The 57,671-nt window shown below is 47.0% G+C and carries 61 protein-coding genes, 1 pseudogene and 1 riboswitch (2 of these 63 cut by a window edge); of the genes and pseudogenes, 22 read left to right on the top strand and 40 right to left on the bottom strand.

Annotation, left to right across the window (positions count from 1 at the left end; translation table 11 throughout):
* Positions 1–854, top strand: the 3' portion of a protein-coding gene (locus J2736_RS27385; protein ID WP_310501752.1) for a copper amine oxidase N-terminal domain-containing protein. 661 nt of this gene lie to the left of the window's left edge; 854 of the gene's 1,515 nt are visible here — the last part of the coding sequence; its start codon lies off the left edge, out of view; the stop codon is at positions 852–854.
* A 118-nt stretch (positions 855–972) separates the two neighbouring features.
* Complete coding sequence (locus J2736_RS27380; RefSeq protein WP_310501751.1) at positions 973–1,335, top strand: acetyl-CoA acetyltransferase; 363 nt, start codon at positions 973–975, stop codon at positions 1,333–1,335.
* A gap of 91 nt (positions 1,336–1,426) precedes the next feature.
* Here J2736_RS27380 and J2736_RS27375 read toward each other — a convergent pair whose 3' ends face one another.
* Positions 1,427–2,791 (bottom strand): 8-oxoguanine deaminase, encoded by a 1,365-nt coding sequence (locus J2736_RS27375; protein WP_310501750.1) that lies wholly within the window; start codon positions 2,789–2,791, stop codon positions 1,427–1,429.
* 63 nt (positions 2,792–2,854) lie between these two features.
* Positions 2,855–2,951: riboswitch (purine riboswitch) on the bottom strand.
* Positions 2,952–3,173: 222 nt separating this feature from the next.
* Here J2736_RS27375 and J2736_RS27370 point away from each other — a divergent pair.
* On the top strand, positions 3,174–3,374 hold the full coding sequence (locus J2736_RS27370) for a cold-shock protein (protein WP_028555458.1): 201 nt from the start codon (positions 3,174–3,176) through the stop codon (positions 3,372–3,374).
* A gap of 65 nt (positions 3,375–3,439) precedes the next feature.
* Positions 3,440–3,640 (top strand): cold-shock protein, encoded by a 201-nt coding sequence (locus J2736_RS27365; protein WP_082562262.1) that lies wholly within the window; start codon positions 3,440–3,442, stop codon positions 3,638–3,640.
* An 80-nt stretch (positions 3,641–3,720) separates the two neighbouring features.
* Here J2736_RS27365 and J2736_RS27360 read toward each other — a convergent pair whose 3' ends face one another.
* The 10 genes from J2736_RS27360 to J2736_RS27315 all read right to left on the bottom strand — a co-directional run bounded on the left by J2736_RS27360 (position 3,721) and on the right by J2736_RS27315 (position 12,121).
* Positions 3,721–4,119 carry a YflT domain-containing protein gene (locus J2736_RS27360; protein ID WP_310501749.1) on the bottom strand — a complete coding sequence of 133 codons (399 nt, stop codon included), beginning with the start codon at positions 4,117–4,119 and terminating at the stop codon, positions 3,721–3,723.
* A gap of 69 nt (positions 4,120–4,188) precedes the next feature.
* Entirely contained in the window at positions 4,189–4,353 is a 165-nt protein-coding gene (locus J2736_RS27355) for a DUF1328 domain-containing protein (protein ID WP_310501801.1), read from the bottom strand.
* A gap of 99 nt (positions 4,354–4,452) precedes the next feature.
* On the bottom strand, positions 4,453–5,007 hold the full coding sequence (locus J2736_RS27350) for a DUF1003 domain-containing protein (protein WP_310501748.1): 555 nt from the start codon (positions 5,005–5,007) through the stop codon (positions 4,453–4,455).
* 455 nt (positions 5,008–5,462) lie between these two features.
* Positions 5,463–6,332, bottom strand: a complete 870-nt coding sequence (locus J2736_RS27345; RefSeq protein ID WP_310501747.1) for a CheR family methyltransferase — start codon at positions 6,330–6,332, stop codon at positions 5,463–5,465.
* Entirely contained in the window at positions 6,329–9,121 is a 2,793-nt protein-coding gene (locus tag J2736_RS27340; protein WP_310501746.1) for a CHASE3 domain-containing protein, read from the bottom strand. Before J2736_RS27340 ends, J2736_RS27345 begins: the two co-directional genes overlap by 4 nt.
* A gap of 93 nt (positions 9,122–9,214) precedes the next feature.
* On the bottom strand, positions 9,215–10,039 hold the full coding sequence (locus J2736_RS27335) for a PPK2 family polyphosphate kinase (RefSeq protein ID WP_310501745.1): 825 nt from the start codon (positions 10,037–10,039) through the stop codon (positions 9,215–9,217).
* A gap of 12 nt (positions 10,040–10,051) precedes the next feature.
* Positions 10,052–10,825, bottom strand: coding sequence for a sigma-70 family RNA polymerase sigma factor (locus J2736_RS27330; protein WP_397341719.1), 774 nt, complete (start codon positions 10,823–10,825; stop codon positions 10,052–10,054).
* On the bottom strand, positions 10,822–11,280 hold the full coding sequence (gene rsbW / locus J2736_RS27325; RefSeq protein ID WP_310501744.1) for an anti-sigma B factor RsbW: 459 nt from the start codon (positions 11,278–11,280) through the stop codon (positions 10,822–10,824). Before rsbW (J2736_RS27325) ends, J2736_RS27330 begins: the two co-directional genes overlap by 4 nt.
* On the bottom strand, positions 11,277–11,648 hold the full coding sequence (locus J2736_RS27320) for an STAS domain-containing protein (RefSeq protein WP_310501743.1): 372 nt from the start codon (positions 11,646–11,648) through the stop codon (positions 11,277–11,279). The genes rsbW (J2736_RS27325) and J2736_RS27320 overlap by 4 nt, the downstream gene beginning before the upstream one ends.
* Positions 11,649–11,662: 14 nt before the next feature.
* Positions 11,663–12,121 carry a DUF948 domain-containing protein gene (locus J2736_RS27315; protein ID WP_310501742.1) on the bottom strand — a complete coding sequence of 153 codons (459 nt, stop codon included), beginning with the start codon at positions 12,119–12,121 and terminating at the stop codon, positions 11,663–11,665.
* A 172-nt stretch (positions 12,122–12,293) separates the two neighbouring features.
* Here J2736_RS27315 and J2736_RS27310 point away from each other — a divergent pair, with 172 nt between their 5' ends.
* Positions 12,294–12,752 carry a Dps family protein gene (locus tag J2736_RS27310; protein WP_310501741.1) on the top strand — a complete coding sequence of 153 codons (459 nt, stop codon included), beginning with the start codon at positions 12,294–12,296 and terminating at the stop codon, positions 12,750–12,752.
* 33 nt (positions 12,753–12,785) lie between these two features.
* Here the strand turns inward: J2736_RS27310 and rsbW (J2736_RS27305) are convergent, their stop codons facing one another.
* The 6 genes from rsbW (J2736_RS27305) to J2736_RS27280 form a co-directional block, all read right to left on the bottom strand.
* Positions 12,786–13,220, bottom strand: a complete 435-nt coding sequence (gene rsbW, locus J2736_RS27305) for an anti-sigma B factor RsbW (RefSeq protein ID WP_310501740.1) — start codon at positions 13,218–13,220, stop codon at positions 12,786–12,788.
* Positions 13,217–13,549, bottom strand: coding sequence for an STAS domain-containing protein (locus J2736_RS27300; protein ID WP_310501739.1), 333 nt, complete (start codon positions 13,547–13,549; stop codon positions 13,217–13,219). Before J2736_RS27300 ends, rsbW (J2736_RS27305) begins: the two co-directional genes overlap by 4 nt.
* A 149-nt stretch (positions 13,550–13,698) precedes the next feature.
* Positions 13,699–14,823, bottom strand: a complete 1,125-nt coding sequence (glgD, locus tag J2736_RS27295; protein WP_310501738.1) for a glucose-1-phosphate adenylyltransferase subunit GlgD — start codon at positions 14,821–14,823, stop codon at positions 13,699–13,701.
* 61 nt (positions 14,824–14,884) lie between these two features.
* Entirely contained in the window at positions 14,885–16,069 is a 1,185-nt protein-coding gene (locus tag J2736_RS27290; RefSeq protein WP_310501737.1) for a glucose-1-phosphate adenylyltransferase, read from the bottom strand.
* A 7-nt stretch (positions 16,070–16,076) separates the two neighbouring features.
* Entirely contained in the window at positions 16,077–17,978 is a 1,902-nt protein-coding gene (glgB, locus tag J2736_RS27285; protein ID WP_310501736.1) for a 1,4-alpha-glucan branching protein GlgB, read from the bottom strand.
* Between the two features lie 121 nt (positions 17,979–18,099).
* Positions 18,100–19,236 carry a PP2C family protein-serine/threonine phosphatase gene (locus tag J2736_RS27280; RefSeq protein ID WP_310501735.1) on the bottom strand — a complete coding sequence of 379 codons (1,137 nt, stop codon included), beginning with the start codon at positions 19,234–19,236 and terminating at the stop codon, positions 18,100–18,102.
* Between the two features lie 208 nt (positions 19,237–19,444).
* Between J2736_RS27280 and J2736_RS27275 the strand changes: the two genes are divergently transcribed.
* Complete coding sequence (locus J2736_RS27275; protein WP_310501734.1) at positions 19,445–19,828, top strand: YtxH domain-containing protein; 384 nt, start codon at positions 19,445–19,447, stop codon at positions 19,826–19,828.
* A 40-nt stretch (positions 19,829–19,868) separates the two neighbouring features.
* Positions 19,869–20,282 carry a hypothetical protein gene (locus tag J2736_RS27270; protein WP_310501733.1) on the top strand — a complete coding sequence of 138 codons (414 nt, stop codon included), beginning with the start codon at positions 19,869–19,871 and terminating at the stop codon, positions 20,280–20,282.
* A 264-nt stretch (positions 20,283–20,546) separates the two neighbouring features.
* On the opposite strand, the gene fumC is transcribed toward J2736_RS27270, so the two are convergent.
* Positions 20,547–21,935 (bottom strand): class II fumarate hydratase, encoded by a 1,389-nt coding sequence (fumC, locus tag J2736_RS27265; RefSeq protein WP_310501732.1) that lies wholly within the window; start codon positions 21,933–21,935, stop codon positions 20,547–20,549.
* Between the two features lie 208 nt (positions 21,936–22,143).
* Here fumC and J2736_RS27260 point away from each other — a divergent pair, with 208 nt between their 5' ends.
* The gene (locus J2736_RS27260; protein WP_397341712.1) at positions 22,144–22,536 is read left to right on the top strand and encodes an acyl-CoA thioesterase; all 393 of its coding nucleotides are present in this window, start codon (positions 22,144–22,146) and stop codon (positions 22,534–22,536) included.
* Here J2736_RS27260 and J2736_RS27255 read toward each other — a convergent pair.
* From J2736_RS27255 to J2736_RS27230, 6 genes are all read right to left on the bottom strand, one after another.
* The gene (locus J2736_RS27255) at positions 22,533–23,366 is read right to left on the bottom strand and encodes a DUF2935 domain-containing protein (protein WP_310501731.1); all 834 of its coding nucleotides are present in this window, start codon (positions 23,364–23,366) and stop codon (positions 22,533–22,535) included. The two genes, J2736_RS27260 and J2736_RS27255, sit on opposite strands and share 4 nt — an antisense overlap.
* Before the next feature lie 72 nt (positions 23,367–23,438).
* Positions 23,439–24,554, bottom strand: coding sequence for a GerAB/ArcD/ProY family transporter (locus J2736_RS27250; protein WP_310501730.1), 1,116 nt, complete (start codon positions 24,552–24,554; stop codon positions 23,439–23,441).
* Positions 24,555–24,575: 21 nt separating this feature from the next.
* Entirely contained in the window at positions 24,576–24,797 is a 222-nt protein-coding gene (locus tag J2736_RS27245) for a hypothetical protein (RefSeq protein ID WP_310501729.1), read from the bottom strand.
* Between the two features lie 23 nt (positions 24,798–24,820).
* Positions 24,821–25,990 carry a Ger(x)C family spore germination protein gene (locus tag J2736_RS27240; RefSeq protein ID WP_310501728.1) on the bottom strand — a complete coding sequence of 390 codons (1,170 nt, stop codon included), beginning with the start codon at positions 25,988–25,990 and terminating at the stop codon, positions 24,821–24,823.
* Positions 25,991–26,010: 20 nt separating this feature from the next.
* Positions 26,011–27,411: a spore germination protein gene (locus tag J2736_RS27235; protein ID WP_310501727.1), complete on the bottom strand. Its 1,401-nt coding sequence runs from the start codon at positions 27,409–27,411 to the stop codon at positions 26,011–26,013.
* A gap of 95 nt (positions 27,412–27,506) precedes the next feature.
* Positions 27,507–28,076 carry a pyridoxamine 5'-phosphate oxidase family protein gene (locus J2736_RS27230; RefSeq protein WP_310501726.1) on the bottom strand — a complete coding sequence of 190 codons (570 nt, stop codon included), beginning with the start codon at positions 28,074–28,076 and terminating at the stop codon, positions 27,507–27,509.
* A gap of 203 nt (positions 28,077–28,279) precedes the next feature.
* Between J2736_RS27230 and J2736_RS27225 the strand changes: the two genes are divergently transcribed.
* The 5 genes from J2736_RS27225 (at position 28,280) to J2736_RS27205 (ending at position 33,038) form a co-directional block, all read left to right on the top strand.
* On the top strand, positions 28,280–29,725 hold the full coding sequence (locus J2736_RS27225; protein ID WP_310501725.1) for a spore germination protein: 1,446 nt from the start codon (positions 28,280–28,282) through the stop codon (positions 29,723–29,725).
* Positions 29,722–30,819, top strand: a complete 1,098-nt coding sequence (locus tag J2736_RS27220) for a GerAB/ArcD/ProY family transporter (protein WP_310501724.1) — start codon at positions 29,722–29,724, stop codon at positions 30,817–30,819. Before J2736_RS27225 ends, J2736_RS27220 begins: the two co-directional genes overlap by 4 nt.
* Positions 30,816–31,916: a Ger(x)C family spore germination protein gene (locus tag J2736_RS27215; RefSeq protein ID WP_310501723.1), complete on the top strand. Its 1,101-nt coding sequence runs from the start codon at positions 30,816–30,818 to the stop codon at positions 31,914–31,916. Before J2736_RS27220 ends, J2736_RS27215 begins: the two co-directional genes overlap by 4 nt.
* Positions 31,917–32,047: 131 nt before the next feature.
* Entirely contained in the window at positions 32,048–32,212 is a 165-nt protein-coding gene (locus J2736_RS27210; protein ID WP_310501722.1) for a hypothetical protein, read from the top strand.
* 160 nt (positions 32,213–32,372) lie between these two features.
* Complete coding sequence (locus J2736_RS27205) at positions 32,373–33,038, top strand: DUF3298 and DUF4163 domain-containing protein (RefSeq protein ID WP_310501721.1); 666 nt, start codon at positions 32,373–32,375, stop codon at positions 33,036–33,038.
* Positions 33,039–33,044: 6 nt separating this feature from the next.
* Here the strand turns inward: J2736_RS27205 and J2736_RS27200 are convergent, their stop codons facing one another.
* Both J2736_RS27200 and J2736_RS27195 read right to left on the bottom strand, forming a co-directional pair.
* Complete coding sequence (locus J2736_RS27200; RefSeq protein ID WP_310501720.1) at positions 33,045–34,016, bottom strand: TRM11 family SAM-dependent methyltransferase; 972 nt, start codon at positions 34,014–34,016, stop codon at positions 33,045–33,047.
* A 31-nt stretch (positions 34,017–34,047) separates the two neighbouring features.
* Positions 34,048–34,938, bottom strand: a complete 891-nt coding sequence (locus J2736_RS27195; protein ID WP_310501719.1) for a LysR family transcriptional regulator — start codon at positions 34,936–34,938, stop codon at positions 34,048–34,050.
* Positions 34,939–35,068: 130 nt separating this feature from the next.
* Here J2736_RS27195 and J2736_RS27190 point away from each other — a divergent pair, with 130 nt between their 5' ends.
* Positions 35,069–36,139 (top strand): branched-chain amino acid aminotransferase, encoded by a 1,071-nt coding sequence (locus tag J2736_RS27190; protein WP_310501718.1) that lies wholly within the window; start codon positions 35,069–35,071, stop codon positions 36,137–36,139.
* Between the two features lie 308 nt (positions 36,140–36,447).
* Here J2736_RS27190 and J2736_RS27185 read toward each other — a convergent pair whose 3' ends face one another.
* Entirely contained in the window at positions 36,448–36,861 is a 414-nt protein-coding gene (locus tag J2736_RS27185; RefSeq protein ID WP_310501717.1) for a YkvA family protein, read from the bottom strand.
* 199 nt (positions 36,862–37,060) lie between these two features.
* Here J2736_RS27185 and J2736_RS27180 point away from each other — a divergent pair, with 199 nt between their 5' ends.
* The 3 genes from J2736_RS27180 (at position 37,061) to J2736_RS27170 (ending at position 39,512) form a co-directional block, all read left to right on the top strand.
* Positions 37,061–38,284: an MFS transporter gene (locus J2736_RS27180; RefSeq protein ID WP_310501716.1), complete on the top strand. Its 1,224-nt coding sequence runs from the start codon at positions 37,061–37,063 to the stop codon at positions 38,282–38,284.
* A gap of 384 nt (positions 38,285–38,668) precedes the next feature.
* On the top strand, positions 38,669–39,001 hold the full coding sequence (locus tag J2736_RS27175; RefSeq protein ID WP_310501715.1) for a PadR family transcriptional regulator: 333 nt from the start codon (positions 38,669–38,671) through the stop codon (positions 38,999–39,001).
* Positions 38,994–39,512, top strand: coding sequence for a DUF2812 domain-containing protein (locus J2736_RS27170; RefSeq protein ID WP_310501714.1), 519 nt, complete (start codon positions 38,994–38,996; stop codon positions 39,510–39,512). The genes J2736_RS27175 and J2736_RS27170 overlap by 8 nt, the downstream gene beginning before the upstream one ends.
* Before the next feature lie 60 nt (positions 39,513–39,572).
* Here the strand turns inward: J2736_RS27170 and J2736_RS27165 are convergent, their stop codons facing one another.
* The 6 genes from J2736_RS27165 to J2736_RS27140 all read right to left on the bottom strand — a co-directional run bounded on the left by J2736_RS27165 (position 39,573) and on the right by J2736_RS27140 (position 45,099).
* The gene (locus J2736_RS27165; protein WP_310501713.1) at positions 39,573–40,079 is read right to left on the bottom strand and encodes an ankyrin repeat domain-containing protein; all 507 of its coding nucleotides are present in this window, start codon (positions 40,077–40,079) and stop codon (positions 39,573–39,575) included.
* A 94-nt stretch (positions 40,080–40,173) separates the two neighbouring features.
* Entirely contained in the window at positions 40,174–40,503 is a 330-nt protein-coding gene (locus J2736_RS27160) for a hypothetical protein (RefSeq protein WP_310501712.1), read from the bottom strand.
* 68 nt (positions 40,504–40,571) lie between these two features.
* Positions 40,572–41,192, bottom strand: a complete 621-nt coding sequence (locus J2736_RS27155; protein ID WP_397341745.1) for a LysE family translocator — start codon at positions 41,190–41,192, stop codon at positions 40,572–40,574.
* 3 nt (positions 41,193–41,195) lie between these two features.
* Positions 41,196–42,071: an N-carbamoylputrescine amidase gene (gene aguB, locus J2736_RS27150; protein WP_310501710.1), complete on the bottom strand. Its 876-nt coding sequence runs from the start codon at positions 42,069–42,071 to the stop codon at positions 41,196–41,198.
* 5 nt (positions 42,072–42,076) lie between these two features.
* On the bottom strand, positions 42,077–43,117 hold the full coding sequence (locus J2736_RS27145; RefSeq protein WP_310501709.1) for an agmatine deiminase family protein: 1,041 nt from the start codon (positions 43,115–43,117) through the stop codon (positions 42,077–42,079).
* Between the two features lie 530 nt (positions 43,118–43,647).
* Complete coding sequence (locus J2736_RS27140) at positions 43,648–45,099, bottom strand: dihydroorotate dehydrogenase (protein WP_310501798.1); 1,452 nt, start codon at positions 45,097–45,099, stop codon at positions 43,648–43,650.
* Between the two features lie 737 nt (positions 45,100–45,836).
* Here J2736_RS27140 and hmpA point away from each other — a divergent pair.
* On the top strand, positions 45,837–47,054 hold the full coding sequence (gene hmpA / locus J2736_RS27130) for an NO-inducible flavohemoprotein (protein ID WP_310501708.1): 1,218 nt from the start codon (positions 45,837–45,839) through the stop codon (positions 47,052–47,054).
* Between the two features lie 20 nt (positions 47,055–47,074).
* Here the strand turns inward: hmpA and J2736_RS27125 are convergent, their stop codons facing one another.
* The 3 genes from J2736_RS27125 to J2736_RS27115 form a co-directional block, all read right to left on the bottom strand.
* Positions 47,075–47,584 carry a Crp/Fnr family transcriptional regulator gene (locus J2736_RS27125; protein WP_310501707.1) on the bottom strand — a complete coding sequence of 170 codons (510 nt, stop codon included), beginning with the start codon at positions 47,582–47,584 and terminating at the stop codon, positions 47,075–47,077.
* 82 nt (positions 47,585–47,666) lie between these two features.
* Positions 47,667–48,173 carry an HPP family protein gene (locus tag J2736_RS27120; protein ID WP_310501706.1) on the bottom strand — a complete coding sequence of 169 codons (507 nt, stop codon included), beginning with the start codon at positions 48,171–48,173 and terminating at the stop codon, positions 47,667–47,669.
* A 154-nt stretch (positions 48,174–48,327) separates the two neighbouring features.
* Positions 48,328–49,503: an ROK family transcriptional regulator gene (locus tag J2736_RS27115; RefSeq protein ID WP_310501705.1), complete on the bottom strand. Its 1,176-nt coding sequence runs from the start codon at positions 49,501–49,503 to the stop codon at positions 48,328–48,330.
* A gap of 173 nt (positions 49,504–49,676) precedes the next feature.
* Between J2736_RS27115 and xylA the strand changes: the two genes are divergently transcribed.
* A complete protein-coding gene (gene xylA, locus J2736_RS27110; protein WP_310501704.1) occupies positions 49,677–50,996 on the top strand; it encodes a xylose isomerase in 1,320 nt (439 codons plus the stop codon).
* Between the two features lie 631 nt (positions 50,997–51,627).
* Here the strand turns inward: xylA and J2736_RS27105 are convergent.
* The 4 genes and pseudogenes from J2736_RS27105 to J2736_RS27090 all read right to left on the bottom strand — a co-directional run.
* Positions 51,628–52,347: an S-layer homology domain-containing protein gene (locus tag J2736_RS27105; RefSeq protein WP_310501703.1), complete on the bottom strand. Its 720-nt coding sequence runs from the start codon at positions 52,345–52,347 to the stop codon at positions 51,628–51,630.
* A complete protein-coding gene (locus J2736_RS27100; protein ID WP_310501702.1) occupies positions 52,344–52,991 on the bottom strand; it encodes a hypothetical protein in 648 nt (215 codons plus the stop codon). The genes J2736_RS27105 and J2736_RS27100 overlap by 4 nt, the downstream gene beginning before the upstream one ends.
* A gap of 84 nt (positions 52,992–53,075) precedes the next feature.
* Positions 53,076–53,396, bottom strand: coding sequence for a YiaA/YiaB family inner membrane protein (locus J2736_RS27095; RefSeq protein WP_397341743.1), 321 nt, complete (start codon positions 53,394–53,396; stop codon positions 53,076–53,078).
* Positions 53,373–53,510: pseudogene (locus J2736_RS27090) on the bottom strand (YiaA/YiaB family inner membrane protein); the annotation flags it as partial. The gene J2736_RS27095 and the pseudogene J2736_RS27090, both read right to left, overlap by 24 nt.
* Positions 53,511–53,752: 242 nt before the next feature.
* Between J2736_RS27090 and J2736_RS27085 the strand changes: the two are divergent.
* From J2736_RS27085 to J2736_RS27075, 3 genes are all read left to right on the top strand, one after another.
* On the top strand, positions 53,753–54,334 hold the full coding sequence (locus J2736_RS27085) for a TetR/AcrR family transcriptional regulator (protein WP_310501701.1): 582 nt from the start codon (positions 53,753–53,755) through the stop codon (positions 54,332–54,334).
* Positions 54,335–54,757: 423 nt separating this feature from the next.
* The gene (locus J2736_RS27080; protein ID WP_310501700.1) at positions 54,758–56,047 is read left to right on the top strand and encodes a glycoside hydrolase family 18 protein; all 1,290 of its coding nucleotides are present in this window, start codon (positions 54,758–54,760) and stop codon (positions 56,045–56,047) included.
* Between the two features lie 301 nt (positions 56,048–56,348).
* Positions 56,349–57,671, top strand: the 5' portion of a protein-coding gene (locus tag J2736_RS27075; protein WP_310501699.1) for an Ig-like domain-containing protein. The gene runs 1,278 nt beyond the window's last position; the window shows 1,323 of its 2,601 coding nt (coding positions 1–1,323); it begins with the start codon at positions 56,349–56,351; the stop codon falls past the right edge of the window.

Raw genomic sequence — 57,671 nt, 5'->3', positions numbered from 1 at the left:
TAAAAGAAGTGCTTAGCCAGTTGTACGATGCTCTTTACCCTGTCATTCAAGAGCAGATTAAGGCGGGAGATACAAGTATTACATTGGGGATTTTAACAAACAAAGAGGTTACACTTGGCTTGGTATACTCCCCCATTCATGATTTCATTGCGAAGTTAGGAGATTCCCTAGATCTGAATAAGGATATGTTTAGTGCGAATGTATCCCTTCAAGCAGATTTCTATATCGACGCAGATAAACAAATTCGTAAGCAAAACATTGCGATTAACATGCCAGTTAAAGAATCAACAATCGGTGCTTCCGCGATTAAGCTTTCTTATGTAGGTGAAACTTGGAATTTAAATAAACCTGTTACGGCGAACACGATCAACACGACAGATGCTCTTGTACTTAAACCAGATGCTACAGCCATTTTCAAAGTACTTGCTAACTTAGAGAAACAATCTACGTTGTTCAAGATGCTTAAAGAGGATTTGAAAGTAACGAAGAAAGACATCAATATGGCTACTGATGGATCGGAAGCTGCAGGAGAGGCACCTCAACCATTTATTAATGCAAATGGCACGACAATGGTACCGGTTCGCTTCGTTTCCGAACAGCTCGGTGCTGAGGTTGGCTGGAACGGCGATCTGCGCCAAGTGACGATTACAGATTACCTAACTGGAAAAGTACTTCTTTTAACGTTGGATAGCAAAAACGCAACAGTAAACGGCGCATCCGCTCCTGAACTAGAAAGCGCTGCTACACTTTCCAACAACTCAACTTATGTGCCAATTCGCTTCATTGCGGAACAGCTCGGCTGTGTCGTTTCCTTCAATGATGCAACGCGTGTTGTAACCATTCACCGCGACTAAATCGAAATTAGAAGCGTATGGGCGATCACCCTTTTCGAACGGCTGAATAGTCTAGTAGTGAACCTAGGCAAAAAGCCTGCTGCGAGGACGCAGTCGTACGAGAAGGAGTGAACGTTTTATGTATACGAATCCGATGCAACCACACGGACCACAAGGTCATCAAGGTCACCAAGGGCACCAAGGACCTCATGTCGTGTACCAAGCTGATCCGAACTGGCAGAACATGATGAAACACAAAAGAGACGCGATCATGCATGCGCTGCATCCACACATAGGCCGCAAGATTCGTGTAACTACGATCGATGGGCATACCCATGAGGGTGTCCTCATTAACGCAGATGGTCATCATGTGTATATTAATATGGACCCTCAATATGGTCACCATCAAGGACATCACAGACCGATCTACACGCCAGCCCAATATAACCAAATTATAACGCTCGTGCTCTTTGAACTTTTGGTTATTCTTCTGCTAGCCTAAAACGAAAAGCTCGCTCCGCAAAGCCTTCATTGGCCAAGTGGAGCGAGCTTTTTTCCTATAAGGAAGCGACATCACGGTTAACATAGCTTGTTTATTGTTGAATGAAACGCTGGTAGGAAGCTTGGCATTCCGTGTAGAGACGCTCCTCATCAGCTCCCGTCAGGTTGCCATGTTCCACCACAATTCGACCATTCACAATCGTGTAATCCACAGGGCGCTTGAGTCCTACCGTCCCCAGCCATGACTTGGCATCCGTATGCGTGCCTACTGCGTCCAGCTGATCTACACGGACCATAAACAAATCCGCTGCTTTGCCAACTTCTAGACAACCAATATCCGATCTGCCCAAAATCTCTGCTCCGCCTCTCGTCGCTACTTTTAATAAATCGTAGCCTGTGGGCGCCTTAGCGCTGGATTGAAGCCTGTGCAGCAAATAGGACACCCGAAGCTCCTCCAGTAAATTAGAGCCATCATTGGAAGCACTGCCATCGACAGCTAGGCCAACAGGAATCCCCATCTCTAGCATCTCAGGAATTCTAGCAATCCCGGAAGAAAGCTTCATATTCGAAATGGGACAATGCGCGACCCCCGTCTTCGTCTGCGCGAGCAGCTTCATCTCGGCATCGTTAAAATGAATCCCATGTGCGTACCACACATCGGAGCCTAACCAGCCTAAGCTCTCCATATAGGCGAGCGGCCTCATGCCGAAGCGTTCGAGTGTGTAAGCTTCCTCATTCTTCGTTTCAGCAAGATGTGTATGCAGTCGTACGCCTTTCGCTCTAGCCAGTTTAGCGGATTCTAGCAGGATATCGGCAGATACACTGAATGGCGAGCAAGGCGCAAGCACCACCTGCCGCATCGAGCCTACATTGGCATCGTGATAGCGGTCGATGAGCCGCTCACTGTCCGCAAGAATCGTGCGGATGTCCTGCACAACACTCATCGGCGGCAACCCGCCATGATCCTTGCCGAGCGTCATCGACCCGCGTGATGCTACGAAGCGTATACCTAACTGATCAGCCGCCTCGAACTGCCTGTCGATGAAGTGATCGCTGCCTTGCTCAGGAAATACATAATGATGATCAAATACGGTTGTACAGCCGTTCTTCATGAGATCAGCAATACCTGTCAGTGAGCTATGATATACAGCGTCCGGCGTAAGTCCTTTCCAAATCTCATACAAGTAGCGGAGCCAGTCAAACAACTCCAGCTGCTGCACGTGCGGTAAGTTGCGCGTGAATGTTTGATACAAGTGATGATGGACATTAATGAGGCCGGGATATACGAACATGTGAGAGGCATCAATGATTCGCGTGGAGGCGTCCTGTGGCGAGAGCCCCTTCCCCAGAGCTACAATTTGATTACCCTCAATCAGCAGATCCGTCTGCTCCAGCACACGGTCTTCCGCGTCTACCGTTACGATTGCTTTTGCATTTTGAATCAAGATGGAACCCATACTCTTCAGCCTCCTACAATAGAAATGTGCATGAACACAAAAAATCCTAAACACAAACACAATATACGAATATACTGTGTTCGTAGTTAGGATTTAGGTTCCCAGTAGAGCCCCCGAACCGAATTATCGAGGTTATACGAACTATGAAATTATTTCTAAGCATTTGTTAAATTTAGGAATAGTATAGAGCACTTGCGCAGAAACCGTCAAGAGGAACCATCGTCTGAAAATAACTTTGCTGTTTTTCAGAAAAGTGGAATAAGCTTCCTTCATAATGGATATATTATCAAAGCTGCGTTAATGACTAACAAGCTCTCTGGAAACAATGAATTCCTGGAATGAGAAGCGCAGGCACAAATTATCTTTGGAGGTTTATGAACACATGGAAACAGGCACGGTAAAGTGGTTTAACGCAGAAAAAGGATTTGGTTTTATCGAAATGGAAGGCGGTAATGACGTATTCGTTCATTTTAGCGCCATTACTGGGGAAGGTTTCAAAAGCTTGGATGAAGGCCAACGAGTTCAATTTGAAGTTGTTCAAGGTAACCGCGGACCGCAAGCTGAAAATGTAGTCAAGCTGTAGTCCTTCATCACATATTGCTTCAACTGCTTGCGCGTCAAAGTCTATTATGACAAGGAGGAGTTCGATTGTACTTTTCAAAAAAATCATTGGAACCAGTACCGGAAGAACAAACCAGCATCTGGACCTGTAGCACTGAGCAGTGCTCTTGCTGGATGAGAGATAACTTTTCATTCGCCGATAGTCCCGCATGTCCGATTTGCAATTCATCCATGGTCAAGGATTTAAAGATGCTCCCCACCTTATCGAACACAAGCAGCAGGCGATGAACCCGTAATAAAGCCCCGCGTCTCCTTCATTAGGAGACCGGGGCTTTTATCATAGCTGCACAACGTACAGCGAGTCCATCTTATAAAAAGGGTGGCTGAAATCCACTGCTTGGGTACATCACCAAGTTTTCCTCTTCTTCCTCTTTCAAGGTAGGAGTGGCTAACACGAGGATTTTCCCCCATTCTAGTTCCGTTAGGAGCCTTGCTGCCTCTCCTTCTGGCACACCGAGCGCCATAATCTTCGCCCTGAGCTCCTCGCCGCGTGATCGGAATAGATTGGCAATTGACGTGAACAATCCTTCCTCCGCCATCGAAATCTGTTCTGCACCCGTATACTCCGCGACGTAATCTGTACCTTCAGCACTGTGTGTCAGAACATAAATATGATCCTTTTTAAACCCTTCATCATGCAATTGTTGTACTTTGTTCTGTGTATCCTCAAGACTCGATGTCACACTTACTCTGGTATAAGTACTCATGGTATTTCCTCCTCGTCAATGGGGTTTTATTGGGGTGATGCAGTGTTACCTCAAGTTGGCTTGCAGCTTTTAGATGCCTCGACGTCTACCGAAAATTAAGGAAACAACGAACATAATGAGGAAGACAAAAAATAAAATTTTAGCGATACCGACTGCCGTTGAGACAATCCCAAAAAATCCGAAAACACCCGCCACTAAAGCAATAATTAGAAATAACATAGCCCAACCTAACATGGCCAACACCTCTCTCTTCCTCTTCAATAGGGTTCATCTTGCTATGTTATCTATTACCCAGACTCTTTAGGAATGAAACATCTCATTTCCACTGTGGACTTATTTGCTAGCACTCTCTGAATGAAGCAGCCCCTTCTCAAGCCCTTCCAACCGCTTCTCTAAACGTTGCAGCAGCTCCTTGAGCTCCATATTCTCTTGTTCTGCATGATAATTAATGGCAAAGTCTAGAATAGCTTCCTGCTTGTCCCTGGCCGCTTGGCGGTTCTGACTCATCAGAATGACAGGCGCTTGGAAGGCTGAAATACACGAAAGAATAAGGTTCAGCAGAATAAACGGCGGCTTGTCATAGGCGATATTAGTTACATTTATGATCAACCATCCGATTAAAAACACGCTAATGATAAGAATGAACGACCAGCTTCCACCAAAGGAAGCAATGTGATCCGCGAAGCGGTCTAATCGGGATGATTTCTTCTCCTGTTGCTCAATAAGGTGAGATTTAATGCTAACTTGATAGGCATTTACCATCGCAGTAATTCGCTCTAGTTGATCATTATCTAGTTTAAAACCAGGATCGTTGTCCAGTTCCTGAAATAGCTGCTCGGACGTACACGCCTCTGAAGATGCTTTCTCCGTTACTTCTTGCTTCGTCATGTTCTCCCTACTTTCTTGTAAAAGATACACTCTCGTAAGTATGTACCCTTATCTCTTCCAGGGTGAAACATCCTCTACAAATGAGATGTTGCTAATAAAGAGAGTACTTTCCCGAAAGGCAATTCTGAGGAAAGGGAACGAGGATTAGATGTATAAACTACAGCTAATTTATCTAAATCTGACCTGTTTGCAAGTTTAGATGGAAAAGTTACATCTAATTTGTATGGAATTTGAAGAATCGAGCAATTCGAAGGGATTTAACTACAGAAAATACAGTTAACCTTTCGAATTCTAAAAATCCGATTCAAATAGATGGAGAAAATCCAGTTAGATTGCGGGAAGCAACAGTAGCTGAGGTAGCAAATACAAGACTCAAAGGTCATTAACGCAAAAAGAGGCTGTCTCAAAAAGTCTAGATCGACTGTTTGAGAGAACCTCTAACACACACTTCTCCTCTATTCATGTTTACAGTAAATGCGCTCTTGAGGCATGAAGTCATCATACTCCACCCCTTTGGGGACGGAAATGATCGATTCCTTCTTACCAAGGCATAAGTATCCATGTGAGACCAAACTGCCATGAAACAAGCTGTGCACCTGCTGCTGCAACGTATGGTCAAAGTAAATCATAACATTGCGGCATAGAATGGCATGAAATTCATTAAATGAACCATCTGTGACCAGGTTATGCTGGGCAAAAATGAGATTCTCTTTAATCAGCGGCTGAAAGTACGCATACTGATGATCCGTCTTGTAGTATTCGGAGAACGCTTTGGTGCCTCCGGCTTCCAAGTAATTCTTCGTATACATCTGCATTTGCTTCAGAGGAAATGCCCCCCGCTGTGCTGACACAATGGCATTCTCGTTCATGTCTGTCGCGTAAATCTTGGTCTTCTCAGCCAATCCCTCTTCCTGCATGAGGATAGCCATCGCATAAACCTCTTCGCCAGTCGCACAACCTGCATGCCAGATTCGAATCTCCGGATAGTCACGAAGCATAGGCACAACCTGATTACGAAAAGCAAGGAAGAAGCTGGGGTCTCTAAACATTTCGGTCACCCGAATGGACATATCCCCTAAGAGCGTATCCACGAACCCAGGTTCATGGAGCACTTTCTCTAGGAGAGCTGTAATGGACGGCAGTTTTTCCAGTTTCATCCGATTTAGGATTCGTCTACGCAAGGAGGAACGTACATAATGACGGAAATCAAAGCCATACATTTGAAACAAACCTTCTAAGAGAAGGTTAATCTCGATATTTTGCAATTCGTCATAAGGCAGCTCGTCCAACTCAGCGTACGCATCTGTGGAAGATGGACGTATCAATGCTTCTTCACCTGCTTCGTTAACCACACCCGCATGAGCGAGAATAGCTGCTCCATATTGATTGGTTTGGTAATATAATCAGACGCGCCTGCTTCCAAGCATTTTTCTTTCTCACTCTTCATGGCTTTGGCCGTAAGCGCTATGATCGGCAGATCGTGCAGCTCAAGCTGCCCGCGGATCGCTTTCATCGCGTCGTAACCGCCCATGACCGGCATCATAATATCCATGAGCACCAGGTCATAATCACGTTTTTGCGAAAGCATATCCAAGGCATCCTTCCCATTATGCGCAACTTCAACGATAACACCCTTGGTTTCGAGCACGGACACCAGTGCGAATACATTACGGGCATCATCATCGACAAGCAATACTTGTTTACCTTCAAAAAGGTGGGAATCCGTACTGACCGGCAGCGGAAACCGTGAATCCGTTTCTAGAAGCGTCATTCGTTCAGGGGTAGCTTCCAGCCTCTGCCACTCTCCACCAGCTAGTTCAATAGCAGCTGCAATTTCACCTTTAGGTGAGCTTTCTTGGGCGGCATCCTCCGCACTCTTTTCCTTCGCATTCGGAATATAGAGAGTGAAGGTGCTGCCTACGTGCATCTCACTTTTCACGACAATGGTGCCTCCAAGCAATCGCGTAAACTCACGACATATGGATAGGCCGAGCCCCGTACCACCATACTGACGATTCGTCGTGCCATCAACTTGCTGGAACGCTTCAAAGATCATTTGCTGCTTATCGATTGGAATGCCAATGCCCGTATCTTTCACTGAAAAAGCCAAGAGTGTCTCTTCCGGTTGTAGATGAAGAAGTTCTTTGACACGCAGCGATTCAGCAAGCGCAATTTTCAAGCTGACCGTCCCTTTTTCTGTAAATTTAAAAGCATTAGACAATAAGTTTTTCAAAATTTGCTGCAAGCGCTGACCATCCGTCAACATCACGTCCGGCACATCTGGCTCTAGCTCTACTTCGAACTCCAGACCTTTTTGCGCGGCAACCGGAGCGAACATCATAGTCATGGCTTGCGGAATTTCAGTCACATTGACTTCTTCCGTCATAATTTCTATTTTACCCGCTTCTACCTTGGATAAATCCAAAATATCATCAATAAGTGCCAGGAGATCTTTCCCCGCCCCATAAACGACATTAGAATAATCAACAACCTCCGACATCTCCATGTCGCCATTACTCTCTGCCAGCATCTGCGATAAAATCATAATACTATTCAGCGGCGTACGCAGCTCATGGGACATATTCGCCAAGAAGTCCGACTTGTACTTCGAGCTTGTTTCCAGCTTCATGGAGTAGTCCTCTAGCTCGTCCTTCGCTTTTTTGAGCTCGAGTGCTTTCTGCTCTGCAAAGTGATTCTGTTCCTCCAGGAACTCGTTCGTCATTCGCAGCTGTTCCTGCTGCATCTGGAGTTCCTCAGACTGCGTCTGAAGCTCTTCGGATTGCGCTTGGAGCTCTTCGGTCAGAATTTGCGATTCGGAAAGCAGACGCTCTACTTCCATTCGGCTGCGAACACTCGTGATCGCGGTTCCGAACTTATCTTGCAAGGAATCTAGCAGTGTCAGATGTTTGGATTGGAAGTGATCGAGAGAAGCAAGCTCAATAACTGCCTCTGTTCTTCCCTCAACAAGAATAGGGGCCACAAGCAAACTGCGAGGTCTAGAACTGCCTAAGCCGGATGTGAGCTTCACATGATCCTCTGGTAAATTATCTACTAGAAAAATCCGCTGGTCTAACGCACACTGACCTACAAGTCCTTCACCGGAGCGGAAGCTGATCGATGACATCTCCTGACCTATGGACGCGTAACCTGCTATTTTCTCATAAGAAGGCTTGCCATCGGTATGCTGTCTCAGGTATACGACGCCATAACATGCGCCAAGCATAGGGGCCAGTTTAGAAATGACCATCTCGCATAGTACCTTACTATCACTAATCCCTTGATATAAGGTGGATATATCAGTAATTCCCTTCTGAATCCAACTTTCTTTCTCTAATTCGGCTAACAAGTCATTGGTCGCCTCAGCCAGATGGCGAATCTCGTCATTAGAAGTAACATCAATTCTAGATGAGAGGTTGCCCTCGGCAGAAGAAATCTCACGAATCTTTTGACTAACCTGCCCGATGGTTCTTGTTATCGAATTGGAAAGCACCAAAGCCACAACAATAGAAATGAAAGAGATAAGGCCCAAAAGCGAAAAAAGAACAATCCGCAGGTTACTTGTGCTCCCCTTTAACTGTTCCACACGCGTAGAAGTTAACTTTTTCTCCGTTGTTAAAAAGGAATCAAACTGTAACCGCATTTCATCCATTATTTTCTTGCCTGAGTTTAACTTAAAGAAATTATTAAGTCCTGAGGTATCATTGTTCTTCTTCAAAAGGACAGCTGGTTCACTAGCTGTTTTCACGTAATTCCGAATGGTCGTTTCTAAGGTTTTCAGACTTTGTAGTTGAGCTGGGTTATCATTAACGAGTACACTCAACTTCGTATAATTATCCATCCAAGTTCGACTGCCGGAATCATACGGTTCTAGATACTGCACATCTCCTGTAATAACGAATCCCCGCATCCCTGTTTCCATATCCAAAATATTTTTTTGTAAGGAACCTAGTAGATCATGCACTTCAATATCATGAACGGAGACAAAGTCGACCTCTTTCTGAAGATCAGACATACGGTTACTTACGACCAAGAGCGCAATCCCAAGGCATAAAATAATAGATAAATAGCCAATTAATATTTTGGCTTTAATCGTCACATGAATAGACTTAAACATAAGGATGTGCCTCCAAGTACAGAGATTTGCAGCATATTATGTAAACATACTGCAAATCTACTATACCACATCAACGCGGTAGCTAGAATGTAATTAATGTGTTTCCGATGAAATTTTTACCAGCAGCTGTTCTAGTTCTGGGGAGGAATCGGGGTAGGCCAAGCTCATGCTTTCTAACGCGTGTACAGCAATTTGCAGCACCGCCCAATCTCGGTACCACCTGTGATTCGCAGGAACAACATACCAGGGAGCGGTAGCCGAACTGCAACTTTTAAACACAGCTTCGTAAGCTTGTTCATACGCCTTCCATGACTCACGTTCAACCAAATCATTTTTATCAAATTTCCAGTGCTTTGTCGGATCCATCAGTCGATTCTTCAGCTTGGCTAGCTGAAAATCCTTGGAGATATGCAAAAAAATCTTAACGATTTTAACACCGCTGCTCTCTAGTAATTTCTCAAATTGGTTAATTTGCTTAAATCTACGCTTTGCCTCTGAATCCGTAACCATACCATGGACTCTCGTTATGAGAACATCTTCATAGTACGAACGAATAAAGGCGCCAATCATCCCCTTGGCAGGTACGATTTTATGCGCCCGCCACAAAAAATCATGAGCAGCCTCTTCTTCCGTAGGCGTCCGGAAGCTGTGAACTTCAAAGCCTTGCGGATGTAATCCGCCAAGCGCATGTTTCACAACCCCGTCCTTCCCACTGCAGTCCATCCCTTGGATGACAAATAGGACGGAGAGCTGTTTCTGAGCGTAGAGGATGTCCTGCAGTTCTTGCAGACGCTCGGCAAGTCGTTCCATCTGGGACTCCGCCTCTTCTCGGTCATGTAGACCTTCCGTTTCATCGGGGTTTATGTTGGCTAATCGAGTCTTCTTATCTGGATCCAAGCGAAAATGACGATAAGGCATACAAAGTCTCCTTTATGACTGTTGTGATAAGACGGTCTTTAACTTTATCATGGCACGTTTTTGAATTCTTGAAACACTCATCTGAGAAATACCAAGCTGATCCGCGATATGCCGTTGAGAATACCCTTCATGATAGATCAAGCCAATGATTTGGCGCTCTTCTTCTTTCAGACAGCTCATCGCCTCTTCTAGATCCATCTGCCTCTCAAGCGCAGCATACTCATTCGTTGTCCCAGCAATCATATCTCCAATGGTTGCACTGTCACCCTCTGTTGCAAGAGGGGTGTCGAGCGAGGTGTAATGATAATAGTCGCGCCCAGCTAAAATCTCTATCGTTTCCTCTGGACTCAACTCCAGGTATGCAGCAATTTCATCGACATTGGGTGAACGTTCCAGCTTAACCGTCAATTCATCTAATGCTCGTTGAACTTGTGAACCCTTCTCCTTAATACGTCTGGGAACCTGTATGTACCATGATTTGTCACGAAGGTAGTTTTTGAGATGGCCAATCACACATTTCATCGCATACGCTTCGAAGGGAATATCCATCGTGCTGTCATACTGCTTAAATAAGCGCAACATCGACATTTGCCCAACTTGAAAGAGATCTTCATATAGATCTGGGCGGCTTCGCGACATTTTGCCAGCTGCCATACGAACGATAGGTTCGTAGTGCAGCAGCAATGCCGTAGCCGCCTCTTCACATGCTGTTTCTTTGTATATCTTCATTTTGGAATACATTTCGTATAAGGGCTTAGAGGTAGCGGAAGATGCCTTAGCATTCATACCAGTTCCTCTTTTCTACTCGCCTGCCCTGCCAACTGTTTCGTGAGTATAATTTCGGTCCCCTTACCTGTGTGTGTCAGTACCTGCACCTCATCCATCAGTGCTTGCATCAGAAAGAGGCCTAAACCACCAATATTGGCTTCGCTAATTGATTTATTATGCAGGCTCGTGTCATCATGGTTAGTTTGCACATAATGAAAGCTGCGGCCTTCATCTTTGACCGATATTTTCATGAATCCGTTACTGCATTCAAATTGGAGTTCTATGTTTCCTGACTGCCCCTCTTCATAAGCATGCAAGATTGCATTATTACATGCCTCGGCTACAGCCACTTTCATATCTTCAATATCTTCAAAGGCGAAGCCTGCTTTGGTGGCAACACCATATAACGTTAATCTCACAATGTCTAAATAGTCTGCTTTGGCGGGTATCGTCAGTCCGATGTATGGGCTCATATGATCTCTTCTTTCCTTTCTGTTACACGCTCGGATTGATCTAAACGACCACTGTTTTCTAAATAACGGGCAATACCAGTTAGCTCAAACAATCGCTGAATTTTGGCCGGAACGTGGTGGATACGAAGAGGTGCCTGCATGGCCGCTCGAATCTTAAGGACAGAGACAAACATCCCGATCCCCGTACTATCAATGTAGCGTAATTCCTTCAAATCTAAAGTTAATGCCTCATCATACTTGTTGACAACCGAATCTAACACAACAGCCAACTCAGGCGCTGCAGATAAATCGAGTTCTCCACTTAAGTATATCGTATTCTCATTTCCATTCGAATGTTTATAGACAAAAAATTTGCGTATAGCGTTCACGTGATGACCCCTCTCTATTTGACACGGCTAGCATGCGAAGTTGTTTTTTTGGATCTGATTTGCTGCCACATCTCAATGGACATTGCAGCTCCTTGTAACAGCGTCTTCCATTTGGAGACGATCTTAGGCGCTTCGCTTGGTATCCCTGTTTGTTTCACAGCAGAAATCAAGCCTGAAGCGGATTGCTTGACAGAGGTTGTTAATTCTTTCATCACTTGGCCGACGTCACTCACGGAGCTGAACAAACTGTTGAGTTTCGCTAGTTTCACTCGCACGTCGATGGCCATCTCATTCGTATTGAGAATAACATCCTTCACATCTGACGTAATCTCAGTTACTTCATTCTTCATTTGAGCCATTGTACTCGTTATTTCATCAAGCGAATGTTTGAGTGATTTTAACGTTTGAATCAAATAAAACACGAGAAACACGAAAGCTACCGCAGCAATAATGGCACTAATTTGAACTAACATTTGAATCCCCCCTGACGGCTTAGTTATTAAGTAGTACCCCAATCGTTTGAGTTTGAAACATCCTTATTTTTCAAAATTATTATTTTAACATTCGTGTTTCAAATCGAACTAGCCGGGGTATTTCATGCTATACACCAATTTGCTTTACAGAATGAATAGTGGAGGGATTACAATGGTCAAATTAGCAACGAAAGCCAGTCCAATTACTAACCTGCTGGATAAGCAAGTCGCCAACTTCTCGGTTCTCTATATGAAGCTGCATCATTTTCATTGGTATGTGAAAGGTGAGAATTTCTTTACCTTACATATTAAATTTGAGGAGCTTTATACCGAGGCTGGGCTCCATTTGGACGTCATTGCGGAGCGAATGCTTTCCCTTCGCGCCAAGCCGACAGCTACTTTACAGGAACAGCTACAACTAGCTTCCGTTAAAGAAGCGAAGAACATGGAGTCGGCGGAGGAAATGGTTAAGCAGATTTATACCGATTTCACCGCCGTATGTGCCGAACTCACCGAAGGCATTGAGTTGGCCGAAGAGAACAAGGATCAACCGTCCGCTGATATGCTGATTAGCATTCGATCATCATTGGAGAAACATAACTGGATGCTGGAAGCGTATCTGGGTAAATAAAAATATAAAAACCACGGAATGGCGGTTAACCCGTCAATCCGTGGTTTTTGTCTGCACATATTTAACAAGCGTAACCTCTGTCCCGTCTTGCGTATCGATCTCGACTTCATCCATTAAAGCCTGCATAAGGTAAATGCCTAGACCACCGGTTTGCAACTCACTTGGCGAAGTACCCGAGAACGGTCCTGTCTGCCTATTGGGGTCGTGAGTCTCATAACCAGTGCCATCATCCTTCACTTTTACCCGTAAGAACCCTTCGCCAAACTCATAACTAATCTCAATTTGGCCGTTGCCAATCTGGGGCTCACCATGCAGGATCGCATTATTGCACGCCTCGGAAACTGCTACTTTTAAATCTTCGATATCCTCATAAGAAAATCCCATCTTAGAGGCAACGCCGTATAGACTCAGTCTTACCAAATCCAAATATTCTGCCGATGCCGGAATTTGTAAGCGAATTACACTCATGCGCTGCCTTCGATCCCTTCGTTAAGGAATCCTGAAATACCCGTTAAATCGAAAAGTTTGCGAATTGTGGATGGAATATGATGCACGGCAAATGGCATCTTCAACTCATCTCTAATTTTCAAAGCGGAAACAACAATCCCAATACCTGTACTATCAATATATCTGAGCTGACTTAAATTAAGGATTAACGCCTTATCCTCTCGGTGAACAACGGCCTCGAGTGCTTGACGAAACGTTTGAGCTGCTGCCAAATCTAACTCGCCACTGATATAAAGCTGGATCGATTTCTCTAGTTCTACTTGTTCAACCTGGAACTTTTCTGCAGACATGAGCCACACTCCTTTAGTTAAAGTCATTACCTAAATAGTAACAAGGCTCCAGCTTTTATACAAGTTCACTTGTATAGAAGCCTTCACCTGAACATACCTGTAAGCTGGCTTTCCCTAGGGGAGCCAGCAGTTACGGGGCATCTTTTTTCTTACATGATGCCCTTTTTTTCAGCAACAAAGGGATGAGTAAGCTCTCCGCAAAGCACGGCCCCTTGCTCGACAACTACCTGTTTGTCCAATATGACGTAATCCAAATACACACTAGATTCGATGGCACAGTCCTGCATGATTACACTATTTCTTACGCTGGCCCCTCGGCTCACGGTTACACCTGGGAACAAAATACTGTTTTCCACGTAGCCTTCAATTCGGCAGCCTGGACCCAGAAATGAATTACGGACTAACGAAGCCTCATGGCAATCAATATCAAACTCCTCTTCTTTGCACGTGTACACAGATTCCTTATTCATCATAAATTCCTTCCACCCTTGCGGTTGCAAGAGCCTCATACTGTGCGCATAATAACTTTCAATGGAATCCATGATGGCTACATAACCATGATTAGCATAGCCCTGAACATGCAGGTCTACCAGATGCGCATAGATCATGTCCTTCAAGTACCCGTGATAGCCCCGCTCGACGCTCTGTTCAATGATATGAACCAACAGCTTCCTGGACAACACCATCGTTTCTAAATCGATACGATGCGGCGTCAACGTCGGGAGCTCATGATAGACGTGTGAAACGCTAATCACACGACCTTGCTCGTTCATCTCCAAGTTGAACGCTTTACCGATATGAGCATCACGGTCAATCTCCGCAACATGCTGATAGAGCAGCGTAATGTCTGCCCCGCTGATCTTATGGTAATCGACCATATTCTCGAAATTCATTCGATAAATCACACTGCTTGGCGCCAGTAACACGTACTCCTCTGTGCAAGTCTTTAATTCCTCAAGATGACTGTACAAATGATACAAGTCACCCTCCTGGGACAGCCGGGTTTTTGCAGGCGCAAGGATCGAGACACCGCCTTCAGCTCCTGTTAACCCCCAATGCTGGCCGTCGCCAACGTGTTCCAATAGCGAATCCGCCTTGGGGCTAGCAAGCAGCAACACCTTCTGAATGCCCGAATTGCTCATGTTGGAAAGCGCAAAATCGACTAACCGATACCGACCTGCAAAAGGCACCGCACCCACACAACGATTGCGTGTCAATGTCGATAAGTCATCCTGTTCATTCATGAGGTTGATCATGCCAAGAACATTTTTCATGATGAGCTCCTCCTTCACATTTAGCACCACTTACATCGTAAGCATTCAATTAGGGGTTGCTTTAGCCGAAATTCACCCTCGTATTCGTCAGTTTGACAGGGATTGTCGCTGGATAGTGACGTCCAACCACCGTTTTCTCAGCAATCACAGAGATGCTATCGCTTCCAGGCTTGCCAACAATGGCGCCATCTTTGATGACGGCTCCTTCCCCCACGATCGCATTGAGGATAAGTACGTTTTTACCAATGCTTACGCCCGGCATGATGATACTGTTCATCACCCTGCTGCCCTCGCCAACCCGAACACCTTCGGAAATAACCGAATGACTAACACTTCCTTCAATCTGGCAGCTGTCGCCAATCATGGCATTATTCACTCTAGCAGTTAAAGCCACATAACCTTTGGTGTACTCCCGTTTTGGCGTTAACAGAGGCCACTGCTCACTATTGATTTGCAAATGGGGATTATATCCCAGTAAATCCATATGAGATTCCCACAAACTTTCGATCGTACCGACATCTTTCCAATAGCCCTCATAAGGAAAAGCCGATAAATGAGCACCTGCTTGCAGCAGTCCTGGGATAATATTTTGACCAAAATCGTGATTCGATGTTTCGTCATTTGCATCCTCTTCCAGGCATGTCTGGAGGACATCCCAGTTAAACAGATATACGCCCATGGACGCCAAATTGCTTATCGGATTGCGCGGTTTCTCGCTAAAACCAGTAATACGATCCTCCTCGTCCGTGCTCATAATTCCGAAGCGGCTCGCCTCTTCCATTTTGACTGGTGTAACTGCAATCGTAGCCACAGCGCCGGATTTCTTGTGATGGGCCAGTAATTCTCTATAGTCCATGTTATAGATGTGATCTCCAGAAATAATCAGGACATATTCGGGGGCATACGCTCGTAAGAAAGAGGCATTTTGATGTATCGCATCAGCCGTACCCGAGTAGGCATTAGGCGCCCCAATCTGCCTTTCCAGCAGCGAAATTCCCGTGCGCTCACTCGTCATACCCCATGCTTCTCCATTGCTGATATGGGCGTTTAACACAGCTGGCTTATATTGTGTCAGAACACCAATTGTGTTAATCCCGGAATGACGGCAGTTGCTCAACGTAAAATCAATAATTCGATATTTCCCTCCAAAATGAACAGCTGGTTTGGCGTTATTCTTCGTTAATGGACCTAGTCTAGTCCCTTCCCCACCTGCTAATAGCATAGCTACACATTCCTGCTTCATCATCGTTATCTCATCCTTTCGAGGGAATATATTCGAAAATTACGGCTGCTAGCGGTGGCATATTAACCACCATGCTGTTCGGTCGATTCTGGCAGAACCACTCTTCCGTGTTCAGCTCACTTGCATTGCCTACGCCTGAACCACCGAATTCGGAGTTATCACTATTAAATATTTCTCGGTACCGTCCTGGCATTGAAATACCAAGTCGATAACCTTCCTGTGCCACCGATTTAAAATTGCAAACAATGACTAACTGCTCGTTTTCCTCATCACCTGTTTTACGATAGAAGGTTACGATGCCATCACTTTGATCGTCAGTCCCAATCCATTCAAAGCCAAGCGGTTTATAATCCTGTTTCCATAAGGCTGGCTTCGATTTGTAGAAATGGTTCATTTGTGTAACAAAATGAGCAAATTGCTGGTGTTCTTCATAGTCCAGCAGTTGCCATTCCAACGAGTCATCCCAGTTCCAGTCATCCATCTGACCGAATTCATTGCCCATAAAGGTCAGTTTTTTACCTGGATGGCCCATCGTGAACATATAGAGTACCCGTAGATTAGCAAAGCGCTGCCAAGCATCCTTCCCTGACATTTTGCCAAGTAATGATTTAGATTCATTCGCCATTTCGTCGTGTGAAAAGGGTAAAATAAACTGCTCATCCCAAATGTTAAGCAGCGACTGTGTGATTTGATCCTCCCCCGCGCTGCGCTCTTCTTCACTTTTCTTCTCATATTCAAGTGTGCGCCAGGTATAGCCTAGATCCCATTTGTAATTAAACCCCAGACCGCCGTTAGCTACAGGACTCGTAACACCTGGGAATGAGCTTGAATCCTCCGCAATCATCAGCGCGTTCGGATATCGCGCGAAAACAACTGCATTCAGCTTCTGCAGGAAGGCTATGCCCTCCAAGTTCTCATCCCCGCCATACTCATTCGTGATACGAACCTCCTTTCGCTCATCGAAATTCAACGTTAATAGACTAGAAACCGCATCAACACGTAAGCCATCCACATGATACACATCCATCCAGAATAAGGCATTCGTAATGAGAAAGCTCAATACTTCTGGCTTCCCAAAGTCGAATACACTCGTTCCCCACGTGAGGTTCTCGCTTTTCTGAATGTCAGCGTATTCATAAAGGGGTGTCCCATCAAATCGAGCCAACCCATGTTCGTCCTTGCAGAAATGAGCTGGCACCCAATCCATAATGACGCCAATGCCTTGCTGATGACAGCGATCCACGAAGTACATGAAATCCTTCGGCGACCCGAAACGGCTTGTTACGGAAAAGTAACCCGTTACCTGATAGCCCCACGAGGCGTCCAACGGATGCTCCCCGAGCGGCATAATTTCAATGTGGGTATAGCCTCGGTACCGTACATAATCAATTAGCTCGTCCGCTAGCTCAACATACGTGTAGAAACCGCCGTCTTCCTTCCGCTTCCAGCTGCCCAAATGAACCTCGTAAATGAGTAAGGGCTGCTGCTGCAACTGATTGGACTTGTTCGCCTGCCAATCCTCATCCTCCCATTCATATCCTTCAAGGGAGGTAACGATAGAAGCCGTGCCCGGGCGAAGCTCGGAATGAAAGGCCATCGGATCGCTTTTCAGATAACAATCGCCCTGCTCAGTAATCACTTCGTATTTATATAAAGTACCTTCCGTCAGTTCCGGTATAAATAGCGTCCACACGCCCTCTTGCCGAGACATCGGGTGCCCACTGCCATCCCACCCATTAAAGCTGCCGGTTACGTTCACTTGCTTCGCATTCGGCGCCCACACAGCAAAATGAACGCCACGTTGGCCACTTCGTTCCTCTAGATGAGAACCGAGAAAATGATAGCACTGATATTGTGTGCCCTCATGCCATAAATACAAGTCCTCTGAATCGACCACAGACGTCATTGTCATCCATTTTCCTCCCAGCATGCCTGATATCATACTCCTTATTACACAGCTAATGGAGGATTGAAACAACAAACGCGCAAGTTTCTTCCCCTTAGAGGAAAAAACTTGCGCGTATTGTTGAAAATTAAGAAACGGTTACCATAACCAAACACATGTCGTCTTGAGGAGAACCTATTTTATCATGGGGATAGATGCGCTCTAACAGCTGATCTGGATCATGAGAGGTCGAAGCCTTCATACCCGCCATAATTTGCGTCACCCCGTCCGACTCCTCCTTATCGAGCCATTCGGTCAAACCATCGGTGAATAAGGCGATGCGAGCTTCTTTTTGGTAAGAAATTAACCCTTTGGTCATTTCAATTCCTTCAAAAAAACCAATCGCACAGCTGCCTTCGGTCAGCAGCTTCACTTCGCCATCCAAAATCGCAATACCAGCCGGATGACCCGCATTCACATATTCAATCGTGCGGCTTTCCGTATCCAGTACCATATAGATCGCCGTAAAGTAATAATTGATTAAATTATCGGATCTATGCAGCTGGTTCATTCGCCGATTAAGCTCTTGCATGACGCCTTCCGGATCGCAAATGTTCGTAATGGTATCCTTCAAGGCAGAGTAAATGTACATACATACCAATGAGGACGAAATCCCATGCCCCATCATATCCAGTAAAATAATGCCATACCGATTCGGAGCGATCGGATACCAAGCATAGAAGTCCCCGGCCAGCTCCGAGGATGGCTTGTACACCGCTGAAATCTGAATGCCATCATCCTTCAGAGGGCTGCTAAGTACACTAAGCTGGACTTGCATGGCTAGGGCTAATTCATATTTGATCCGTTTATCGCGCTCTTTATGCCAGTCTTTCTCGTATTTCAATCGCAGCGTCGAACGAATGCGAGCGAGAAGTTCCACCTTATTGATTGGCTTCATGACATAGTCCAAGGCACCAGCATCCAGCGCTTCAGCCAGTTTATTGGAATCCCCCATTGCCGTCACGAAAATAATCGGAATATCCTTCAGGCGCTCCTCCGCCTGAATCGTCCGACAAGCCTCTACGCCGTCAATTTCGGGCATCATCATATCCATGAGAATTAAATCGACGGGCACTTCAGCTTCACTTGTTGATTCCATATCTAGCACTTGATATAGCTCTTTAGCGGATGAAACCAGCACCAAATCGGTATAACCCGCCTTCAGCAAAATTTTTTCAATGATTAATAAATTCGTTGCGTTATCGTCTACAATGACAATACTCATCCATATAACCCCTTTCGGGTAAACAAAAATCACAACACGTATGTAAGTAGTTTACCTTACTATCCTAATACCCTACTGCCAACTATTCAATCATTCCTATAAAGAATTTCAAATATGCGCCCCTTCACTTGTTTCAAAAAGAGCTCAGACGGGTATATCCCTGTATAAGCCGAATCAACAACTACCTAATTTAAAGGAGAGATGACTCATGAGTGAAGCAGTCGAAACAAACAAAGGCGGATTTTTCGTAGGATTATTGCTTGGAGGCGCGGTAGGTGCGGTCACCTCATTGTTAATGGCTCCTAAAGCGGGGGAGAAGTTGCGCAAAGACCTCTGGAGCACTTATCAAACTTGGCTCGACAAATCAAGCCAGATTGCCTCGACTTTAAGCAATAAGACCGAAGAAGTGGTCTCCAAAGTAAGTGATAAAACAGACGATATCGTTTCCACCGTTAGTGATAAAACAGAAGATATGGTAACCAAAGTAACTGATAAAGCCACGCACCTTGTAGACACAGCAAAAGAAAATAAACAACTCGTCTCCGACTCTATACAAGCTGCCAAAACAACGTTTCAAAACAATCAACACTAGCTCATCCTAACATGTAATGCTTAAAAAGGAGTTGTACACGATGGACAAACATGCCCTGCATCATCAATTAACGGATCTCGGGTTGGAACGTATCGAATACCTGGAGAAATCCGTTTATAAATTTGATATTTATCATGACGCTACCTCAGCTTCCTATCCATTAACTTTGACCACGTTAACTTCGGAGCATGGGAGTACGACCGTGCATTTCCATGAGGCCGATTTCGCAGACAACCAATTCGTTCCCCTTCAAGTCCGACGTGCTGCGCTGGATAAATTAATTGAGCTCGAACAGATCTGTAACGGATCCTCTGGTAAATCACTGGAAGAAGCCAACAATGGCTCTATGGCTCAAGATATGGGCGAGATGAAGAAGCTCGGGAATGAAATGAAGCATATGAAAACCAATAGTGAGTTATTGGAACGGGATATGATTCCGGATCCGATTCAGTAAGCATGGTTCAGATAAATAGAGATATTAGGAGATAGAGGGAACATCGGAGATATGCGGTGATAGACGAAGAGGCTGTTTCAAAAGTCAATTTTGACTTTTTGAAACAGCCTTTTCTAACTTCAAACCAGCCACTACCTACACCCAAGGTCAATACCTCGCCAGATATAGACACTATCCCGTTGGCTCAGATGATCTCCATGCGAGCATCTCTGAGCCAACGGGATAGTAAAGATAGTTGCCTTCCCTAGCAGGGCCTACTCTTCTTTATGCCTTCGGATGGACCATATCCGCTGGCTTCACGTAACTGTCGAATTGCTCAGCCGTCAAATATCCGCTGCGCACAGCTGACTCCTTCAACGTCAGCCCTTCCTTATGCGCTTGCTTCGCAATGCTGGCTGCCTTCTCATACCCGATATACGGGTTGAGTGCCGTGACCAGCATGAGCGATTGCTCCAGATTGCGCTGAATCACCGCGCGGTTCGGTTCCATGCCTGCGAGGCAATGGTCGTTGAACGAGCGCATGCTATCCGCCAGCAGTCGCACAGACTGCAGGAAGTTGTGGATGATGACGGGCTTGAACACGTTCAGCTCGAAATTGCCTTGGCTGGCGGCGAAGCCGATGGACGCATCGTTGCCCATCACCTGGCACACGACCATCGTCATCGCTTCGCTCTGCGTGGGGTTGACCTTGCCCGGCATAATCGAGCTGCCGGGCTCGTTTTCCGGAATCGTGATTTCGCCGATTCCGCAGCGGGGTCCGCTCGATAGCCACCGCACATCGTTGGCTATCTTCATTAAGTTCGCCGCTAGCGCTTTGAGCGCACCGTGGGCGTAAACGATCTGATCATGGCTGGTCAGCGCATGATACTTGTTCTCCGCCGAGACGAAGCGCGTGCCCGTCTCGCGAGTCAGGGCTTCGGCGACGCGGGCGCCGAACTCGGGATGCGCGTTCAGCCCCGTCCCGACGGCGGTCCCGCCGATCGCGAGCTCGCGCATCGTGTCTACGGCGCTGCGCACCATGCGCGCCGTCTGCTCCAACATGGCCCACCAGCCGCTAATCTCCTGACCCAGCGTCAGCGGGGTCGCGTCTTGAAGGTGGGTGCGGCCGATCTTGACGATGTCGGCGAAGGCCGACATCTTGGTGTACAGCGTTGCCTGCAGCCCTTCTAGCGCGGGCAGCAGTTCTTGCTCTACAGCGATGACGCCAGCGACGTGCATCGCCGTCGGGAATGTATCGTTCGAGCTCTGCGAACGATTCACGTCATCGTTGGGATGGATGCGCGAAGCGCCATCCCCGATCAGTTCATTGCCACGGTGGGCGATCACCTCGTTGACGTTCATGTTGGACTGTGTGCCGCTGCCCGTCTGCCAGACGACGAGCGGGAACTCATCGTTCCAGCGGCCTTGTACGATTTCGTCAGCCGCTTGTGAAATGGCCTCTGCTTTTTCAGGCGGCAATCCGCCGAGGTCACGGTTAACGTGAGCGGCTGCCTTTTTGAGCAGCGCAAAAGCACTAATCAGCCTCACCGGCATTCGCTCCGTACCGATTTTGAAATTTTCGAAGCTGCGCTGGGTCTGTGCCCCCCACAACTTATCCACAGGTACTCTGATTTCCCCCATGGTATCCCGTTCTATCCGATATTCTTGTGTCATACATACCCTCCTCTATCTGTCCATAATCTGAATCGTAAGGAATAATACCCACGCTTTAACAACATCTAACAATCCTCCTATAGTTTCCCCGCATTTGGGAGGCTTATGAGTCGCAACTGGTTAACTAGCAGAAGCTAGAGCTATAATGAGGAATACAGAGACTACCCCTGTTAGAGACAGGGGCATTTATGAAAGGAGACTATCAACGATGGAAACGAAATTAGCGATCATCGTCCGTTCCACGGAGATTGATGTGAACGGCCATGTGAATAATGCCAAATATTTGGAGTACCTCGAATGGGGACGTGAAGAATGGTATGAGGCCTGCGAGCTGTCTTATGAGACTTTTGGTGACCTCGGTGTGCAGACCGTGACCGTAAATATCAACATCAATTACCGTAAAGAGTGCAAGCAAGGCGAACATTTGACAGTGAGCTGCCGCCCTGAGAAAATCGGCAATTCCAGCTATGTCCTCGGGCAAGAAATTCGTAACCAGCAAGGTGAACTATGCGCAGATGCGCTTGTGACCAGCGTGACAATGGACAGTACAACGCGCAAAAGCCGGGAGGCCCCGGCGGCATTACGAGCATATTTCGCTTAGTCGTTCAACATAGATGACTTCGTTAACGGGCAGTGACCGAGAGGCGGCGCATCCGGTATAAACACCGTGAGTTTTCGCATGAAATAGCAGGATTCTGGAAAATGGTGTTCTAGAAAACGAAGTGTCGATTTCGATAATAATTCATCATTGCGATATTGAACGATGATTTGCTGTACGAAATCATAGAATTTTTTTACAGTTCCCAGTACTTCCTTTGCGAATCGAATCTCCGCCGGGAAACCCGGCGGTGTAAAACGCAAATAACCTTGCATGGCACGATTTTTCGTCATATAAGACGAGAAAAGCGAAGCGAACTTATCCGTCTCTACGCCAAGTGGAATCTCCACGGGGTCCAGCAGCCCATTCAGCAGCACCGCGTGCCCAAGCTGATCCTCCAGCCAGAGATCCAACAATTCGGTTAGTCTCAACGGTGCCGCTGGAACACCTTGCATCCAATACGAGAGTTGACGCAAATATTCTCTGTTTTCATTAATGGTTCCATTAAAATAAGATGGCGTCAGATTCAGGTTAATACGATTCCACAGCCTTAAATGCTGCATATGCCCTTCTAATCTGCAATACGCATCCGCAAGCGGGTACACGCTTCTAGCGAAGGCTTGCATGGTCGGCGAATCTGCACCCTCGAACGGTGCCAGCCCCTTCGCGTGACGAAGAGCATCTTGAAATTGTGGAATGAACTTCTCCGCTTCTTTCCACCATTTCGTTTCCACTGGAGATAAATAATCCCTCAAAAAGTGCGCATGATCTTCCAGCACCTCCAGCCAGAATAAATGCTCTTCCTGCAACGAGATTCGCACTTCTTGTGTCATGCAGTTCCCCCCCTCCTCCGCACGCCTTCTTTCCTTCAAAATGTATGAAAGAAATCGGCGCCATAGACCGCTTCACGGTTTCGGGGCTGGCCCCTTACTACGCGCTCTTCCGCTTTTTATCCAGAAGACAAGGGGATAGATAAAGAACAAACACTCGATAAATAGAGCAAAGGTTGCCCAGCTGCTATTAAAATATTCCGCCAACTGTACTGGGTTTTTAGCTAAAATGAGTGACATCGAGACAACAATGACCGCCAGCGGGAATGTAATTGGTTTATAATTACTTAGTGACAGAGCTTGCGAGCAGAGCAGCGTCCCTATCGTAAAGATAATACTTAGCTTAATGAAATAGCCTGTAAACCAGATCGAGACAATAAGCGCATCAGTATTGCGTAGAAAGTCGCCTAGATGCAGGAATCCCGTAAGCTCTAACGCAGGATATACTAACGTAGCCGCAAGCTTAGGTCCGAAAAAAAACATTATTAACAAAAATTCTACAAGGAGTATGTAAGTACCCGCCAAGGATCCTACCCAAATGACTTTACGGATTTTGGGATTGATATTTAGCTCTGGCATGATATAAGAGAACATAATTAATTCCCCATACCACGGGATAATGGCATACGTTTGTGCCCACAGTGCCTTCCAATCATGAATACGAGTAAACTCATACCACATGGGTGTATCCATTGCCGTAAGAAAAAATAACGGTTTGAATACAAACAACACGCCAATAAATAAAAAGCACCCCTGTGCGAATCTGAAAACAGTTGAAACACCAGATTGAGTCAAAGACGCAACGGCAACCATGACCAGTACACCAACAGCAGCAGGTGGTGTTTCCCGCAAATAAGTTGGGATGAAGAAGTCAGTAAACTCACGCAAAATATAAGAGGCCAGATGTAAAAAAAAGAACGATAACAAAAACAAAATACCTTTGTGAAGGTACTTGTTTATGAGGGTCCCACCGTACTCCCCAAAATAGCTGGAGGGTTGACGCAGAGCGAACCTGAGGCTGAACGTTGCAAGCGCTGTACCGAAAATCGCAGCCAGTACAATGCACAATCCACCATCAAAAGAAGCCGCACCAGCAAGCGGGCTGATGAGAAAAGCAATCGTGGTAGAGAATACGAACACAAAGGTCATCGCCCCCAACTGCAGACCTGTCACTGTTCCTTGTTGCTTCACCTTGCCGCCTCCCTGTAATGCCTATCTTTGAACAATGAAGCTTTGTAGCGGCTCAAATAGCAAACGGATTGCATGACTGGGATTTACCCACTCCGGCCAGAAAATACTGAGGGCTCCAAAAACAAACGCGACACCAGTAACCGACAGCGCAAGCGTCTTTTCTTTCGAGCTTGCAGATTGACGTCGAAGCAAAGAAATTTGATAGATCAGGATACAACCAATACCCAAAATTAAATAGAACATTGGAATCTGATCTCCTTTCGAATTCAAAGTTTCGCTGAGCGGCTTATCCCCGTGCTTCGCAAGACCACATGAACTTGAAATTCAGGATCTGTAAGTGTAAACATCATCTCGCGGGGATTTTCTGACCATTCCTGCCACATCCCAGGATATTTGTATTTAACTAATTCGCTCCACTGAAAAACATCGGCCTGGTGGTCTTGCGCCTTTTCACTCGCAGATTGAATTAGATGTCTAATACGATCACTCACAGCCTTCTCCACGATGGAAATATTTGCTGGGGCGTTTAAATTCATATTGGATTCTATGGAAATGAGATCTGCTTTTGCCCGAAGCGTTACCTGAAGGGTGACCCTGTTTCCGTTGCGAATCGCTCGCGTCCTATGCTTCACATCAATGAGTCTAGCGCTGAAAACGCCCTTATTATCTGGGAGTTCCCCCGTAATGATCATCTCCGGAATCTGATTCTTCATCATTAAAATGCCCATCGTTTCATCATTCGTAAATCGACCTGTAACAGCGCCATTTTTCAAAATGGCTGCGCCTCCGACCCCCGACCATTTCACATTCTTGGCTTCTGTCAGCAGCTTAAGGTCACGGAGAGTTAACTCTGGAATATAAGAGTCGCCCAAGTTATTCCATCGTGCATATAATAAGTCTCGGATTCGGATTGGGGGAACTCGCTTTGTATGCGCTGATTCTCGCCAGATCTCCGTGGGGAAACGTTCAAACACAGATTCCAACTTCGCTAAATTTCTAGCGAAGCCATTGAAGTAAAATACATAGATCGGCAATCTGAAATCCGTTGCACGAATCAAATGATCCAACAAAGGGGTCAAGCCCGCCCTTGCAAAACGATCGCCAATGACGATAACTTGCATTTGTCCCCACGTAACTGATCTAGGTAGTTCCGCTTGAATATGTTGGAGCGCTTCTGCGACATCCGAGCCTTTGCCAGAAATCGATACATACGGTTTTTGATTAACACTATTCGAATTGAGTCCATTTGATATGCGGTTCGGCAGCATGAATAACGTAGAGACTTCCGTCTGCCCATCCTCATTTAGATCAACAAGCATCGTTGATACGAAGGTTCGGTCATTGAGCTCTTGTTTGGACCAGCATCCTGTTAATCCTATTGGAATCGCCGTGATAAGCACCAGCATGCCAAGCATACGCTTTATTTTTGGCAACATTGCAGCCCCTCCTTGATGGATCAAGGTCGTTTCTTGCCCATCCATTTTGTCCAAGGAAATCGGCCAGCGGCATCCCTCATCTGTTCCGACTTAAAAGGAATGAACGGAGATAGATACGGCGTGCCATAAGACTCCATGGACAACAAATGAATATAAATAAAAAAGACCCCAATCAATAGTCCGAGAAGCCCAAATATCGCCGATATGAATAATAGCGCAAACCGTAGGAATCGAACCGTCAAGGTAAGTGAGAAATGCGGCACAACAAAGGAAGAAATCCCTGTGAGAGCCACGATAATGACCATAGGTGCACTCACGATGCCAGCCTGAACAGCTGCTTCGCCTATGACAATAGCCCCGACAATAGAGATTGTCTGTCCCATCGTTGTAGGGATTCGCTGTCCCGCTTCTCGCATGACCTCGAACGTAACCTCCATAATGAGGGCCTCCAGGATCGCGGGAAAAGGAACAATATCTCGGCTTGCAGCTAATGAAATCAACATATTGTAAGGGAGCATTTCTGGATGAAAGGTCGTAATGGCCACATACGCTGATGGCAGAACCAGACTGACAGCAAAAAATATGTACCGGAGCAGACGAATCCAGCTGCTGTAAAAATAGCGCTGATAATAATCCTCGGCCGACTGCATAAACGACAATAAGGTCGCGGGGGCGACCAAATTACTTGGCGTTCCGTCTGTTAAGAGCGCTAAGCGTCCTTCAAATAACGAAGAAACCACCACATCCGGTCTCTCTGTATTCAGCATTTTCGGAAATGGCGAAATGAGCCTTTCGTCCAGTAACTCTTCAAGAAAGCTGCTATCTGGAACGCGGTCTGTTCGAATTGCCCCAAGCTTCGTTTTAAATTGCTGCACCAGTTCAACGTCACAACGACCTTTCATATAGAGCAAAAGAACGATTGTACGTGATTCACTTCCGATAATGAATTGCTCTACAACAAGATTATCGCTTTTGATGCGCTGACGGATGAGTGACAAGTTCGTAGATACATCTTCAACGAAGGATTCCTTCGGCCCTCGAATCGTCTTCTCATTCTCAGAGACATTCACTTCTCGCTTCGCTTTTTGAGGAAATGGAAATACGACGCCCGTCGTCTCACCAGAAATACATAGTAAGACATACCCGTTAAACAACCCTTCTAGCGCTTCTTCTGGCGTATGTGAAACGTTATAGGCAGCTGAAAAAAACGTTTTACTCTGGAATATGCTTTGGAGACGCTCGTCGCTGCGTCCCGGATAGGGCTGCAGCAACTTACGCAGGACATGCGTTTGCAGCATCTCCAAATCAATCGCATCCATCATATAGTAAATTGTGCAGATGAAGTCGTCTTGCTCAATCCTTTGCGAGACTACATCTAATCGATCTTGCAGCCTCTCGCGGATCCATTGCGTCAATTCCATATAACATGGCTTCCTTTTTGGTAGTAGTTTCCTCTGACTTGGATGTAATTATGCATCTCATAGCAAATCATTGGAAATTACTACACGCATCAACGTTACCTATTCTCTGTGGATAACTTTTGACCGATTGGTGTCGGCAGTCCATCCATACTCGTCATATTTTTCTTCTCCCAATAGGCAAGCAAACCTTCGTCCCCTTGCTTCGTCGCCCAATTTTGCAGCGTATTACGCTCTCCCTCATACGTATAGAACGGTACACTAAAGCCGCAGGATGACTTCACCTCATGAATATCGATGACCATAATTTGCCGCACCCCTGGCAGCAACTCGAACTTCGGCGCCAACTGTTCCCACTCATCAGATCCGGACAGTACCACATGGCCTTTGCCATACAACCTGATAATCTCTGGCGGTCCCTCGATAGCCATGAACATAATGGTGATGCGGCCATTTTCCGCTAGATGAGCGCTGGTTTCATTGCCACTTCCAGTCAAATCTAGATAGGCCACTTGATTGGCCGATAGAATGCGCAGCACATCGTGCCCCTTCGGTGAAATATTAACATGCCCTTCCGCTGATAATGGTGCTGAACCAACGAAGAAGATATGTTGCTTGGCGATGAACGCCACGTGTTCCGGCAGCAGTGCCTCGAATGATTTTCCCATTTTGCACTCACTCACTTTCCATTTTCTTCTATTATGTGCCCTCTAACTCTATTTGTGAAATACATAAATTATGCATACTTTATAGGTAACACCTATAGGTGAATGCAGAGCCATCCAACGAATACTTCTCCTAATGACAATTACATATTTTTGGAATTCACAGGAGAAAGTAAGGGTATCTGATGATGAGGGAGGGAACACACGTGAAACAAAATCCGCAGGTCGAAACAGCAGTGGCCGCCTATTTCGAACAAATCTTCTCTGAACAAAGCGACTTTCAATCGAAAGAATTGCTTATAGGAGGAACGTTATTTCAACTGTTCTATTTCGAATCGCTTGTCGAAATGTCCCTCGTTCAAGAATTCATTCTAAAACCGCTGCTTCTCCGCCCTCAAGATGGTATTCGCGAAGTGGTATCCATTCTGGACTATGCTGAAACCGAAAATTTGGAGGAAGCCGTTCAAGCCCTATTGTACGGTAAAGTTGTACTCTATCAAGACGGAGACAGCAAGCTTTACCTACTCGGCGTCGATTTGAAGAAGGAGCGTTCCATTAATATCCCGATCAATGAACGAGTTCTACGCGGTGCGAACGAAGCTTTCATTGAGAATTTAGATACCAACATTAATCTAATGCGCAAATTAATTAATTCTACAGAGTTCGTTGTAAAAACATACACGATTGGGCGGCTTTCGCGGACGAAGGTCGCTGTCATGTACATCAAGTCGGTTGCCACAAAAGCGATCGTCGATGAGCTGGAGAGAAGGCTTACTAGCATTGACATTGACTATGTCGAGGCGCCGGGATTTATCGACGAATTGATCCGAGAGAAGAAATTCAGTCTATTTCCACAACTGCTCATTACGGAACGGCCTGATCGTACACGCTCCTATCTGATGGAGGGGAAGGTTGTCATTGGAACTGCAGGGTCACCAGATGCCATTATTATGCCTGTAACGTTCTGGTCTTTCCTGCAAAGTCCTGATGATTATCAAGTAAGTTGGCTGATAGGTACGTTCTTTCGCCTATTGCGTATATGCTGCCTGTTCATTACGATTGGCCTGCCCGCCTTGTATGTGGCTGTCAGCGCCTTCAACCCACAACTGTTGCCAATTAATTTCGTGAATACACTTCAGAGTTCTCTGAAATACGTCACGTTCCCGCCCGTACTCGAAGCACTTTCCATGTTGTTCATGCTTGAGATATTAAGAGAAGCAACCATTAGGCTAGCGAGTCCCGTCGGCCAAACCATTGGCGTCGTAGGTGGTATCGTCATCGGAACGGTCGTCGTGCAGGCTAACTTGGTGTCCAATACGATTGTTATCGTTACTGCCCTAACAGGCTTGGCCTCCTTTGTGCTGCCTTCTTACGAAATGAGTAGTGCAGTTCGCCTGTTAAGCTATCCGGCGCTTCTTCTTTCCGCCTTGTTCGGCTTGTTTGGCCTCGCGTTCTTCTTCATAATGATTTGCATACATCTATGCCAGATGACAACAATGGGACTCCCTTACTTTACACCGCCGTTCTCTTTGCGCGATACGAAGGATACGCTATTTCGGGTCCCCATCTGGAAATTGCTTAAACGCCCCATAGAGTCCATTTCAAGCAATCGCACAAGGTTAAGGAATCCAAGGAGTTGGAAACGCCCATGAAGGAAGAAACCATCACAAGGAGACAGCTGATTTCGCTAGTTATTATGGTTCAGCTCGGAATTGAAGTTTTGTCCCTGCCTCATGTCGAAGCCGCAACTGCAGGCCATGATACATGGCTGGCTGTCTTGCTAGCTGCGTTAGCTTCACAAGCAGGCATCACACTGCTCTGGTGGCTTGGCAGTCGCTACCCTAAGCTTAACTTCTACGCCTACATCCCACTAATTGTAGGGAAACCAATTGGAGCCAGCATTAATTTATTGCTGGGATGCTATTACGCCTTTTCTGGACTTTTATTAACACTGCTCTATAGTGACATCTTAAAAAGATGGCTCTTTCAACTCACGCCTAGGTGGATTCTTATTCTTATGCTTCTCCTCGTGTGCGGCTATGCAGCTACGTCAACACTCAGGCAGCTTGCTAATATTTCACAAACCTTTATGGTCTTCGCTTACATCAGCTTTTTGCTCATCGTATTTAGCGGAATTTACGGCCTTGATGCGAGAAATTTGTTGCCTGTTCTATCCAATGGTTGGTACCCGCTTCTGAAAGGTGCCTATTCCGCCTTCAGTTCTTATGTTGGTTATGAGCTGCTTCTCTATGCTTACCCCTATGTACAGTCTGATAGTAAAAAAAAGGTACTGCTTTCGATGACATTAGCGAATGCTGCTACTGCTGTATTTTATATTGCCGTGTGCCTGATCTGCTCCATGAAGTTCAACTTAAAACAGCTGGAGGTTATTCCGGAACCGATCATTTTTATATTAAAAAATTATCGTGTTGATATCTTACAGAGCATTGATATCTTGTTCTTGATTTTCTATGTATGCATTGTATCGGCAACGATTTATACCTATTTCTTCATGGCTGCCAAAGCATTCCTGCACTTACGCAGCCGTGGCTTGGGTAAACAGGTTATTTGGGTATGGATGATAGTCGCTCTCTGTCTGCTTGGAGGTTTCTTCTTGACGAAGCTTAATGACATTCTGCAGATTGCTACGATTCAAGATATGGTATCCATCGTGTTGGTCGTCGCTCTACCGGTTGTTCTGCTCATTATTTCTGGGATACGCGGTACGAGGAGGCACGAGACATGAAAAAAGTGGTAACGGTGCTACTTATCTGCTTACTGCTGACAGGTTGCTGGGATCAGTCACAACTGAAAAAGCTGCTCTTTGTCGATGTCATCGGCGTAGATTACGCTGGTGACAGCAAGCAACTCCAGGTCGGCTGTGTTATTTCCTCGCTTCAGAATGCCAATCTAGGAGGGGGCAATCCGAACAACGTATTCGTGGAATCAACAGGCGATAACATCTATGACGCTGTGAGTAAAACAAATAAAGAATTTCCTGGCATTCTTACTGTGCTAGAAACCCGGCTGTTTCTGATAAGCACCGCATTCGCCAAAGATCAGCCGCTGAACTATCTCAATAGTGCCAGCCAATTCATAGCCAATCCTTTGTACGGCTATCTGGCCGTATATGACGGCGATCTGACTACGCTGCTGCGTAAGAAAAAAATAAAAGATCAGACTTTATCGGAATATCTTGTAGGTTTATTGGAAGAAGATAAGAAGAGGGGAAAAATCCCCTTGAATAAGATAGTTCAGTATATCCTTGGAGGAGCGGGGTACCTAAACGACTTTGCACTCAATCGGTTGGAACCTTTCGAGAACGGCGCTCGTCTCGCAGGTACCGCTTTATTTCGAGACGGGAGATATACAGGCGTCAATCTCGATGATGATAATACCCTCTTAGCCATTCTGCTGGATGGTACATCAGGTAAAAATCAACTTATCACAGGTAATGTGAACGGCAAGCACTATACTGCGCTAATACAGAACGCCCATCGCGATTTCCATATTAACCCTAAGGACGGCCGTCTTCATGACATTGGAATCTCGTTAGATTTAGATCTTAAACTCATTGAAGCTGGATTTGAGAGTAAGAGACATACGAAAGACATGCTCACCGAGCTCGAAAAGCAAATATCTGCTGATCTTATACCAAAGGCAGCTAACGTGATTGCAATCCTGCAGAAGACCAATTGCGATTATCTGCAGCTTGGACATGAGGTGTCCGCCTATCATCCCAAGCTGTTTGGCGGCATCGACTGGTGGCGCGAGCAGTATTCGACCCTCCCTATTCAACCACAAGTGAAGGTCAAGATTCTGAATACAGGTATTTTGGAATAATGTCAGTGAGAAAAACTTGCATTCCCTTTGCATATTTTTCCTCTACTCGAAGAATACTTAGTTGGTTGAATCTTAGCTTATGTTTACGACGCCGGATTTCTGGCGAAAAACGCGAAGGAGGTGATTGTACCATGTCAACAACGAACAGTAATGACGACGTAGTAAGTCATGCAATTAATGCGGCTCAGGCAAATGCTGAAGATAGCCAATCCCAACAACAGGTAGAGGAATTGTCTGCTGCGCTGCAAAGTGCAACATCCGATGCGAATGATGAGGAAAACACCTCACAGGAATAATTCGGTTCAGTTCCGTATCAAATAAAGAGCTTTCCCTCACGCTAATCGCGATGCAGGGGAAGCTCTTTTTCTTTGACAATGGCACGAATTGGTCTCATTCATTGAACCAAACGCCCATCTTTGGAATATGGTGTAAGCAAAAACGTAGGGATGATGAAACATGAGAGACATAAGAGACACAAGAGATATAAGAGATATAAGAGACATCGAACAGGACTTGGACTTGGAACACCAACCCGTTAGTATACAAACCTATAAAGTGCTAAAGAGCAAATTAAACCTGATGTACCCCGCTGTTATTCATATGAATGCTCCTCTAGTACAGCATAAAATCAATACAACCATTGTCGATGCCGTCAACAAGCAGCTGCATGATCAGGGATTCCCACAAAATCCAGAAACCGATGTGACCGCTTATTATGAAATCAAAACGAATGAACGTCGCGTACTGAGCTTATCGTTGCTCAATTATGCTTTCTCTGGCGGAGCTCACGGCATGACCATCCAACAATCATTGACGTTCAGCACGGAAACTGGGCAAAGCTATACGCTAAGCCAGTTATTTAAACCAGGCAGCGATTACGTCAAAAGAATTAGTGATATCGTTGCCGCCGAGATCAAACGACGCGAAATTCCATTGTTGGTTGAGTTTACAGGCATTCGACCTAATCAAGACTTCTATATTGCGGATAAATCACTGGTTGTTTATTTTCAACTCTACGAGCTAGCCGCTTACGTGTATGGCTTCCTTTACTTCCCTATTTCGGTGTATGAGCTCCAGGATATCATTGCTGAAGACGGCCCACTTGGGAAAATGATGTACTAAAATAGGCTAGACGCAGACAATAATTTGTCGGCTGAAATTCCCCTTGTTTACCGTACAGCGTGAATCGATGTGGAAGCCAGCTTTGGTCAAAAGCGGATCGATCTGCTCTGTCGTTACAATGACCGCGCGCTGCGCTAACCGGCGGGCGGTTTGGAGCATGTCCAGCTTCTCGGCCTCCGGCAGCACGGAGCACAGATTATACGGCATGTCCAAAATCAGCGCATCGTAGATGCGCTCTGGACTGCCTGGCAGGGCCGTCGCATGCGGAACAAGCGTCCGCATGTCCGCGATCTGGACCACCCCCGGCATGCCGAAGTGGTCCAGATTCACCCGCGCGCCGCGTACGGCCAGCGGGTTGATGTCGTAGCCCACGATGTCAATCCCCATCGACATCGCCTCCACCAGCACCGTGCCCATGCCGCAGCACGGGTCAATGACCCGCGTGCCCGCCACCTCGGGCACGGCGATGTTCACCACCGCCCGCGCGAGGCGCGTTCCGAGGGCGGTGGAGTAGTTCTGTGGCTTCTGCTGATGCTGAAGCCACACGGCTTCGCCGTAGCTGCATTCGCCGAACAACCATCGGCCACCCAGCTCCGTCACGGCGAAGTACTGCTCCGGCCTGCGCATCTCGGCCTTGCCGCGCAGCCCCAGCCCCAGTTCGCGCTCGACGCTGCGCTGGCGGTCATAGCTGACCGCCGTGTCCGTCTCCGCGAACACAACCTTGAACGTTGCGCCGCGCACGGTCAACGTCTGAAGGTCAGAGGCCAGCTCCGGCAAGCTGCCGGCCTCAAAAGCAACATCCATCCGCAGCTTCAGAAACGGGCTGCGGCTCGGCTCTACCTTGTGCGCGCTGACGGCATAGCGCGCACCGATGACAGCCTCTGCGCCCAATAACGTGCGCAGCTCCAATTGACACAACGCCTGTTCATCCTCATGACAGGCAAATACATAAATATGTTCCTTACTCACTTGTTCCATGCCCTACCTCACTCTTCCTTACGCCTTTACGCTACGCAAATTCCTGAATAACCTGCTTCACGAACGTATCCATCGTTTTACACAAAAACATATCCTTCCGATGCACAATGCCGACTTCCTTCTGCGGAACGGGATCGATAATCGGAATCGCGCACAACTTCTGCTCACGCATCTGAGCCCCCATGCCATCTACATAGGATTGTGGCAAAATTGCACCGCACACATGGTTTTTCGCCATTTGTAATAAGGATTCGAGCGTGGATAATTCCACTATCGGTTTCCAAGCAAGACCGATCTGCGCGCAGCAATCATCCATCATTTGCCGAACATAGAACTTCTGCTGCAGCATCGCAATCGGAATTTCGGTCAACTCCGCCAACCTGATTTCCCTCACCTGCTCTTGGGCAAATGCATGTTGAGCCGATACCACAAGTTGAAGCTTCTCTTGATACAACGGCACACATCGCAGCTGCTCATCCTCCTCAGGCAAAAAAACAACGCCCACATCCAACTCATTGCTCAGCAGCTTCTCCTTGGTTTCCTCGGTAGCCAGCTCCATCACCGATAGCTCGATTTTCGGATACTTGGCATGAAACGTCATAATCGTCGCCGTCAGCAAATGATTGCCCGAACAACCAATTCGCAATCGCCCGCGCTGCATCCCTTGAAGCTCATTCATCGCCATCTGGGCTTGCTCCAGCTCGTGAAAAATGTTGCGACTATGCTTGCGCAGAATCTCGCCGGCTTCGGTCACATACACTTTTTTACCCATGCGCTGAAAAAGCGGCGACCCCACCCGATCCTCTAACAACCGGATCTGTTGACTGAGGGTAGGCTGGCTAATGCCCAGCCTTTCTGCTGCTTTTGTGAAATGAAGCTCCTCACATACCGCCAAAAAATACACCAATAACCGATAATCCACCTGACACCCCCGATCATAGCTATTAACTATGATAGTAATTGATAAATAGCAATTGATCAATGATTGCGAATTTTCTATAGTTAAGGGTAAAAGATTGTGAGTACCCTCAATAGGAAAGGTGGCACAACATATGTACGGAAACATTCGCATCGAACAAAATCAAAGTGGTAAGCCTATGCCAAATTTGAAAGAGAATCTAGGGTTTGGCAAACTTTTTACAGATCATATGTTTATGATGAATTACGAAGAAGGTCAAGGCTGGCATGATCCGCGCATCATTCCCTACGGTCCGATTTCACATGACCCTGCTGCGATGGTTTTCCACTATGGGCAAGCTGTTTTTGAAGGGATGAAAGCATTTCGCACGGAGAATGATGAAGTTGTTTTATTTCGTCCCGATCAAAATGCCAAGCGTTTAAATCGTTCTAGCGAACGACTCAGTATCCCGCAATTGGACGAAGAGTTCGTTGTCCGTGCTATTCAAGAGCTAGTTCACCTTGATGCCGCATGGGTGCCGAAGAAGGAAGGCTCCTCTTTGTACATCCGTCCGTTCATCATTGCAACGGAAGGCGTGCTAGGTGTCCGCCCATCTCTGACTTATTCCTTTATTATCATTATGTCGCCAGTTGATGCTTACTATGAGGAAGGGCTGCAGCCAATTAACATCCTTGTGGAAAGCTATTATGCGCGATCCGTACAAGGCGGGACAGGCAATGCCAAAGTAGCCGGCAATTACGCTGCCAGCCTAAAAGCACAAATGTTGGCTAAAGAGCATAACTGCGCACAAGTGCTATGGCTTGATGCCATCGAGAAGAAGTACCTGGAAGAAGTCGGCAGTATGAACGTCTTTTTCAAAATTGGCGGAGAAGTCGTCACGCCTAGCCTTAGCGGCAGCATTCTTGAGGGAATTACGCGCGGCAGCATCATCCACCTGCTGAAAGAATGGGGTATCCCCGTGTCTGAGCGGAAAATATCCATCGATGACATCGTGAAAGCTCATGCGGATGGGACGCTGGAAGAAGCTTTCGGCACCGGCACCGCTGCGGTTGTATCGCCAATTGGCAGCCTGCTGTGGAACGGTACACCGATGGTCGTGAACCATGGCGAGATCGGCGAGCTTGTGGAGCGACTGTACACGACAATTACAGGGATTCAAAGTGGCAAACTGCCAGACACGTTTGGCTGGTTGTTAAAGGTTTAAATACTTCTTCACGGCTTAGCGTGCAGCGCGGCTCTGTACAAAAGACACCCTGTTGGGTGTCTTTTGTCTTTTATTTGCTTTTGCGGAACTTTTGCCTCGCCGCTGGCCTTGAGGGAACCTAGATACGCTATTTCTTCATAAAAGGGCGATATCTCTCCGCAGGGGGAACGTAGATGCCTTATTTCCACGAAATATGAGCAAAATGACTGCAAAAGGAACAATTAGCGTATCCTCGTTCCCTTTCAAACACAAATCGGTGTTATTGCTTCAAATAGCGCCCTCACGTTCCGCCCCTCCCCCTACTTCTCCTAATCCTTCGCATTCCCCTGCTCATCCACAACATGAGCATCAATGTCAATAATGTCCTTGCTGCTAACGGCATCATCTCCGAGGAAATCCCTCAGCTTGCTTTTCGCTTTGCGTCTAACCTCGTCATCAATACTCTTCGACACAGCCGCTAACGCAAAGCCCAGCGCACTTAGATCATCGACGTAACCAACAATCGGCAGCAAATCTGGCATTAGATCCAGCGGCAAAATGAGATACCCCAAAGCACCGTAGATCTGAACTTTCGCGCGAAGCGGCGTTTTCGGACTATCCAGTGCATAAAAGAGCAGTAAACCCATATAAATCACTTTACTTCCCGCTTTTTTGGCACCTTTTTTCAACTTGGACCAGAAGCCGTCAATTGAGAAATACTTTTCATATTTGGACACATTCATTTGGCGACCACTCCATTCATCTGCATTCACTGTATACCCTGTATATACCCTATTTTACACTGATCTCACACAAGAAGTCTTCGTTTCTGTATATCTAACTTTTACCCAAGTCCATCCAAAGAATATCCCTATACAAATAATCCCTCATCCTGTATGGTGTTGAAATCGACATCTTACTGCAAGAAATGAGGTTTTACTTATGTCATCCATCTGGAATAAAATCACATCCATTCGGCTACCCTTCTGGGTTATGTTCATGAATACCTTCAGCATGGCGGTCGGATTTTATATGATGATCCCGTTGCTCGCCTCTTATCTATTAAATGACATCCTGCTAACAGTCAGCATGGTTGGGATTATTTCAGCGATTCGCAGCTTTAGTCAACAAGGGCTTTCTGTTCTTTGCGGAACTTTGGCTGACAAGCTCGGGTATAAGCGTACCATTCTAATTGGTTTGTTTATCCGTACCTTTGGTTTTGGTATGTTCGGTTTCGTCGACAGCATCCCTGGCTTTATTATAGCCTGTTTCTTCTCCGGCTTAGGCGGATCACTATTCAACCCAGCCAGCTATGCTTATTATGCGGCATTATCTACTTCGAGTAACCGCATTACTATTTATTCGATTCGCGAAATGTTAAGCAATATGGGATTCGTTGTAGGTCCTGTTGTAGGTGCATTACTGATGGGCTTTCATTTCAAATATGTGAGTATGGCTGCTGCCCTTATTTTCGCATTTTCCTTTTTCTTTAGCCTCTTCTTCTTGCCAGCTATCCAGAGTGAGCAATCTCGCAAGGCCTACACAAGTATCTGGTCACAAATGAAAAATGTACTAAGCAATCGTCCTTTTCGACGTTTTATGATTTTCACGATGATTTCGTGGTCCCTTGTCACTCAATTATATATAGCTGTTCCGTTTCGAGTACATCAGCTTGCCAGCGATGCGAATATCGGACTCATTTACAGCTGTGGCGCTGTTGTCATGGTCCTTCTGCAAGTGCCTTTGTCCAAATTGGGCAACCAAAAGCTTCAGCCCTTTGGCGTGATGTCATTAGGCACACTGCTGTTGGCAGGCGGTTTATTCACAATGGGCATGCTGGGAGGCATGTGGGGGATTTACGCAGGAGTGATCGCCTTCATGATTGGACAAGTATTTCTACAGCCTATGATGAATACCATGGTTTCCGACTATGCCGGGAATGATCAAATTGCCAGCTACTTTGGCTTCAACAGCTTTGCTCTCTCCATCGGCGCAATCATTGGTAATGTCGGCGGCGGTTATTTGTATGACCTAGGCAATTCCCTTGGCTGGCAGGGCCTTCCCTGGGTTTGCTTCTTCGGGTTTGGACTTATGAATATTGTGTTTATGCTAAAAGAGCAAAGAACGACGTCGGCTGCTAAGTCTTTCATCCGCACAGAAGCTTAAATAGTGATACGTTCTTCTATTCGCTAGCTCTCACAATCTGAAAGCTCACAGCTACAACGCCGTTACTGTAGCACCATTCCCCCACTTCTTCGGTGAGTTTTCAGCGGAGTCGATGACACCATCCAATGACATGAATAGTCCCGCTACGATTTTTCTCATCGTGTATTTGCTCCTTCTACGGCTTCACTTTAGTTACTTTACTTTAGCTGTTGAATCATATACCTGAATCTTAACATAAAAGAATATCCAAGATGGTATCCAGCATTTTTGCATATGCCTATTGCACTCTATATCGCGCGGTGATATACTCATCTCATGATATATCACAACACGATATAGCGAGACATGATACAACATACCCTGATATAAGAAAAAGGTGCATTTATGGATAGTGAAAAGCTCTACCGTCAATACTTACCGATGTCTGAAACCGCCTACTACATTCTGCTTTCACTGACTGAAACCCGGCATGGTTACGGCATTATTCAGTTTGTTCAAGAGCTGACGCACGGTCGAATTCACTTAGGTCCTGGAACGATTTATGGCAGCTTATCACGGATGGAGAAGGATCGTTTGATTCAGGCTGTAGCCGAAGAAGAACGTCGTAAGCTATACTGCATTACCCCATCTGGGAAAGAACTGCTTAAGCTCGAGATCGCCAGAATCACGGAGTTATACGAAAATGCGAAGAAAGTAGAGGGATCTTTCGATGAATGAGACCAAAAAAGTGTTTAAATGGTGGGACGGTTCACAATCAGAACTCATTTCTGCATGGCTCGAGAATATGGAGGCACAAGGTTGGCATTTACAACGTGTCAATTGGAATGGCCTGCGCTTTCATTTTAAGAAAGGTGCTCCACGTAAAATGAGCTATTGCGTAGACTATCAAATGAAAGTAGATCCCAACTACACTAGTATTTTTGAGGACACGGGATGGGACCGAATTTACAGCGGAGCCGGCTGGTATATTTGGAGACAAACCTATCAAGAAGTAAAACCTGAAATTTTTACCGACATTGACTCCATGATTGATCGGAATAAACGACTACTCGGTGTATTTACTGCCGTAACTGCCGCTCAAATCCCAATTATCATGATTAATATCGATAATGCCTTCTTCTATCCCCTACTCATCTTATATATCCCTCTGATGGGCCTGCTTGTAGCTAGTTTATACCGACTAGTCGCTGCCAATAAAAAACTTCAAGCCAAAAAGGACATTCTGTAATGGGCTAGCTGGCTAGCTGAATGTCCTACATTGACCCTGTATGATCGCTAACGTACTCGTTTATCCTATTGCTCCACGCTCTCTTAAGAGCGCTATCACCGCCGTATGTCCTTGCTCTTGAGCCAGATCAATCGCATAGACGCCGTCCTCTGACTTCGCATGTACATCCGCACCATGATCGAGCAACAGGGAAATGATCGCTGTACTATCCTTATGGAAAGCCGCTACATGTAAGCTTGTATGTCCATTGCTATCCATTATCGTCGGATTTGCTCGGTGAGCAAGCAGCAATTGTATGACTTCCATGTTCCGCTCGCCAGCAATAGCCGCGTGAAGTGCCGTATTGGATGGGATGTAACTCACTTTGGAGTGAGATATGGCATTCACAACCGCACCATTTTCCAGAAGCAGCTTAACTACTTCACTCTGACCGAAATGTGCTGCAAATCCCAATAGGGTAAGGCCCTCACTGTTCTCAGCATTGGCAAGCGTAAGATCCGAGTTTAGTAACGCCTTGATACGATTTGCGTCTCCTGTGCGTGCTGCGGTAAATATATCGTTAATCATGTAGGGAAGCCTCCTCTAACTTGTATGTATGTCAATTCGGCAAAAACCCAACAATTTCCTTTTTCATCCAAATAAATGAATCCATCCTGCACACTTAGACAGACCTTTTCCCTCGCAACTCGGCACGCATCTTCCCCCATTTATAAATGAACCCATCCACCACCAAGCCAATCATCCCATACATCACTACGCAGATCACATAAGTGAAATAGGTTACAGGCAGCAACGCACTGCTCCCCGGCCATTTCGTTGTATTCATGCGGTCAAATAACACTTGATCCAAGGCATCGACCTTTGCAAGCAAGCTTATCGGCGGCGTCAGTCTTATCCATAGATTCGCCAATCCGAACCCTGCACCATCGCAGACACAAACGATAACGCTAAGCACTATAAGCCAGAAAGCACAACGTTTTAACAATGACAATGGACAGACCTTCTTTCTCCGTTAAGTTGGATGGTTAACTATAAAAAACCAATATAACACAAAAAAAGCTACCCCCGAAAGAGTAGCCCCACAACTGCAAACAAACCAAACACGGATAACATCGCACCTGAAATGCGGTTGATCCATAGGAACGCCGCTCCTTTGAGCCGCTCCCGCAACAGTCCAACTAACAAGCTCAACAACAGCCACCACAGCGCGGAGCCTGTGAAGACACCAATCACTAGAGCGATCGCTGGCGAGAAGCCTGCATCGCTGCTACCGCCAAGCCCTAGACCCGCGAAGGCGCCGACGAACGACATAATCGTCATCGGATTCGTGATCGTGAGTAGCAACGTAGACGCGTACGATTTGAACAGCGTGTCCCCTGTTGCTTTAGCGGCCTCGGCAGCAGGCTTCGAGCGGAAGGTTTGCACGCCCAGATAGATGAGAAACAAGCCGCCGACCAGCTGCAGGATCACCTTCTGATCCAACAGGAAGCTGGTGATCAGCGTCAATCCGAAGCCAGCGATAAAACCATAAATGGCATCAGCCGTGGCTGCGCCTAGCCCTGACAGAAAACCATGTAAACGGCCCAACGTCAGGGTCCTGCGCATGCATAAGATCCCGATAGGGCCCACCGGTGCTGCGATCGAAAAACCTAGCAAAAGCCCTTTTAACAACGGGATCAGCAATTAAAACACCTGCTCACCATCGTAAGTAGCGATTTTCTTATAGAGATCCGGACGTCGATCGCGGAAAATACCCCATTCGATACGCTGAACTTCCAGCTGATCCAAGTCGAACTCAGCAACGAGAACCGTTTCCTCGTCACGCCCAGCTTCTTCAATCAGATTGCCCTGCGGGCCAGCAATGAAGGAAGAACCGTAGAAGTTGATGCTGGAATCTTCATCTACTTCCTTGCCAATCCGGTTGGAGGCAATAACCGGCATCAAGTTGCACGCCGCGTGACCGCGCATGCACATTTGCCAGTGATCCTTCGAATCAATGGAGCCATCCTGCGGCTCGGAGCCGATTGCCGTTGGGTAGAACAACAGTTCTGCCCCCATCAGTGCCATGACGCGAGCAGCCTCCGGGTACCACTGATCCCAGCATACGCCGACGCCGATTTTGGCGTAGCGTGTTTTCCACACTTTGAAGCCGGTATCTCCCGGGTTAAAATAGAACTTTTCCTCATACCCCGGACCGTCGGGGATGTGGCTTTTGCGGTACGTGCCGAGCACAGAACCATCGGCATCGATGACGGCAAGCGAGTTGTAGCGCGCATAGTTCTTTTTCTCATAGAAGGAGATTGGAAGTACGACTTGTAGTTCTTTGGCGATCTCACGGAAGTGATTGATCGCTTTATTGGTCTCGAGCTCCGTCGCGTAGCGGTAGTAGTCGGATTTTTCTTTTTGGCAGAAATACGGCGTTTCAAAAAGCTCTTGAATCAAAATAATTTGTGCGCCTTTCGCCGCGGCTTCGCGTACCAGTTTCTCCGCTTTGGCGATGTTTTCTTCTATATTATCGGAACAGCTCATTTGTGTGGCTGCTACAGTCACTTTTCTCAATGGAATCACCCTTTCTTGCTGGCTGGCATTTGCTGCGTGGTGCAGTGCACATTGCCGCCTTCTTTAATGATGGACATACCGTTTATCGTACGAATTCTACGATCTGGGAAAGCCGCTTGAAGCACTTCAATCGCTTTGCGATCCGTCTCTTCTGAGGTTCCGCCAAACACCGGCAAAATAATGCCGCCGTTCACGAAATAAAAGTTCAAATAGCTAAGCGTCAAGCGCTGCTCTTCAAAGAAAGTAAGCGGAGGCTGCTCGATCTGAATGATCTCAAAAGAGCGACCTTTAGCGTCCTTAGCGTTACGGAGAATCTCCAAATTCTCCTGCGTAATCGCATAGTTCGCATCCGAAGGATCGTTGCACACTTGCAGAATGATTTTGCCTGGAGCTGCGAAGCAAGCAATATTGTCCACGTGACCGTCCGTCTCGTCGCCGTCCAGCCCTTTGTTCAACCAGATGATCTTCTCCACGTTAACGAAATCGCGGACATGCCCCTCAATCTCCACACGGCTAAGCTCCGGATTGCGGTTCGTGTTTAATAGACACTCTTCTGTAGTCAAAAGTGTACCTTCCCCATCCACGTGGATGGAACCGCCCTCCATGACGATCGGAGCGTCAAAACGTTTCACACCATGGTGCTCCGCGATTTGTGGAGCTACGTTATCATCGAGATCCCAAGGCGCATATTTGCCGCCCCAGGCGTTGAACTTCCAGTTGACTGCTGCGATTTCTTGCCCCTCGTTCAACACGAAAGTTGGACCATTATCGCGGAACCAAGCGTCATTATGAGGGATCTCAAGGAAATCTACGTTAGACTCCGTAAACATCGCCTTCACTTGCTCGGCATCAGATGGGTTAACGATCACGGTTACAGGTTCGAATTCAGCAATGGCTTTGGCTAGATCTGCATACCCTTTGGACACAACTGCGTGATCTTCTGGGTAAACCATCGATGCTTGAACAGGCCATGAAATAAAGGTGCGCTCGTGCTCTGTCCACTCTGCTGGCATGCTATAGTTTAAATCTTTGGGTTTCGTCATCATCCATCATCTCACTTATCTCAATTGGATTTATAATCTCGTAGAATATAAAAAAAACATCGTCTCCCATCATAACTCAAAAGTGGCTAAGGCTCAATGTAAATAGGTAGTTCCATGACCAATTCCTGCTGATAACGGACTACCAATTTCTACAACGCAAAGCATAATCCCACTGACAATGAGATTCCTATTGATTTGTATCGTGTCCAAGTGGGGCATAATGATGCGGACGTGTTGATCGGATAGGGAATGCATCTCAGCTCTGAATACAAGCCTCCACCCGTTTAGTCCGATATTCCCCAACTAATCTCGTCCTCTACACCATTTCTAATTATTTAGTCCTAAATAGCCCAACTAAATGAGCCTAAACAGCCTCAATCCAACGAAAATGGATGAATAGTTCGGCAAAATGTGACTATCGGCTCTTTTTCAAGCCGAATCAACGATTTAGTTGGACGATATCGGACTAAAACAGTCTCCGACGCCAAAAAAGCTTGCGTCAGCACAAGAGGCCACCCCATCGGGGTGACCTCTTATTTTTTATTCTTCATACGGTTCAGCGAAGAACCTACTAGATAGGGGTAGGTCAGTAATAAACCAGCTAAATAAAGAAGCACAGCTATGTAGACAGGCAGCAAATGGACAAAATCCGTATATCCAATTTGGCCATGAACCGCGAGCCCTGCCACGAAGCCGGGCAGCCCTCCCCAAAGGAATGTCCACCACAACCAGCCCTCGCCTTGATTGACGCCCCATAGTGCCGAAGCCGTTATTGCTACTGCTAATGAAAACAGCGCGCCACCAAAGCCTGCACGATCATGTGCAATGAGCGGGATAATCGAGTCACTCCAAGCAGACAGCTGTGAAGTGGTTACACCCAAATACGCCAAATCACTAGGAACAAATACGCCGGTAATCCCTACGATCGATATCGTGAGACCTCCAATTCCTAATCCAAAGCCAAGTATCACGAAGCAGCATTGCCCCCACTGGGCTCTTAGCCATATCCGGTCATTCCGTAGACCTGGTGGTTTACGAGACGGTTGATCCTTTAGTCCACGCAACGTAAGTAGAAACATGGGCAGCAGAACAACTGCCGCCGCCGCATGCAGCGGATCGAAATACCCGTAGCCGAGATAGAGAAAGAAACTGCTAAAACCGACAACACAAGAAGATAAGACTGCCGTACGCGCCCAATGCAACCCATAACGTAAGCCATGATGAGCTAGCTGATAATAAAAAATGCCAATGGAGATCATTGTACCCGCTAAAGTAATACGATCATGTGACATGAAATGAAGAAGGTGGCTATTAAAACGGACAATTTCACTGCGTGATCTGCCTAAGAAGTCCTCATCATAAGGCAAAACCACCGTCGTTGCTGCAATAAACCAGGCGAGCACACCGCCGATCATCATGCCTAATCCCAGCAGACTCATCCAGCCCCAATTCGCGAAGAAGGAAGGGAGTGGTGGGAAGGATGGGGGTGATGGGAATGACGGCCCCTCCCCTCCCCGAGGAGACATCGCAGGGACGGCCTCCTTGCCCGCGGAAGACACAGGAGCAGCGAGGCGATCATACAGAATCGCCTCATTAATGCGCTTGGGCAGCCCTGGCCCCGCGTAAACCAACCCGCTGTGCAGCATCACGCTAGTCGCGCCTGCTGCCAACAGCGCGAGCGCGTCCTCCGGCTGATGCACGCCGCCGGCCGCCACAATCGCGCTGCGCTCGCCCAGCGCCTCGCGCAGCAGCCTGACCTTGCTCAGCTGCGCGCTGAGCAACGCTGCGCCGCCGACGCGCTCGCGGCGAGTGCCCGGCTCCCGCTGCGCGTCGCCGAGGACGACACCGCTGAAGCTGCGCGCGGCGTCCAAGATCGCAGGCAGCTCACCCTCCGGGAGCTGCTGCGGCACATACAACAGCAGCGGCTTCCCCGGGGCCGCCGCTTCCGCCAGCTGGCGCACCTCCGCGAGGTACGCCATAGCCATGTCGGATGGCCAGCCTTCGGCGAGGCCATCGAGGGTGAAGCCCGCCGCGTACGGCGCCAGCTTGAAGAGCAGCTCCCGCTGCTCTTCACAAGCTTCGCGCGGCGAACTTCCCGGCATCGGCCGCAGCCGCACGAAGTGCGGCAGTCGATGCCCCGTGCCCTTGCGCAGGCGCGCGGCGATCGCGTCCGCGCCGTCGTTCTCATAGCCATCGGAGTAGACGATGGCCTCCTCACCAACCACGCGAGTAATCGCCGCATGGCTGCAGACGGCTTGGGCCGTCACAGGCCCGAGCTCGATGAACCCGAGCCCGAACTGGGCGAGGGCCTTGTGTGCGGTGCCGTGCGGGTCAAGCCCGCCGCTGAGGCCCACAGGGCAGGCAATGGGTACGCCTGCCAGCTCGCTCGCGAGCTGCGGGGACATTTCCATATGACCCATCGTGCGGATTACGAAGGTACCGCCAGGAATGCGACTTAGCCCGCCTATCGCTTGCAGCGTAAGATCTCTCGCCCTTCGCCCGCTAAGCCGGAAAAGCAGCGGTTTAAATAACGTATGATACGACCAATCGGGCATAGGCCGCCTCCTCTTTTGGATATTAGTTCCAGTATACCTTGTATCCCTCATTCTGCCCATAGACACACTTTGTTGCTATTCCCTGTGATTCTAATCACAGGGGTTCCACCCGCTTATTCGCTATACTGAAGGCATCAAGTCATCCTAACAGAAATGAGATGATCCCTATGTTAAGCGAACAAACCATCCAAATTATTAAATCCACTGTGCCTGTACTTGAAGTTCATGGTGTAGAAATAACCAAACGTTTCTATGAAAAATTATTTACCTCTCACCCAGAGCTCCTACATCTATTCAATCACGCTAATCAAAAGCAAGGCCGACAGCAAACCGCTTTAGCTAATGCTGTTTATGCAGCGGCGAAGCATATCGATCGATTAGAAGCGATTCTTCCAGCTGTCAAACAAATTGCCCACAAACATCGCAGTCTTGGGGTTAAGCCTGAGCAATATCCCATTGTTGGGGAACATTTGCTAGGCGCAATTAAAGATGTTCTGGGCGATGCGGCAACAGACGAAATTCTAGGGGCTTGGGCTGAAGCTTACGGCGTCATCGCAAGTGCATTCATTGGCATTGAATCGGATATGTACACCAACTCGGCTATGCAGCCTGGGGGCTGGAGCGATTTCAGAGCTTTTGTCATCACCGGCAAAAAAAGAGAAAGCGACGTCATCACCTCTTTCTACCTAACGCCGCAGGATCATGGTCCTCTCGCTGCATTTGAACCTGGACAATACGTCAGTATCCGTATACAAATCCCAGGCGACACCTACACACACATTCGACAATATAGCCTTTCGCATGTATCTGGTCAGCCGTTCTACCGAATCTCGGTCAAACGTGAAGACACGAACCCTGCCATCCCGGCCGGCAAAGTTTCCGTCTACTTACACAATCAAGCGCAAGAAGGAGATATTGTCTGGCTTTCGGCGCCAGCAGGTGATTTTACCCTGGATCATACGGATTCACGACCTGTTACATTGCTTAGCGGCGGTGTCGGACTAACTCCAATGGTGAGCATGCTGCATTCACTTGTTGCCAAACAACCGAATCGTAAAGTTACCTTCATCCACGCTGCTCAAAATAGTCAACATCATGCCCTTCGCAAAGAGGTCGAACAGCTGGCTGAAGATCATCCACAAGTAACGGTTGCTTGGTGCTATGCACAACCTACAGATTTGGATTCCAGCGAAAAAGTATACCATAAAGAGGGTTATCTCGATCTACCATGGATTCAAACCCTTGTACCTAGCGTGAATGGCAGCTTTTATTTCTGTGGTCCCGTACCGTTCATGAAAACCGTGAACCAATCGCTTATCGCTTGGGGTGTTCCAGAAGCTGACCGTCATTACGAATTCTTCGGCCCTTCAGGGGCGCTTGCCTAAACAAAAAAAGGGAGAAGAGCCTAATCGCTCTTTCTCCCTTTTTCTCGCAGCAGTCGATTCACGGTTTCACGGCGAAGCCCAATAAATTGCCCAATTTCCTCCTGCGTTAGCACGTCTGTCAGCTTCAAGTCGCCTAGGTAATGTTGAAACCATTTTTCCATTTTCAGCAATTTAGCCGCTGGAGCGACTACCGTTAATTGATCAATGCGCTGCTGCATCATGCGCAGCTTGTCCTGCAGCTGACGAGCGATTGTGCGAAAGTGTTCAGGATTGCGTTCCAAATCTGCATACCACGGCTCAGGCGGCAGCACTTCAACCTCACTTGTCACGAGAGCAATCGCCGTTGCATAGTAGGCACTCGGACTAATCAGGGAATGATGCGGAATCGTCTCACCGGGCACAATAATATTGACCAGTGTCGTATTTCCGTCTTCGTGTGATCTGACTATTTTTAATAGGCCCGTATGCAGCTTGAATAGGGAGCCTGACTCTCCCTGCCGGAATAGAATTTCTCCCTTATGCAGTTTCATCTTTGTATATCTCCTTTAATGAGCAAAAAAGCGACAGCACCTTAGCTGATCGCTTTTTCATTTGCACACGAATGACGGCATGCTATAGCTCTTTCTTTAACGGTTCGAATGGGGTCCGCATCAATTGCCGCGCCTGTGTTAATTTGCCCGATAGGTTCACGTACCAATTCAGCTGTTCGACCTTGCCAATCAGCCAAATCGAAACCAATAAGCCTGTTAGCGACACGAGAACAGCAATCGGCAGTGCCCACATGGAGATGGGATGCGCGAAATAGGGAATGAACGAAACCGCCAGGATCGGCGCCGCATTCCATTTGAAGAATTGGATTAACGTGATCGTCACGAGGGCTGTTAAAAAGAATGAAATCGCTCCTGTGCTAATCGAATAAAAAATACTGCCCATCGTAACCGCGATAATGGCTCCGAGAATGATCCGCCGTATTTCTCTAATATTGTCTACGCGATGCATAAATAAGAAACTGAATGCGCCCAACGTTGGGTAAAATACCATCTTCATCGATGGAAAGTGATAGGATGCCCAATAAGCTCCCATCAGATAACAGCAAATGACAAGCGAACGAAGAAACATCGTTGGTTCCCGTCCTTTTCTATATGGGATTCATGAGGCCGTTCACGTCCTAAACCAGACCCTTCCCATTTTACAAAAAAGACAGAGAGTCAGTCAATAACTTTACATGCCATGTTATGTCAATTTGACTCTTCGCTAACCTTGTTCTTAGTTCTTAGTTCCGATCCACGGATACGGTTGTCGATGCAAAAAACTTCGCCACAGCAAAAGACGCCGCTCCCAGCACGGTGGACCGATCACGCAGCTGAGAGAACTCGACTCGCAATTGCTTGCGCGGATGCGGCAAAGATCGCTTCTCAAGCAGCTCCAAAAGGGGCTTCATGAGCCATTTTTCACCGCCAGCCAACCGTCCGCCAAGAATAATAAACTCTGGATTATACCCGTTAATGATGTTCACCACACCTACCCCAAGGTAGTAGCCCAGCCGCTCAAAAAGCTCAATGACCCTTGCGTCGCCACTCTCTGCTTGTGTTAATAAAGACTCCAAATCGACTTCGTGCCCAAGCTCTCTCGCCGCCTGCTCCAATAACGCATGCTCGGATGCGTAAAGCTCCCAGCAGCCCAAGCTGCCGCATCGGCATTTCGGGCCATCATGCTGAATCGAGATGTGGCCAATCTCACCGGCGAAGCCCGTCGCCCCGCGATAGAGCTCATTTTTGATAATAATACCCGCACCGATCCCCATACCAATGGACACATAAATGAGATTCGCCGTGTCTTTGCCAGCGCCAAATTGCTTCTCCCCAACTGCACCAGCATTCGCCTCATTATCGATGACAACAGGCAGACCAAATTCAGCTTCCAGCTGTCCCTGCAGCTGCACATTTTCCCAGCCCAGATTCGGAGCAAACAATAAATTCCCCTCCTCATCGCAGATGCCAGGCACACCGAGACCGATACCAATCACACCATATACGCTCTCTGGCGCGGTTTCAATTAACTCACGAATTGTCGTTTTCAGCAGTTGCGTTACCTGTTCTACAGACCCGTTGTGATGCAGGATGCGATTCTCACGAATCACTTTTCCCGTTAAGTCGGTGAGCACAGCCAACATATCATGTACACCCAGATCAACACCGATCGCATAGCCGGCCGTTCCGTTAAAAAGCAGCATCATCGGCTTGCGCCCACCGCTTGACTCTCCAACACCGATCTCTTGGGCGAGGGAGCTCTCGATCAGTTCATTCACGAGACTAGATACTGTCGCCTTCGTCAGTCCTGTAATTTCAGCAATTCTAGCGCGTGAGATTGGTGAATCCGTGCGAATGTGATGCAAGACGATCGATTTATTAATCTTTTTCACAAGGTTTAAGTCGCCTGTTTGTTTCATGGTTATCCTCCATACCGTTCCAAATGCTGCGAGTCATCGCTATGGAAATGATTCTAACATAGAAGGCTTTTTCATGCATTAACTAAGTTTGTTTAATGAATTTACAAACTTTAAGAATGATGCTATGATGACTTCATAAGCAATTATTATTCCTTTATACGGAGGCTGAATTCATGAGCTACTTTGACAACATTCAACCGGTTACTTACGAAGGCCCGACATCCACGAACCCACTTTCCTTTAAATTTTACAACCCAGAGCAAGTCATTCTAGGCAAAACAATGCGTGAACACATGCGCTTCGCAGTTGCTTACTGGCATTCTTTCTCTGCTAATGGTTCTGACCCATTCGGAGCTGGTACGAACGTCCGTGCTTGGGATAAATACGACGGCTTAGAGCTGGCAAAGGCTCGCGTTGATGCTTGCTTCGAGCTTCTAAACATTCTAGGTGTCGACTATTTCGCATTCCACGATCGCGATATCGCGCCAGAAGGCAACACCTTGCAAGAAACGAATGCAAACCTCGATGAAATCGTTGGTTTGATCAAAGATAAAATGGCTTCCACAGGCAAAAAGCTGCTTTGGAACACAGCCAACATGTTCACAAACCCGCGCTTCGTTCATGGGGCAGCTACTTCCAACAATGCAGAAGTTTTTGCATATGCAGCAGCACAAGTGAAAAAAGCTTTAGACCACGCGAAAGAGCTTGGCTCTGAAAACTACGTATTCTGGGGCGGCCGTGAAGGTTACGAGACGCTTTTGAACACGGATCTTGGTCTTGAATTGGATAACCTTGCTCGCTTCCTGCACATGGCTGTTGACTATGCCAAAGAAATCGGCTACACAGGTCAATTCTTGATCGAGCCTAAACCAAAAGAGCCTTCCAAGCACCAATACGATTTCGATGCAGCGACAACACTTTCATTCTTGCAAAAATACGACCTGCTTCCTTACTTCAAATTAAACCTTGAAGCTAACCATGCAACGCTTGCTGGTCACACGTTTGAGCACGAGCTTCGTGTAGCTCGCGTTAACGGCATTCTTGGTTCCATCGATGCGAACCAAGGCGACTTGCTGTTAGGCTGGGATACAGACGAGTTCCCAACTGATTTGTACTCGACAACGATGGCAATGTACGAAATCCTTCTGAACGAAGGCGGCATCGGCCGTGGCGGCGTGAACTTCGACGCGAAAGTTCGCCGTACATCCTTCGAAGCTATCGACGTTGTGTATGCACACATCGCTGGTATGGACGCATTCGCTCGCGGTTTGCAAGTTGCAGCCAAATTGATCGAAGATAAAGTATTCGATAACATCCTTGATACGCGCTACGGTTCCTTCAAGTCCGGCATCGGCGCAGACATCGTGTCTGGCAAAGCGGACTTCAAATCACTTGAAGCTTACGCGCTTGCCAACAACGGACCTATCGTGAACCAATCCGGCCGTTTGGAATTGATCAAAGCAACTGTGAATCAATATTTGCTTAACGCTTAATCGTGTTGCTCGCCGCAACGCGAGTACATGAAACCTCGACAAATCCCGCTTCAGCCTTGGCTGGGGTGGGATTTTTTCTGACTCCAAAAGCCTTGGCTTCGCTCACGCAACTCGAAAAATGAGACTGTCGATTAATTATTTTGAGGGGTCCCAATTCCGTTAAATAGCTGAGAATCGATCTGCCAAGTCATTTCTAATCGATTAAATATTTTTTCGGTTTGAACTAACTCATTAAAATCGATTGTAGGGCAAACGCTTGGGAATTAATCGACAGTCTCAAAATTCGTGTTACAGACTTCCAATGCACTCACTTCGCTCTCGTAACTCGAAAAATTCCTGTTACAGACTTCCAAAGCCCTGGCTTTGCTTACGTAACTCGATTCCTTCAACTCTTTCCTTACAAAAAATCCCACCTCAGCCCTTAGGCTAAAGCGGGATTTCTATTTCTATTTCTATCTTATCCTGTACCTTGGTGCTTAACCACCTTTTCACTCTCCATGGGTTCACCACAGCCGCATTTTGCACCAAACGAGTTGCACCCGCTTAAAAGCAATCCCACGAATATGAAAAGCACCAGTGTTATATACCGATTCCCTTTTCGCGACAACATCTCTTCAGCTCCTGCTCTTGTTTATTTCAGCGCCTCGCGAATCGCATCTTCGATCTGATCCATCGGATCTGAAGCAGACTTCTTGTAGAGCCCGCTAGCGACAGCAGCCTCCACACTTACGGCCTTGTCATCCTCGACCAGCTTCTGCAGCAGCGTACGCGTGCTGCCCTTGAGCTTGGTCTGGATGGCGCGATACGCTACCGCGACCATCTCGTCGCGGCGAAACACCGCGCCAAGCGCAATCGACTGCGCCTCGCTCGCGCTGAGCAGTCCGCTCGCCGCCGCAAGCTCGCTGGCCGTCTGCGGCTCCGCCTCTGCGTAGCCTAGCGCTCGCAGCGTCAGCGCCAAGAACTGCTCGCCGGTGATGCTCGCATCCGGCGCAAACGACACGTTGGTGACTCCGTGCACCAACGCATTACTAAACGCGAAGCCGACTGCCTTCGCAGCCCAATGCGTCGCCGGCACATCCGTGAACGGCGAACTAAGACCTTGAGCATTCGCGGCGGCCGTCTCCCAGCCGAACAGACGCAGCAGCATCGTAGCGCCCTGCGCCCGCGTCAGCGTCTGCTCCAGCTCGTAGCCGCGATCTGTGCCTTGAAATAGCTGCAGTTTGTTCAAGCTATCTGCTTCAGCCGTGTGCTTAACCCCTGCATCCGCAGCCCATGCGCCCGAAGCGAACAACACGGATACAAGCATCGCGCCAACCACGGTTAAAGCAATCTTTTTAATCATTTTCCTCATCGCTGCACCGCCTGATTCGCGCCCTTTTGGCGGAGCGTAGTGAGATCAATAACATACGAGGTTTCCGTTAACTTTTGAAAGAAAGCATCCGTTGGACCGACCAAATCCCATTTGAAGCTAATGGTAAAACCCATCGGGTTGGCGTAATCATCCCAGTTCCGAACCAGTCTAATCGTTTTCCAGCCATCGGAATAGTCCTTTACGACACTTTTGTCGGTTAGCTTTTTACCGGTCACAAACTCGGTACTCTGCCCTCGTACTTGCTTGTTCACATTGTAAATTGGGCCGCCACCGTTGGATAAAGCGCGGACACTATGAACACCATCGGTAACACTAATGAACTCCTCAGTAAAAGAGTTGCCCTGCATAGTCGTCAGTTTTACGACACCGTAGAGCACTTGCAGCGGCTTAGCTGCGTTGTTATAAACCGCATCATAGACGGACGTGGAAACCGTAGGTTTTCCTGCCTTAGCTACAGGATTAGCGGTAAATTCAGCCGCATACTGCACGCTGATCTCCTTCATCTCATAGGTGATACCACCGGGCTTCATAACGTTTTGCTCCGCACCCCACACGGGAACGGCAAGCCCCAGACAGCTTATCAATAATAACACAGAGATAACTTTACTTATTTTCCTAATCATACCAAAACCCCTCCCGTTTCATAGATTACTAGATGATGGGAAGGTTTGGCAATATTTATATGAAGTAATGGCTCACCAGCTAGACTACTCTTCCACTTTCAATTCATTAGAATGAGAGGCTGAATGCCCGTGTAGCGCGGGGTTCAAAGCTTCGTCATCATTGTTGTCACGCACTGTTTTTTGCAGAACAAACGAAGACATGGTCAGGAACAAAGCAGTTACAGCGTAGTACCCTTTGACCGAAAGAATCTGATCGAGATTAATGATGCCGATGAACATGCCTAGCAATGCTAAGGCGAACGAGCTCCACGCTAGGAAGGTAAAAGCCGATGTATTCCGCTTACGCGATTCGAACCCATCCTCCAAATTGTCACGAATAACTTTCTGGAGTACGAATGCCGACATCGTGAGAAACAGCGCACATACCGCAAAATATCCCTTCACACTAAGTGATTCTTCAAGCGTGTAAATCCCGATGAACATGGCCACGAAAGCTCCAATAAAAGACGCCCACGCCATAAAAGTAAAAGCTGTTGTATTCCGTTTCCGTTGATTCATCATCTTAATATCCCCCTATCGTTGCCTCGCAACGCTGTGAATGACCTGCTCTTGTTACTGAGTATATGGCAATCCGATCGTTCTAAATAGTACTATTTTCCAATAGTACCTACTCCTAAGACTTCATAACATAACTACCATTAGTCTCCAATGTGTGCAGGGTTGATTTGACAATTATTTTTCAGCACTTTATAGTACTGCTCATGACAAAAACAAAAAGAATAACTAATCGAGACGTTGTGCTTCAGACCGCTACGAATCTCTTCCTCACCAAAGGCTATTCGGCCACGAGTATGGATGAAATCGTGCACGCCAGCACGGTGTCGAAGACGAATATTTATTATTATTTTAAAAGTAAAGAAGAACTCCTATCTGCGATATTAGACGAGCTTATCCAAACGTATACACAACTGATGCAGGATATTGCTGCCCGTTCGGACTTATGTGTTCAGGAACGTTTCAATCTGTTCTATCAAAGCATAACAAGCACGGAAGCTAGCTCTTTAGCTGGCTGCCCTTTTCTAACGTTGTATACTCAAATGCCGCAGGAGGCGCAGGAACTCAGAAGGAAGGTGGGGTTATTTTTTCAAGATCAGATCCACTTGGTTAATGAACTGCTTCTCGAAGGGGTGCGGACAGGAGAATTCTCTCCTAATCTGCCTACAAAAGCTGTCGCTGGGCTCCTCATCTCTACACTCGAAGGCGCCTTATTTCTGCAGCATGCCAACCAGGATCCCGCATTGCTAGGTCAAACCCTTACGACTTTAGTTCATTTGCTAAAGTAGTTGTTTGCTGCAACCGCAGCGGTAGAGCTCGCCTATCTGTACATCTTCTCGTGCAGATAGGCGAGCTCTTTATCTTTTTCCCCCAAGACATTCACCTATCGCCCACTTGCCGAATAACATATGAGAAAACCTTTACCGCGGCTATTCCAGAGAAGCGCAACCGCCATTCTCCCCCATCAAGTGACGATCATTCATGGGGACCTCGGTAGATGTTCGCTGTATGACCAATCAGAAAGCATTTTTCGGTAGCCCGCAACTTGCCCATTCTGAAGTGGAAAAAAAGTAGGCTCGGATACAGTCATTTCCGACTTCCCATCTCCTGAGCCTCCTACTTTGAGCGTCTCAGTTGTGCTTTTAGCGTATTTCACTCCTGAGGCTGCCTTATATGGAGGCTCAGTCATTTTTTTTAAGGAGGCACAACTTATGCAAATTCACGTTGTCCAGAAAGGACAAACGTTATATCGCATTTCCCAGACCTACGGCGTGTCGGTTGAGGAAGTCGCTGAGGCAAATGAACTAACCCCCAGTCAAACATTAGTCATCGGACAGGCATTAGTGATTCCGATTGTAGGCTCCTACTACTGGGTCCAACCAGGCGAAGGACTTTTCCGAATCGCGCAAAAGCTCGGCATAGATCTAGACACGCTAGCCTCTGTCAATGGACTTACGATATATCAAACATTACCCAGCGGTTTCCGCTTATATATCCCGCCAACCCCGCGTACGCAAGCAGAAGTGAACGCTTATGTTGAACCTCGAGGCACAGATGTCTCGCCAGTTCTCGTTCAAGCAGCACGTGAGGCTGCTCCGCACTTAACTTACCTAGCTCCCTTCAGTTTCCGCATTAACCGCGATGGAACCTTAGTCCAGCCGCCGCTTGATCATCTGCGAGACATCACAAAGCAGCACGGTGTCACCCTTATGATGGTGGTCACGAACCTCGAGAATGACCAGTTCAGCGCAGAGCTGGGTCACATTATTTTGACCGACGAGGCCGTTCAAAATCGTCTTTTGCAGAACATCGAAACAACTGCGGAAAAGCTCGGATTTAAAGATATCCATTTCGACATTGAACATCTTCTCCCTACGGATCGAGAGGCGTACAACAAATTTCTACGAAAAGCAGTAGATCGCTTCCATCAGAAAGGCTATCTCGTGTCCACCGCGCTTGCTCCTAAAACAAGCGCAACACAAGCCGGGCAATGGTACGAAGCACATGATTACAAAGCGCATGGCCAAATCGTTGATTTCGTCATTATCATGACGTATGAATGGGGCTATAGCGGGGGGCCTCCGATGGCCGTTTCCCCAATTGGACCTGTTCGCAAAGTGCTGGAATACGCTCGCAGTGAAATGCCCGCCTCCAAAATCATGATGGGCCAAAACTTGTATGGATACGACTGGACACTGCCATTTGTCCAAGGAGGGGCCTATGCTAAAGCGATCTCTCCACAGGCAGCGATTGATCTGGCCCGTAAATATAACGCGCAAATTCTATATGATTACACCGCGCAAGCTCCTCATTTTAATTATTGGGATGATGCGGGTAAGGAACATACTGTTTGGTTTGAAGATGCTCGCTCCATTCAGGCTAAATTTCGTTTAATTCAAGAGCTCGGACTTCGTGGGATTAGTTATTGGAAGCTTGGACTTAAGTTCCCGCAGAACTGGTTGTTGCTCCAAGATAACTTTAAAATTGTAAAACGCAGTTGACGAGATGAACATCTGATTATAAGGAAATATCTGTAAGAAGGGTCCGTGAAGCGGATTCTTTTTTCGTTTCAAGACGGGGAGACGGCATGCCAGCTCGTTTCGTATAAAATTGACAAAACAGTCGCGGCACCTCCTATTTTCAACCAATGTTCAAATTGTGTTTACATCCCGTTTACAATCCTCCAATTGTGTGTCTATTGTGTGACAAACATTCACTTTAACCTGCCAAAAACCGATATAACTAGCATACATTTCGACATCTTTCGATTCATACTTGCAGCAAAATGGAGGGAATTAAAGCATGAAGTTTCGTCACAGTAAATGGTTGTCGCTCGTTATTGTTTTCGTCCTGGCAAGTCAAGCTATCTTTGCAGGAATGGCTTTCGCCGCGACTGACATTTCAAAGTTGGTTCTGAACAAAAATGAGCTTAACCTGCAGGTTGGCGATACAGCTAATCTGACAGCAACGGCTGTTTTCACAAGTGGTTCCACAGAGAACGCAACGGTCAAAACCGATTGGAACTCTGGCACAACCGAAGTAGCAACTGTCTACGCGGGTGTCGTGACCGCCAAAAAAGAAGGTAATGCCGTCATTACAGCCACCTATCTTGGTGAGACTGTCATCGTTAACGTAACGGTTACCAAAAAAGTCAAATCCTTAACCACCGATAAGCAAACCCTTGATCTTCGTCTCAATGGAACGAGCCAAGTGGTGATAACGGCATATTATTACGACGGCACTTTTGCAGATGTAACAAGCAAAGCAGACTACACAGTCGCATCTAGCTCCATCGCTACAGTGACGAATGGATTAGTTAAAGGACAAAATCCGGGAAGCACGACCATCACGGTATCTCATATGAATCAATCGATCGTTTTGGATGTCGATGTCGAGGTTGTTCGTCGTCTTGATCCAGAAGTGCCTAGCGTCTCTTTGCTTCTGAAAGGAACTACCGATCTTAAACTAACGGCAACTTACCCAGATGGGACCAAAGTTGATACTGTCGCGGATAAAGCGGTGTGGACATCAGATAAGCCCGAAATTGCAGATGCGATTAAAGGGAAAATTACCGGCTACAGTGTAGGTAAAGCGACTTTAACGGCAACCTATGGTACCAAATCAACGACAATTACGGTTGATGTAGACAGTACGGTGAAACTTGAGTTAGATAAACAAAGTATTTTGTTAAAGAAAAATGGACCAGGTACGTTAACGCTTAACGCAACCTATCCAACAAGCACTACGCCTACGGATATTTCGGATCGTGCAGAATGGACTTCCAGCGATGAGAGTATCGTTTCTGTAACCAAAGGCAAGCTCATTGGTAACGCCATTGGCGAAGCAACGGTCTCTGCGAAGTATGGGGACAAAACAGTCACAGCGAAAGTTGACGTTGAGGTTCCACGTCGTTTGGTTGTGAGCAGCGAGCTCGTTATTTTGAAAGCGACAGAAACTCAGCAGCTTGAGCTATTTGCTACTTATGCTGATGCTTCCACAGATAACTTAGTCAAAGACAGAGCTGTATGGACCTCAGATAATGAAAAAGTGGCTACGGTAATTAAGGGAAATGTGACAACATACAAATCCGGTGTAGCTAACATAACGGCAACCTATGGCGGTAAA

The organism is Paenibacillus qinlingensis, assembly GCF_031455095.1.
Taxonomy (GTDB): Bacteria; Bacillota; Bacilli; order Paenibacillales; family NBRC-103111; genus Paenibacillus_E; species Paenibacillus_E qinlingensis_A.
The sequence above is the reverse complement of the archived record's forward strand: the minus strand, read 5'-3'. Positions and strand labels throughout refer to the sequence as shown.

Coding starts and splice junctions, on each gene's coding strand:
- J2736_RS27180 (WP_310501716.1), top strand. CDS start 37,061: ATGTCATCCATCTGGAATAAAATCACATCCATTCGGCTACCCTTCTGG.
- J2736_RS27360 (WP_310501749.1), bottom strand. CDS start 4,119: ATGAGTACTTATACCAGAGTAAGTGTGACATCGAGTCTTGAGGATACA.
- rsbW (WP_310501744.1), bottom strand. CDS start 11,280: ATGAGCCCATACATCGGACTGACGATACCCGCCAAAGCAGACTATTTA.
- J2736_RS27120 (WP_310501706.1), bottom strand. CDS start 48,173: ATGTTTCTTCGTTCGCTTGTCATTTGCTGTTATCTGATGGGAGCTTAT.
- J2736_RS27370 (WP_028555458.1), top strand. CDS start 3,174: ATGGAAACAGGCACGGTAAAGTGGTTTAACGCAGAAAAAGGATTTGGT.
- J2736_RS27355 (WP_310501801.1), bottom strand. CDS start 4,353: ATGTTAGGTTGGGCTATGTTATTTCTAATTATTGCTTTAGTGGCGGGT.
- J2736_RS27260 (WP_397341712.1), top strand. CDS start 22,144: ATGGAAACGAAATTAGCGATCATCGTCCGTTCCACGGAGATTGATGTG.
- J2736_RS27205 (WP_310501721.1), top strand. CDS start 32,373: ATGAGAGACATAAGAGACACAAGAGATATAAGAGATATAAGAGACATC.
- hmpA (WP_310501708.1), top strand. CDS start 45,837: ATGTTAAGCGAACAAACCATCCAAATTATTAAATCCACTGTGCCTGTA.
- J2736_RS27310 (WP_310501741.1), top strand. CDS start 12,294: ATGGTCAAATTAGCAACGAAAGCCAGTCCAATTACTAACCTGCTGGAT.
- J2736_RS27080 (WP_310501700.1), top strand. CDS start 54,758: ATGCAAATTCACGTTGTCCAGAAAGGACAAACGTTATATCGCATTTCC.
- J2736_RS27275 (WP_310501734.1), top strand. CDS start 19,445: ATGAGTGAAGCAGTCGAAACAAACAAAGGCGGATTTTTCGTAGGATTA.
- J2736_RS27115 (WP_310501705.1), bottom strand. CDS start 49,503: ATGAAACAAACAGGCGACTTAAACCTTGTGAAAAAGATTAATAAATCG.
- J2736_RS27235 (WP_310501727.1), bottom strand. CDS start 27,411: ATGGAATTGACGCAATGGATCCGCGAGAGGCTGCAAGATCGATTAGAT.
- J2736_RS27340 (WP_310501746.1), bottom strand. CDS start 9,121: ATGTTTAAGTCTATTCATGTGACGATTAAAGCCAAAATATTAATTGGC.
- J2736_RS27140 (WP_310501798.1), bottom strand. CDS start 45,099: ATGGCTATGGCGTACCTCGCGGAGGTGCGCCAGCTGGCGGAAGCGGCG.
- J2736_RS27095 (WP_397341743.1), bottom strand. CDS start 53,396: ATGTCGGCATTCGTACTCCAGAAAGTTATTCGTGACAATTTGGAGGAT.
- J2736_RS27300 (WP_310501739.1), bottom strand. CDS start 13,549: ATGTCTGCAGAAAAGTTCCAGGTTGAACAAGTAGAACTAGAGAAATCG.
- J2736_RS27330 (WP_397341719.1), bottom strand. CDS start 10,825: ATGAATGCTAAGGCATCTTCCGCTACCTCTAAGCCCTTATACGAAATG.
- J2736_RS27100 (WP_310501702.1), bottom strand. CDS start 52,991: ATGATTAGGAAAATAAGTAAAGTTATCTCTGTGTTATTATTGATAAGC.
- J2736_RS27230 (WP_310501726.1), bottom strand. CDS start 28,076: ATGGGAAAATCATTCGAGGCACTGCTGCCGGAACACGTGGCGTTCATC.
- J2736_RS27190 (WP_310501718.1), top strand. CDS start 35,069: ATGTACGGAAACATTCGCATCGAACAAAATCAAAGTGGTAAGCCTATG.
- J2736_RS27170 (WP_310501714.1), top strand. CDS start 38,994: ATGAATGAGACCAAAAAAGTGTTTAAATGGTGGGACGGTTCACAATCA.
- J2736_RS27380 (WP_310501751.1), top strand. CDS start 973: ATGTATACGAATCCGATGCAACCACACGGACCACAAGGTCATCAAGGT.
- glgD (WP_310501738.1), bottom strand. CDS start 14,823: ATGAAAAATGTTCTTGGCATGATCAACCTCATGAATGAACAGGATGAC.
- J2736_RS27375 (WP_310501750.1), bottom strand. CDS start 2,791: ATGGGTTCCATCTTGATTCAAAATGCAAAAGCAATCGTAACGGTAGAC.
- rsbW (WP_310501740.1), bottom strand. CDS start 13,220: ATGAGTGTAATTCGCTTACAAATTCCGGCATCGGCAGAATATTTGGAT.
- J2736_RS27105 (WP_310501703.1), bottom strand. CDS start 52,347: ATGAGGAAAATGATTAAAAAGATTGCTTTAACCGTGGTTGGCGCGATG.
- J2736_RS27145 (WP_310501709.1), bottom strand. CDS start 43,117: ATGATGACGAAACCCAAAGATTTAAACTATAGCATGCCAGCAGAGTGG.
- J2736_RS27290 (WP_310501737.1), bottom strand. CDS start 16,069: ATGATGAAGCAGGAATGTGTAGCTATGCTATTAGCAGGTGGGGAAGGG.
- J2736_RS27220 (WP_310501724.1), top strand. CDS start 29,722: ATGAAGGAAGAAACCATCACAAGGAGACAGCTGATTTCGCTAGTTATT.
- J2736_RS27085 (WP_310501701.1), top strand. CDS start 53,753: ATGACAAAAACAAAAAGAATAACTAATCGAGACGTTGTGCTTCAGACC.
- J2736_RS27165 (WP_310501713.1), bottom strand. CDS start 40,079: ATGATTAACGATATATTTACCGCAGCACGCACAGGAGACGCAAATCGT.
- J2736_RS27125 (WP_310501707.1), bottom strand. CDS start 47,584: ATGAAACTGCATAAGGGAGAAATTCTATTCCGGCAGGGAGAGTCAGGC.
- J2736_RS27270 (WP_310501733.1), top strand. CDS start 19,869: ATGGACAAACATGCCCTGCATCATCAATTAACGGATCTCGGGTTGGAA.
- J2736_RS27185 (WP_310501717.1), bottom strand. CDS start 36,861: ATGAATGTGTCCAAATATGAAAAGTATTTCTCAATTGACGGCTTCTGG.
- J2736_RS27240 (WP_310501728.1), bottom strand. CDS start 25,990: ATGTTGCCAAAAATAAAGCGTATGCTTGGCATGCTGGTGCTTATCACG.
- J2736_RS27335 (WP_310501745.1), bottom strand. CDS start 10,039: ATGCCTTATCGTCATTTTCGCTTGGATCCAGATAAGAAGACTCGATTA.
- fumC (WP_310501732.1), bottom strand. CDS start 21,935: ATGACACAAGAATATCGGATAGAACGGGATACCATGGGGGAAATCAGA.
- xylA (WP_310501704.1), top strand. CDS start 49,677: ATGAGCTACTTTGACAACATTCAACCGGTTACTTACGAAGGCCCGACA.
- J2736_RS27255 (WP_310501731.1), bottom strand. CDS start 23,366: ATGACACAAGAAGTGCGAATCTCGTTGCAGGAAGAGCATTTATTCTGG.
- J2736_RS27350 (WP_310501748.1), bottom strand. CDS start 5,007: ATGACGAAGCAAGAAGTAACGGAGAAAGCATCTTCAGAGGCGTGTACG.
- J2736_RS27315 (WP_310501742.1), bottom strand. CDS start 12,121: ATGTTAGTTCAAATTAGTGCCATTATTGCTGCGGTAGCTTTCGTGTTT.
- J2736_RS27215 (WP_310501723.1), top strand. CDS start 30,816: ATGAAAAAAGTGGTAACGGTGCTACTTATCTGCTTACTGCTGACAGGT.
- glgB (WP_310501736.1), bottom strand. CDS start 17,978: ATGACAATGACGTCTGTGGTCGATTCAGAGGACTTGTATTTATGGCAT.
- J2736_RS27280 (WP_310501735.1), bottom strand. CDS start 19,236: ATGAGTATTGTCATTGTAGACGATAACGCAACGAATTTATTAATCATT.
- J2736_RS27210 (WP_310501722.1), top strand. CDS start 32,048: ATGTCAACAACGAACAGTAATGACGACGTAGTAAGTCATGCAATTAAT.
- J2736_RS27175 (WP_310501715.1), top strand. CDS start 38,669: ATGGATAGTGAAAAGCTCTACCGTCAATACTTACCGATGTCTGAAACC.
- J2736_RS27245 (WP_310501729.1), bottom strand. CDS start 24,797: ATGTTCTATTTAATTTTGGGTATTGGTTGTATCCTGATCTATCAAATT.
- J2736_RS27200 (WP_310501720.1), bottom strand. CDS start 34,016: ATGGAACAAGTGAGTAAGGAACATATTTATGTATTTGCCTGTCATGAG.